At 69.5% G+C, this 54960-nt stretch carries 59 protein-coding genes and 1 tRNA gene (2 of these 60 running past the window's edge); 16 read left to right on the top strand and 44 right to left on the bottom strand.

Annotated features, from left to right (window positions below; all coding sequences use genetic code 11):
• Together BJ984_RS17215 and BJ984_RS17220 are read left to right on the top strand one after the other, a co-directional pair.
• Nucleotides 1-755: the 3' portion of an SDR family oxidoreductase gene (locus BJ984_RS17215; RefSeq protein WP_179549050.1), read on the top strand. 73 nt of this gene lie to the left of the window's left edge; 755 of the gene's 828 nt are visible here — the last part of the coding sequence; its start codon lies beyond the left edge, outside the window; the stop codon is at nt 753-755.
• Between the two features lie 67 nt (nt 756-822).
• A complete protein-coding gene (locus tag BJ984_RS17220; protein ID WP_179549051.1) occupies nt 823-1005 on the top strand; it encodes a hypothetical protein in 183 nt (60 codons plus the stop codon).
• Between the two features lie 246 nt (nt 1006-1251).
• Here BJ984_RS17220 and BJ984_RS17225 read toward each other — a convergent pair whose 3' ends face one another.
• Complete coding sequence (locus BJ984_RS17225) at nt 1252-2727, bottom strand: MDR family MFS transporter (RefSeq protein WP_179549052.1); 1476 nt, start codon at nt 2725-2727, stop codon at nt 1252-1254.
• A gap of 242 nt (nt 2728-2969) precedes the next feature.
• On the opposite strand from BJ984_RS17225, the gene BJ984_RS17230 reads away from it, so the two are divergent.
• Both BJ984_RS17230 and BJ984_RS17235 read left to right on the top strand, forming a co-directional pair.
• Nucleotides 2970-3821 carry an alpha/beta hydrolase gene (locus BJ984_RS17230; RefSeq protein ID WP_179549053.1) on the top strand — a complete coding sequence of 284 codons (852 nt, stop codon included), beginning with the start codon at nt 2970-2972 and terminating at the stop codon, nt 3819-3821.
• A 49-nt stretch (nt 3822-3870) separates the two neighbouring features.
• Nucleotides 3871-4311, top strand: coding sequence for a MarR family winged helix-turn-helix transcriptional regulator (locus BJ984_RS17235; protein WP_173184100.1), 441 nt, complete (start codon nt 3871-3873; stop codon nt 4309-4311).
• Between the two features lie 37 nt (nt 4312-4348).
• Here BJ984_RS17235 and BJ984_RS17240 read toward each other — a convergent pair whose 3' ends face one another.
• The 4 genes from BJ984_RS17240 to serA form a co-directional block, all read right to left on the bottom strand.
• A complete protein-coding gene (locus BJ984_RS17240; protein WP_179549054.1) occupies nt 4349-5125 on the bottom strand; it encodes a fumarylacetoacetate hydrolase family protein in 777 nt (258 codons plus the stop codon).
• Nucleotides 5122-6237 carry a branched-chain amino acid aminotransferase gene (locus tag BJ984_RS17245; RefSeq protein WP_179549055.1) on the bottom strand — a complete coding sequence of 372 codons (1116 nt, stop codon included), beginning with the start codon at nt 6235-6237 and terminating at the stop codon, nt 5122-5124. Before BJ984_RS17245 ends, BJ984_RS17240 begins: the two co-directional genes overlap by 4 nt.
• A gap of 35 nt (nt 6238-6272) precedes the next feature.
• The gene (locus BJ984_RS17250; RefSeq protein WP_179549056.1) at nt 6273-7328 is read right to left on the bottom strand and encodes a 3-isopropylmalate dehydrogenase; all 1056 of its coding nucleotides are present in this window, start codon (nt 7326-7328) and stop codon (nt 6273-6275) included.
• A gap of 77 nt (nt 7329-7405) precedes the next feature.
• The gene (serA, locus tag BJ984_RS17255; protein ID WP_179549057.1) at nt 7406-8995 is read right to left on the bottom strand and encodes a phosphoglycerate dehydrogenase; all 1590 of its coding nucleotides are present in this window, start codon (nt 8993-8995) and stop codon (nt 7406-7408) included.
• Nucleotides 8996-9058: 63 nt separating this feature from the next.
• Between serA and BJ984_RS17260 the strand changes: the two genes are divergently transcribed.
• Complete coding sequence (locus BJ984_RS17260; protein WP_246306484.1) at nt 9059-9457, top strand: DoxX family protein; 399 nt, start codon at nt 9059-9061, stop codon at nt 9455-9457.
• Between the two features lie 28 nt (nt 9458-9485).
• On the opposite strand, the gene BJ984_RS17265 is transcribed toward BJ984_RS17260, so the two are convergent.
• Genes BJ984_RS17265 through BJ984_RS17290 form a run of 6 tightly spaced genes read right to left on the bottom strand, consistent with a single transcriptional unit; the run spans nt 9486 to nt 15862 of the window.
• The gene (locus BJ984_RS17265; RefSeq protein ID WP_179549058.1) at nt 9486-9827 is read right to left on the bottom strand and encodes a hypothetical protein; all 342 of its coding nucleotides are present in this window, start codon (nt 9825-9827) and stop codon (nt 9486-9488) included.
• Entirely contained in the window at nt 9824-10336 is a 513-nt protein-coding gene (locus BJ984_RS17270; protein ID WP_179549059.1) for a hypothetical protein, read from the bottom strand. Before BJ984_RS17270 ends, BJ984_RS17265 begins: the two co-directional genes overlap by 4 nt.
• 24 nt (nt 10337-10360) lie before the next feature.
• Complete coding sequence (locus tag BJ984_RS17275) at nt 10361-12493, bottom strand: glycogen debranching N-terminal domain-containing protein (protein ID WP_246306485.1); 2133 nt, start codon at nt 12491-12493, stop codon at nt 10361-10363.
• Nucleotides 12490-13413 carry a carbohydrate ABC transporter permease gene (locus BJ984_RS17280; RefSeq protein ID WP_179549060.1) on the bottom strand — a complete coding sequence of 308 codons (924 nt, stop codon included), beginning with the start codon at nt 13411-13413 and terminating at the stop codon, nt 12490-12492. The genes BJ984_RS17275 and BJ984_RS17280 overlap by 4 nt, the downstream gene beginning before the upstream one ends.
• On the bottom strand, nt 13410-14576 hold the full coding sequence (locus BJ984_RS17285) for a carbohydrate ABC transporter permease (protein ID WP_179549061.1): 1167 nt from the start codon (nt 14574-14576) through the stop codon (nt 13410-13412). Before BJ984_RS17285 ends, BJ984_RS17280 begins: the two co-directional genes overlap by 4 nt.
• Before the next feature lie 44 nt (nt 14577-14620).
• Nucleotides 14621-15862, bottom strand: a complete 1242-nt coding sequence (locus BJ984_RS17290) for a sugar ABC transporter substrate-binding protein (protein ID WP_179549062.1) — start codon at nt 15860-15862, stop codon at nt 14621-14623.
• Between the two features lie 167 nt (nt 15863-16029).
• On the opposite strand from BJ984_RS17290, the gene BJ984_RS17295 reads away from it, so the two are divergent.
• Nucleotides 16030-17076: a LacI family DNA-binding transcriptional regulator gene (locus BJ984_RS17295; RefSeq protein WP_179549063.1), complete on the top strand. Its 1047-nt coding sequence runs from the start codon at nt 16030-16032 to the stop codon at nt 17074-17076.
• A 126-nt stretch (nt 17077-17202) separates the two neighbouring features.
• Here the strand turns inward: BJ984_RS17295 and ilvC are convergent, their stop codons facing one another.
• From ilvC to otsA, 6 genes are all read right to left on the bottom strand, one after another.
• Complete coding sequence (ilvC, locus tag BJ984_RS17300) at nt 17203-18228, bottom strand: ketol-acid reductoisomerase (RefSeq protein WP_179549064.1); 1026 nt, start codon at nt 18226-18228, stop codon at nt 17203-17205.
• A gap of 46 nt (nt 18229-18274) precedes the next feature.
• A complete protein-coding gene (ilvN, locus tag BJ984_RS17305) occupies nt 18275-18784 on the bottom strand; it encodes an acetolactate synthase small subunit (RefSeq protein WP_173184088.1) in 510 nt (169 codons plus the stop codon).
• A gap of 3 nt (nt 18785-18787) precedes the next feature.
• Nucleotides 18788-20590: an acetolactate synthase large subunit gene (locus BJ984_RS17310; RefSeq protein ID WP_179549065.1), complete on the bottom strand. Its 1803-nt coding sequence runs from the start codon at nt 20588-20590 to the stop codon at nt 18788-18790.
• Nucleotides 20591-20633: 43 nt separating this feature from the next.
• The gene (gene ilvD / locus BJ984_RS17315; protein WP_179549066.1) at nt 20634-22328 is read right to left on the bottom strand and encodes a dihydroxy-acid dehydratase; all 1695 of its coding nucleotides are present in this window, start codon (nt 22326-22328) and stop codon (nt 20634-20636) included.
• Nucleotides 22329-22420: 92 nt separating this feature from the next.
• A complete protein-coding gene (gene otsB / locus BJ984_RS17320; protein WP_179549067.1) occupies nt 22421-23191 on the bottom strand; it encodes a trehalose-phosphatase in 771 nt (256 codons plus the stop codon).
• A complete protein-coding gene (gene otsA, locus BJ984_RS17325; RefSeq protein WP_179549068.1) occupies nt 23188-24777 on the bottom strand; it encodes an alpha,alpha-trehalose-phosphate synthase (UDP-forming) in 1590 nt (529 codons plus the stop codon). Before otsA ends, otsB begins: the two co-directional genes overlap by 4 nt.
• Nucleotides 24778-24913: 136 nt before the next feature.
• On the opposite strand from otsA, the gene BJ984_RS17330 reads away from it, so the two are divergent.
• Both BJ984_RS17330 and BJ984_RS17335 read left to right on the top strand, forming a co-directional pair.
• Nucleotides 24914-25108, top strand: coding sequence for a hypothetical protein (locus tag BJ984_RS17330; RefSeq protein WP_173184083.1), 195 nt, complete (start codon nt 24914-24916; stop codon nt 25106-25108).
• A gap of 1 nt (nt 25109) precedes the next feature.
• On the top strand, nt 25110-25499 hold the full coding sequence (locus tag BJ984_RS17335) for a hypothetical protein (RefSeq protein WP_179549069.1): 390 nt from the start codon (nt 25110-25112) through the stop codon (nt 25497-25499).
• Nucleotides 25500-25520: 21 nt separating this feature from the next.
• Here the strand turns inward: BJ984_RS17335 and BJ984_RS17340 are convergent, their stop codons facing one another.
• Nucleotides 25521-26702: a mechanosensitive ion channel family protein gene (locus BJ984_RS17340; RefSeq protein ID WP_179549070.1), complete on the bottom strand. Its 1182-nt coding sequence runs from the start codon at nt 26700-26702 to the stop codon at nt 25521-25523.
• A gap of 155 nt (nt 26703-26857) precedes the next feature.
• Between BJ984_RS17340 and BJ984_RS17345 the strand changes: the two genes are divergently transcribed.
• Entirely contained in the window at nt 26858-27325 is a 468-nt protein-coding gene (locus BJ984_RS17345; protein ID WP_179549071.1) for a hypothetical protein, read from the top strand.
• Nucleotides 27326-27339: 14 nt separating this feature from the next.
• Here BJ984_RS17345 and BJ984_RS17350 read toward each other — a convergent pair whose 3' ends face one another.
• Nucleotides 27340-28716 (bottom strand): glucose-6-phosphate dehydrogenase, encoded by a 1377-nt coding sequence (locus tag BJ984_RS17350; RefSeq protein ID WP_179549072.1) that lies wholly within the window; start codon nt 28714-28716, stop codon nt 27340-27342.
• Nucleotides 28717-29066: 350 nt separating this feature from the next.
• Nucleotides 29067-31925: a helix-turn-helix transcriptional regulator gene (locus BJ984_RS17355; protein WP_179549073.1), complete on the bottom strand. Its 2859-nt coding sequence runs from the start codon at nt 31923-31925 to the stop codon at nt 29067-29069.
• A gap of 367 nt (nt 31926-32292) precedes the next feature.
• Between BJ984_RS17355 and BJ984_RS17360 the strand changes: the two genes are divergently transcribed.
• From BJ984_RS17360 to BJ984_RS17370, 3 genes are all read left to right on the top strand, one after another.
• Entirely contained in the window at nt 32293-32472 is a 180-nt protein-coding gene (locus BJ984_RS17360; protein ID WP_179549074.1) for a hypothetical protein, read from the top strand.
• Between the two features lie 208 nt (nt 32473-32680).
• The gene (locus BJ984_RS17365; RefSeq protein WP_179549075.1) at nt 32681-33517 is read left to right on the top strand and encodes a tyrosine-type recombinase/integrase; all 837 of its coding nucleotides are present in this window, start codon (nt 32681-32683) and stop codon (nt 33515-33517) included.
• A gap of 16 nt (nt 33518-33533) precedes the next feature.
• Nucleotides 33534-33707, top strand: a complete 174-nt coding sequence (locus BJ984_RS17370) for a hypothetical protein (RefSeq protein ID WP_179549076.1) — start codon at nt 33534-33536, stop codon at nt 33705-33707.
• Here the strand turns inward: BJ984_RS17370 and BJ984_RS17375 are convergent.
• The 19 genes from BJ984_RS17375 to BJ984_RS17465 all read right to left on the bottom strand — a co-directional run bounded on the left by BJ984_RS17375 (nt 33704) and on the right by BJ984_RS17465 (nt 48081).
• A complete protein-coding gene (locus BJ984_RS17375; protein WP_179549077.1) occupies nt 33704-34036 on the bottom strand; it encodes a hypothetical protein in 333 nt (110 codons plus the stop codon). The two genes, BJ984_RS17370 and BJ984_RS17375, sit on opposite strands and share 4 nt — an antisense overlap.
• A complete protein-coding gene (locus tag BJ984_RS17380; RefSeq protein WP_179549078.1) occupies nt 34033-34746 on the bottom strand; it encodes a hypothetical protein in 714 nt (237 codons plus the stop codon). The genes BJ984_RS17375 and BJ984_RS17380 overlap by 4 nt, the downstream gene beginning before the upstream one ends.
• Nucleotides 34747-34754: 8 nt before the next feature.
• Nucleotides 34755-36497 carry a right-handed parallel beta-helix repeat-containing protein gene (locus tag BJ984_RS17385; RefSeq protein ID WP_179549079.1) on the bottom strand — a complete coding sequence of 581 codons (1743 nt, stop codon included), beginning with the start codon at nt 36495-36497 and terminating at the stop codon, nt 34755-34757.
• A 12-nt stretch (nt 36498-36509) separates the two neighbouring features.
• Nucleotides 36510-37709 (bottom strand): hypothetical protein, encoded by a 1200-nt coding sequence (locus BJ984_RS17390; protein WP_179549080.1) that lies wholly within the window; start codon nt 37707-37709, stop codon nt 36510-36512.
• On the bottom strand, nt 37706-38068 hold the full coding sequence (locus BJ984_RS17395; protein WP_179549081.1) for a hypothetical protein: 363 nt from the start codon (nt 38066-38068) through the stop codon (nt 37706-37708). Before BJ984_RS17395 ends, BJ984_RS17390 begins: the two co-directional genes overlap by 4 nt.
• A complete protein-coding gene (locus tag BJ984_RS17400; RefSeq protein ID WP_179549082.1) occupies nt 38068-39258 on the bottom strand; it encodes a hypothetical protein in 1191 nt (396 codons plus the stop codon). Before BJ984_RS17400 ends, BJ984_RS17395 begins: the two co-directional genes overlap by 1 nt.
• Entirely contained in the window at nt 39255-39764 is a 510-nt protein-coding gene (locus tag BJ984_RS17405) for a hypothetical protein (protein ID WP_179549083.1), read from the bottom strand. The genes BJ984_RS17400 and BJ984_RS17405 overlap by 4 nt, the downstream gene beginning before the upstream one ends.
• A complete protein-coding gene (locus tag BJ984_RS17410; protein WP_179549084.1) occupies nt 39761-40183 on the bottom strand; it encodes a hypothetical protein in 423 nt (140 codons plus the stop codon). Before BJ984_RS17410 ends, BJ984_RS17405 begins: the two co-directional genes overlap by 4 nt.
• Before the next feature lie 3 nt (nt 40184-40186).
• Entirely contained in the window at nt 40187-40555 is a 369-nt protein-coding gene (locus BJ984_RS17415; RefSeq protein WP_179549085.1) for a hypothetical protein, read from the bottom strand.
• The gene (locus BJ984_RS17420; RefSeq protein ID WP_179549086.1) at nt 40552-40872 is read right to left on the bottom strand and encodes a hypothetical protein; all 321 of its coding nucleotides are present in this window, start codon (nt 40870-40872) and stop codon (nt 40552-40554) included. The genes BJ984_RS17415 and BJ984_RS17420 overlap by 4 nt, the downstream gene beginning before the upstream one ends.
• Before the next feature lie 65 nt (nt 40873-40937).
• Complete coding sequence (locus BJ984_RS17425) at nt 40938-42605, bottom strand: phage major capsid protein (RefSeq protein WP_179549087.1); 1668 nt, start codon at nt 42603-42605, stop codon at nt 40938-40940.
• On the bottom strand, nt 42602-43003 hold the full coding sequence (locus BJ984_RS17430; RefSeq protein WP_179549088.1) for a hypothetical protein: 402 nt from the start codon (nt 43001-43003) through the stop codon (nt 42602-42604). Before BJ984_RS17430 ends, BJ984_RS17425 begins: the two co-directional genes overlap by 4 nt.
• Complete coding sequence (locus BJ984_RS17435) at nt 43003-43911, bottom strand: phage portal family protein (RefSeq protein WP_179549089.1); 909 nt, start codon at nt 43909-43911, stop codon at nt 43003-43005. Before BJ984_RS17435 ends, BJ984_RS17430 begins: the two co-directional genes overlap by 1 nt.
• Before the next feature lie 180 nt (nt 43912-44091).
• Nucleotides 44092-44298, bottom strand: coding sequence for a hypothetical protein (locus tag BJ984_RS17440; RefSeq protein ID WP_179549090.1), 207 nt, complete (start codon nt 44296-44298; stop codon nt 44092-44094).
• Between the two features lie 2 nt (nt 44299-44300).
• Nucleotides 44301-45944, bottom strand: a complete 1644-nt coding sequence (locus BJ984_RS17445) for a hypothetical protein (protein ID WP_179549091.1) — start codon at nt 45942-45944, stop codon at nt 44301-44303.
• Between the two features lie 691 nt (nt 45945-46635).
• Complete coding sequence (locus BJ984_RS17450; protein ID WP_179549092.1) at nt 46636-46887, bottom strand: hypothetical protein; 252 nt, start codon at nt 46885-46887, stop codon at nt 46636-46638.
• Complete coding sequence (locus BJ984_RS17455; protein ID WP_179549093.1) at nt 46887-47252, bottom strand: hypothetical protein; 366 nt, start codon at nt 47250-47252, stop codon at nt 46887-46889. The genes BJ984_RS17450 and BJ984_RS17455 overlap by 1 nt, the downstream gene beginning before the upstream one ends.
• Nucleotides 47249-47851 carry a helix-turn-helix domain-containing protein gene (locus tag BJ984_RS17460; protein ID WP_179549094.1) on the bottom strand — a complete coding sequence of 201 codons (603 nt, stop codon included), beginning with the start codon at nt 47849-47851 and terminating at the stop codon, nt 47249-47251. Before BJ984_RS17460 ends, BJ984_RS17455 begins: the two co-directional genes overlap by 4 nt.
• Before the next feature lie 20 nt (nt 47852-47871).
• A complete protein-coding gene (locus BJ984_RS17465) occupies nt 47872-48081 on the bottom strand; it encodes a MerR family transcriptional regulator (protein WP_179549095.1) in 210 nt (69 codons plus the stop codon).
• 99 nt (nt 48082-48180) lie between these two features.
• Between BJ984_RS17465 and BJ984_RS17470 the strand changes: the two genes are divergently transcribed.
• Nucleotides 48181-48504, top strand: coding sequence for a helix-turn-helix domain-containing protein (locus BJ984_RS17470; RefSeq protein ID WP_179549096.1), 324 nt, complete (start codon nt 48181-48183; stop codon nt 48502-48504).
• Here BJ984_RS17470 and BJ984_RS17475 read toward each other — a convergent pair.
• Nucleotides 48470-48542, bottom strand: a tRNA-Lys gene (locus BJ984_RS17475). The two genes, BJ984_RS17470 and BJ984_RS17475, sit on opposite strands and share 35 nt — an antisense overlap.
• Before the next feature lie 114 nt (nt 48543-48656).
• Nucleotides 48657-49163: a septum formation family protein gene (locus BJ984_RS17480; RefSeq protein ID WP_179549097.1), complete on the bottom strand. Its 507-nt coding sequence runs from the start codon at nt 49161-49163 to the stop codon at nt 48657-48659.
• A gap of 112 nt (nt 49164-49275) precedes the next feature.
• Between BJ984_RS17480 and bcp the strand changes: the two genes are divergently transcribed.
• Nucleotides 49276-49758, top strand: coding sequence for a thioredoxin-dependent thiol peroxidase (gene bcp / locus BJ984_RS17485; protein ID WP_179549098.1), 483 nt, complete (start codon nt 49276-49278; stop codon nt 49756-49758).
• A gap of 101 nt (nt 49759-49859) precedes the next feature.
• Here bcp and BJ984_RS17490 read toward each other — a convergent pair whose 3' ends face one another.
• Nucleotides 49860-50180: a hypothetical protein gene (locus tag BJ984_RS17490; protein ID WP_246306486.1), complete on the bottom strand. Its 321-nt coding sequence runs from the start codon at nt 50178-50180 to the stop codon at nt 49860-49862.
• 315 nt (nt 50181-50495) lie between these two features.
• Between BJ984_RS17490 and BJ984_RS17495 the strand changes: the two genes are divergently transcribed.
• Nucleotides 50496-50744 (top strand): WhiB family transcriptional regulator, encoded by a 249-nt coding sequence (locus tag BJ984_RS17495; protein WP_137835978.1) that lies wholly within the window; start codon nt 50496-50498, stop codon nt 50742-50744.
• A 329-nt stretch (nt 50745-51073) separates the two neighbouring features.
• Here the strand turns inward: BJ984_RS17495 and BJ984_RS17500 are convergent, their stop codons facing one another.
• Complete coding sequence (locus tag BJ984_RS17500; protein ID WP_173184075.1) at nt 51074-52567, bottom strand: sensor histidine kinase; 1494 nt, start codon at nt 52565-52567, stop codon at nt 51074-51076.
• Between the two features lie 420 nt (nt 52568-52987).
• On the opposite strand from BJ984_RS17500, the gene BJ984_RS17505 reads away from it, so the two are divergent.
• Entirely contained in the window at nt 52988-53602 is a 615-nt protein-coding gene (locus BJ984_RS17505) for an Rv3235 family protein (protein WP_271206509.1), read from the top strand.
• A 165-nt stretch (nt 53603-53767) separates the two neighbouring features.
• Here BJ984_RS17505 and secA read toward each other — a convergent pair whose 3' ends face one another.
• Nucleotides 53768-54960, bottom strand: the 3' end of a protein-coding gene (gene secA / locus BJ984_RS17510; RefSeq protein WP_179549099.1) for a preprotein translocase subunit SecA. It continues 1708 nt past the right edge of the window; the window shows 1193 of its 2901 coding nt (coding positions 1709-2901); the start codon falls outside the window, past its right edge — the gene reads right to left on this strand; the stop codon is at nt 53768-53770.

Consider the following 54960-nt stretch of genomic DNA (forward strand, 5'->3'; position numbering starts at 1 on the left):
CCGGCTCCGACTCCGGCATCGGGCGGGCCACCGCCGTCGCGCTGGCGGCGGCCGGGATGGACGTCGGCATCACCTGGTACACCGACCACGAGGGCGCCGAGGTGACCGCCGAGGAGGTGCGCGCGTCGGGCGTGAACGCGGCAGTGGCGCAGTTCGACGCGAGCGCGCTGGAGAGCGCTGGCGACGTGATCGACTCCCTCGCCGACGAGCTCGGCGGCCTCGACGTGTTCGTGCACAACTCGGGCACGGGCGCCTCGACCCCGCTGGTCGACCTCTCGCTCGAGGAGTGGCGGCACGTCGTGGCGACCGACCTCGACGGGGCGTTCGTCGGCATTCAACGGGCGGCCAGGCGGATGATCGCCGGCGGCTCGGGTGGCCGGATCATCGCCGTGTCGAGCGTGCACGAGCACCAGCCGCGGGTCGGCTCCAGCGCCTACGACGCCGCCAAGGACGGCCTCGGCGGCCTCGTGAAGACGGCCGCGCTCGAGCTCGCGCGGTACGGCATCACCGCAAACACCGTGGCGCCGGGCGAGATCGCCACACCGATGACGGGTCAGACCGACGAGGACCCGCACGGCACCGCGCGCCCGGGCATCCCCCTCGGCCGTCCCGGCGACGCCCGTGAGATCGCCTCCGTGATCGCGTTCCTCGCCTCGCCCGGGTCGAGCTACGTCACGAGCACCTCGATCGTCGTCGACGGCGGGATGCTCCAAATGGGCCCCCAGGCCGGCTCGCACCTCGAGAGCGACGCCTAGCGCTCGGTCTGACGCCCGCCACCCGACCTCATCCCCAACCACCCGAACACCGAAGGAAGGACACGCCATGACCGACAGCGGACCGCAGGACAACCCGCAGAACCACGACCTGATCGAGGGCGACGCGGGCGTCGACAAGCCCTCGCAGGCCGAGGGCAGCGAGGAGCAGGCCGACCAGGCGCAGCCGGCGCCCGGCCAGGGCGGCGACAGCCAGGGCGGCGGGGCCGGCACCCTCGGCGGCCACGACTGAGCAGCAGCCCAGCAGGCGCACGGTGGCGGTGGGCCGCCGGGAGTCGTAGGGTCGGCGGCATGTCAACGATGCCTCCGCCCGACGTTCCGCCCGACGCTCCCACCGCCCCGCCCGGCGCTCCGGGCGAGCCGCCCCAGGCCCCGCCCGAGCCGCCGCAGTTCTAGCGGTACGGCGGAGCCCCCGCGCACGACGAAGGGCGCCGAGCTTCACGCTCGGCGCCCTTTCGCGCGCGGTCGGGAGCCGCGCCTAGTGCATCGGCGCCGCGGCCGGCGCGTCCTCGGGCATCCGCTCGCCCGCGTCGACCGTCTCTGCCGGACGCCGCACGAACAGCGCCGCCACCACGCCGAGCACCGAGATGATCGCGCCGCAGAGGAACGCGGCCTGGATGCCGGAGGCCGTCGCCGCGACCTGCGTGGCGCCGGCGGTGAGGCGCTGGGCCGTGACACTGGCCATGAGCGCCACGAACAGCGCCGTGCCGGCCGCACCGGCCAGCTGCTGCACGGTGCCGATGATGGCCGATCCGTGCGAGTACAGCCGCGGCGTCAGCGAGCCGAGGCCGGCGGTGAACAGCGGCGTGAACATGAACGCGAGCCCGGCGCTGAGGGCGATGTGCGCGCCGAGCACGAACCAGACCGAGGTGTTCTGGTCGACCATCGTGAGCCCCCAGAGCACCAGGCTCACCGTGATCGCACCCGGGATGACGAGCGGACGCGGCCCGACCCGGTCGTAGAGGCGGCCGACGAACGGCGCGAGCACGCCCATCACGAGCCCACCCGGCAGCAGCAGCAGGCCGGTCGCGAGCGGGTCGAGCCCGAACACGCCCTGCAAGAGGAACGGCAGCACGATGATGGTGCCGAACAGCGCCATCATGCTCACGGCCATCAGCAGGATCGACACCGTGAAGGTGCGCGAGCGGAAGGTGCGCAGGTCGAGCAGCGCCCGGTCGCGGCGCTGCAGCGCGAGCTGGCGCAGAACGAAGGCCCCGAGCGCCGCGATGCCGACGATGAGCGGCAGCCAGCTCGACAGGAAGGTCGCGCCGGCCCCGCCGAGGGTGCTCAGGCCGTAGACCAGGCCGCCGAATCCGAAGGCCGAGAGGATGACCGACCCGACGTCGATCGGGACCCGACGCGGCTCGGTCACGTTCACGACCCGCAGCGCGCCGAGCAGGAGCGCACCGAGGGCGATCGGCAGAACGAGGATGAACATCCACCGCCAGGACAGGGTGCTGAGGATGATGCCCGAGATGGTCGGGCCGATCGCGGGGGCGACCGAGATGACGATGGAGATGTTGCCCATCGTGCGCCCCCGCACCGCCGGCGGCACGAGGGTCATCACGGTGGTCATCAGCAGCGGCATCATGATCGCCGTGCCGCTGGCCTGCACCACGCGGCCGGCGAGCAGCACCTCGAAGCCGGGCGCCATGGCGGCGATCAGCGTGCCGAGGGAGAACAGCGACATGGCGGCGATGAAGATCGGGCGCGTGTTGAACCGCTGCAGCAGGAAGCCGGTGATCGGGATGACCACCGCCATCGTGAGCATGAACGCGGTCGAGAGCCACTGCGCGGCCACCTCGGTGATGCCGAGGTCGACGACGAGATGCGGGATGGCCACGCCCATGATCGTCTCGTTCAGGATGACGACGAAGGCCGAGACGAGCAGGAGGTTGATGACGAGGCGGTCGCGGGGAGCGACCCGCGTCTCGGAGGGGGCGGTTGCGGTCATGGGGATCCCGTCTGGGTGCGGAAGGCGGAAGAACGTGCGGAAAGCGGAAGAGCGTGCGGAAGGCGGAAGGGCGCGTGGGAGGCAACGTCGGGCCCCGATCGTTCTATTCCCTCTGCCCGACACGGCCGCGATAAGTGAACAGTGTACACATTCCGGCCCACCGCCGCGATGTTCCGACGGACGTCCAATGCCCCGACGCCCGATCGGGGCTACCGTCAGCCAACCGACCGGAAGGACGCCCCATGAGCACCCTCACCACCGCGGAACGCGACGAGATCTCCCGAGCGAACGACTCGGGCCTGCAGCCCGTCGTCTTCGTGCACGGTCTGTGGCTGCTCTCCAGCAGCTGGGACCGCTGGCGCAGCCTCTTCGAGGACCAGGGGTTCACGACCATCGCGCCCGGCTGGCCCGACGACCCGGGCAGCGTCGAGGAGGCCCGACGGAACCCCGAGGTGTTCGCGCACAAGATGGTGAAGCAGGTGACCGACCACTACCTGGAGGCGATCGACGGGCTCACCATCGCCCCCGCGGTCGTCGGCCACTCCTTCGGGGGCCTGATCGCGCAGAAGATCGCCGGCACGGGGGCGTCGACGGCCACCGTCGCCATCGATCCCGCACCCTTCCAGGGGGTGCTTCCGCTGCCCCTGTCGTCGCTGAAGTCGGCCTCGGCCGTGCTCGGCAACCCGCTCAACTTCGGCCGAGCGGTCGCGCTCACCCTGGAGGAGTTCCGCTTCGGCTGGGCCAACGCGCTCGACGAGGACGAGGCCGAGGAACTCTGGACGACCTACCACGTCGCCGCCTCGGGCGTGCCGCTCTTCCAGGCGGCTACGGCGAACTTCAACCCCCTCACCGAGACCAAGGTCGACACGAAGAATCCGGCCCGCGGCCCGCTGCTGATCGTCTCGGGCGAGAAGGACAACACGGTGCCCCGCGCCATCACCGATGCCGTGTACCGGCTGCAGCAGAAGAACCCCGGGCTGACGGAGTTCATCGAGATCCCGAACCGCGGCCACTCGCTCACGATCGACTCCGGTTGGCGTACGGTCGCCGACGAGGTGCTGGCCTTTCTCGAGCGGCAGACCGCGATCGGGTGAGGCGTGTGGGAGACTTCCGGTACTGCACCGGTGACCGAAGGCCTCCCGAATGACGAACCACGCCGGCTCCGACCGAGCCGAGATCGCCGCGCGACTCGCGGTCGCCGTCGGGCGACTCAACCGCCGCATCCGCCCCGCCGGCGAGCTCACGCCCGGCCAGGTCTCGGCGCTGTCGATCATCGTGCGCCAGGGCCCGATCCGGCCCGGCGACATCGCGCGCGCCGAGCGGGTCGCGGCGCCGACGATCACGCGGCTGCTCACCGAGCTCGAGAACCGCGCCCTGATCACCCGGAGCGCCGACCCCGACGACGGCCGCTCGTTCTTCGTCAGCGCCACCGAGGCCGGCACGGTCGCCATCGCCACCGCGCGCCGCCAGCGCGCCGAGCGGGTGCTCGCGCTGTTCGACGAGCTCGACACCGATCAGATCGAACGTCTCGGCGAGGCGCTCGACGCGCTCGAGCTCGTGGCCGACAGCACCACCGCCGACTAGAGCTTCAGGCCTGACGACGTCGTCGTCGGGCCGGACTCTAGAGCACCGGGTTCGACAGCACCCCGATGCCGGCGATCTCGATCTCGACCGTGTCGCCGGCCTCGATCGCCGCGACGCCCGCCGGGGTGCCCGTGAGGATGACGTCACCCGGCAGCAGCGTGAACACCGACGAGGCGTAGGCGACGATCTCGGCCACCGAGTGGATCATGTCGGTCACCGGCGCGCTCTGCGCCAGCACCCCGTTCAGCCGCGTCTCGACCGTCGCCGCGGCGAGGTCGAACTCGGTCTCGATCACGGGCCCGATCGGGCAGAAGGTGTCGAAGCCCTTCGCCCTGGTCCACTGCCCGTCGCTCTTCTGCAGGTCGCGGGCGGTGACGTCGTTGGCGATCGTGTAGCCGAAGATCACGCTCGCGGCGTCGGCCACCCGCACGTTCTTCGCGATGCTGCCGATGACGACCGCGAGCTCGCCCTCGAAGTCGACCCGGCTCGACTGGGCCGGCCGCACGATGCGGTCGCCCGGGCCGATCACCGAGGTGTTCGGCTTCAGGAACATCAGCGGCTCGGCCGGTGCCGACCCGGTGCCCATCTCGGCGACGTGGTCGAGGTAGTTCTTGCCGATGCCGATCACCTTCGAGCGCGGGATGACCGGGGCCAGCAGCGTGGCGTCGGCGAGCGGCACGCGCTCCCCCGTCGTGTCGAAGCCGGCGAACATCGGGTCGCCGTTCAGCACGACGAGCTCGGCCACCCCCGCGTCGCTCTCGTCGAGGATGCCGAAGGTGATGGCGCCCTGGTGACTGAACCGTGCGATCTTCATGCGTCGAGCCTAGTCAGCCAGCCGTGGCGGTCGGCGACGCGGCCGTACTGGATGTCGGTCAGCTCCTGGCGGATCGACATGGTCAGCTCACCGGCCGGCGCGTTCTCGTCGCCGATCACGCCGTCGACCGACTTCAGCGCCGAGATCGGCGTGATGACGGCGGCGGTGCCGCAGGCGAACACCTCGGTGATCGACCCGTCGGCGACCCCCTGGCGCCACTCCTCGACGGTCACGTCGCGCTCCTGAACCGTCATCCCGCGGTCCTTCGCGAGCTGGATGATGCTGTCGCGGGTGATGCCCTCGAGGATGGTGCCGGTCAGTCGCGGGGTGACGAGCTTCGTGCCGCCGTCATGCACGAAGAAGATGTTCATGCCGCCGAGCTCGTCGATGTGCCGGCCGGTCTCCCCGTCGAGGAAGAGCACCTGCGCGCATCCGTTCTCATAGGCCTCCTGCTGCGGCAGCAGCGAGGCGGCGTAGTTGCCGCCGCACTTGGCCGCACCCGTGCCGCCGCGGCCGGCGCGCGAGTACTCGGTCGAGAGCCAGATCGACACCGGGGCGACTCCCCCGTGGAAGTAGGCCCCCGCCGGGCTGGCGATCACGTAGTACGCCACCCGCTGCGAGGGCCGCACGCCGAGGAACGACTCGTTCGCGATCATGAACGGTCGGATGTACAGGCTCGTCTCGGGCGCGCTCGGCACCCACGAGCCGTCGACGGCCACGAGCTGCTTCAGCGACTCGATGAAGTCCTCGGTGGCGAGCTCGGGCAGCGCGAGCCGCCGGGCGGAGCGCTGCAGCCGCTCCGCGTTCTTGCCCGGCCGGAACGTCCAGATCGAGCCGTCGGCGTGACGGTAGGCCTTCAGGCCCTCGAAGATCTCCTGCGCGTAGTGCAGCACCGCGGCCGAGGGGTCGAGCATCAGCGGGCCGTAGGGGATGACCTCGGCGTCGTGCCAGCCGTCCTCGATGGTCCAGTCGATCTTGACCATGTGGTCGGTGAAGTGCTTGCCGAACCCGGGGTCGGCGAGGATGACCTCCCGCTCCGCCTCGTCCCGAGCCGCCTGCGAGGGCGTGAGCTCGAACTTCAGGGGGAAGGTGGAGGACTCTGCGATGGTCATGGGCTGTCTTTCGTCAGTGGGTCGGAGTGGATTCTTCAGGCGCCGAGGGCCGCCACCACCGCGTCGCCGATCTCCGCGGTCGTGCGCGCAGGCCGGCCGTCCCGGGAGGCGATGTCGGCGACCACGGCGGTGCGCACGCGGTCGGCCGCATCCGTCAGAGCGAGGTGGTCGAGCAGCAGCGCCGCCGAGAGGATCGCGGCGGTGGGGTCGGCCTTCTGCTGGCCGGCGATGTCCGGCGCGGATCCGTGGACCGGCTCGAACATCGAGGGGAACGCGCCGTCGGGGTTGATGTTGCCCGAGGCCGCCAGGCCGATGCCGCCGCTGATCGCGCCGGCCAGATCGGTGAGGATGTCGCCGAAGAGGTTGTCCGTGACGATGACATCGAATCTAGCAGGGTCGGTGACCAGGAAGATGGTCGCGGCGTCGACGTGGAGGTAGTCGACGGCCACTTCTGGGAAGGTGGCCCCCACCTCGTCGACGACGCGCTTCCAGAGCCCGCCCGCGAAGGTGAGCACGTTGGTCTTGTGCACGAGCGTCAGCTTGTTGCGACGAGCGGATGCTCGCGCGAACGCGTCGCGGACGACCCGCTCGACCCCGTAGGCGGTGTTGATCGACACCTCGTTGGCGATCTCGTGCGGCGTGCCGGTGCGGATGGCGCCGCCGTTGCCGACGTACGGGCCCTCGGTGCCCTCCCGTACGACGACGAAGTCGACGTCGCCGTGCTCGGCGAGCGGCGAGGGAACACCCGGGTAGATGACGGTGGGGCGCAGGTTCACGTAGTGGTCGAGCGAGAAGCGCAGCTTCAGCAGCAGGCCCCGCTCGATGTTCGCGTTCTTCAGGCGGGGGTCGCCGGGCACGCCGCCGACGGCACCCAGCAGGATGACGTCGTGCGCCGCGATGGCGGCCAGGTCGTCGTCGGTGAGCACGTCGCCCGTCTCGAGGAAGCGGGCGGCCCCGAGCGAGAAGTGGGTCTTCTCGAACTCCACGCCTGCGCCGGGCGCGACCGCGTCGAGCACCTTGACGGCCTCGGCGACGACCTCCGGCCCGATGCCGTCACCGGGGATGAGCGCGAGCTTGATGGTTCGTTCCATGGGCCCAGCTTATTGCCGCGCGGAGCGGCGACAGTGCCGGGTGAGGCGGCGCCGCGCGGAGCGGCGCCCGCGCGGGCTCAGGCCGTGATGTCGACCTCGACCATGATGTCGGCCTCGATCGCGACGCGGAGGGCGTCGAGCAGCCCGTCGGGCACGGGCGAGTCGACGGTCAGCACACTGAGCGCCTTGCCGCCGGCCTCGTGCCGGGCGATCTGCATGCCGGCGATGTTGACCTGCGCCTCGCCGAACTCCTTGCCGTAGACCGCGACGATGCCGGGCCGGTCGGTGTAGAGCATCACGATCAGGTGCTTCGCGAACGGCACCTCGACGTCGTAGCCGTTGATCTCGACGATCTTCTCGATCTGCTTCGAGCCCGTCAGGGTGCCCGAGACCGAGACCTGGGAGCCGTCGCTGAGGGCGCCGGTGAGCGTGATGACGTTGCGGTACTCGGCCGACTCGGGGTCGGTGATCAGCCGCACGGCGACCCCGCGCTGCTCGGCGAGGAGCGGCGCGTTGACGTAGGACACGGTCTCGCTGACGACGTTGGTGAACACGCCCTTCAGCGCCGCGAGCTTCAGCACGCTGACGTCGTAGTCGGCGAGCTCGCCCTTGACCACCACGTCGACGCTCGTGAGGGGGCTGCCGGCGAGTCCCGAGAAGACCTGGCCGAGCTTCTCGACCAGGGCGATGCCGGGGCGCACGTACGGGTCGATGACCCCTCCGGCGACGTTCACCGCATCCGGAACCAGCTCGCCGGAGAGCGCGAGGCGCACCGACTTGGCGACCGAGACGCCGGCCTTCTCCTGCGCCTCGTCGGTCGAGGCGCCGAGGTGGGGCGTGACGACGACGTTCGGCAGGGCCAGCAGCGGCGACTCCTTCGGCGGTTCGCTGACGAACACGTCGAGGCCGGCGCCCGCGATGGTCTTCGAGGTCAGGGCGCGGTAGAGGGCGTCCTCGTCGATCAGGCCGCCGCGGGCGACGTTCACGATGAAGGCGGTGGGCTTCATCAGCGCCAGCTGCTCGTCGGAGATCATGCCCGTGGTCTCGGGCGTCTTCGGCATGTGGATGGTGATGAAGTCGCTCTGCGCGAGCAGCTCGTCGAGGGTCACGAGGGTGACGCCGAGCTGCTGGGCGCGGGCGCTCGTGACGTAGGGGTCGTAGGCGATGACGTTGACGCCGAACGCCTGCAGGCGCGCGGTGATCAGCGCGCCGATGCGGCCGAGGCCGATGATGCCGACGGTCTTCTCGAACAGCTCGACGCCGGTGTAGGCGGAGCGCTTCCACTGCCCCTGGGCCAGCGCGGCGTGCGCGGCGGGGATGTGACGGGCGAGGCTCAGGATGTGCCCGACCGTGAGCTCGGCTGCCGAGATGATGTTCGAGGTGGGCGCGTTGACGACCATGACCCCGGCGGTCGTGGCCGCCTTGATGTCGACGTTGTCGAGACCGACGCCCGCGCGCGCGACGACCTTGAGCACGGGAGCCGCGGCGATGGCCTCGGCGTCGACCTTCGTGGCCGAGCGCACGAGCACCGCGTGGGCGTCGGCGAGGGCGGCCAGCAGCGCCGGACGGTCGGTGCCGTCGACGGAGCGAACGTCGAAGTCGGGCCCGAGGGCGTCGACGGTGGCGGGGGACAGTTCTTCGGCGATCAGCACGACCGGCTTCGACACGGTGCGGGTCCTTCGGTTCATCGGCGGGGAGCCCGTCCAGCGTAGTGCAGGCAGAATGGCCCGATGGACTTCATGACGTCGGGCGTCGTCCTCGACGTGCTCCGCCTGCTGATCGCCGCCGTGTTCGTGCTCATGGGCGTGAACCACTTCGTGCCGCGCTCGGCCCGCACGATGGCCGCGATGATGCCGCCCCGGATGCGCGGGACGGGCATCCTGGCCCCGCTGAACCTGGTGTACCTCACCGGGGCCTGCGAGATCGCGGGCGGGCTGGGGCTCGTCTTCCCGCCGACGCGGATCGCGGCGGGAATCGCGCTCGTGGTCTTCCTCGCCGCGGTGTTCCCGGCGAACGCCTACGCGGCGACACGGCGCGACCGCTTCGGCGCCCTCGCCGTGCCGTTCGTGCCGCGGCTGATCGCGCAGATCGTGCTCGCGGCGCTGATCCTGCTGGTGGCCTTCTTCTGACGAGGTCCGCTGCGGCCGGCCAGGCCCGCTAGAGCGAGACCAGGCTGAGCGAGACCACCGACACCACCGCGAAGCCCACGGCGAAGACCACCGCGCGCTCCCAGGTGCGCAGGGTGCGGCCGACGAGGAGCGCCGCGATGTAGACCACGATCGGCACGACGGCGTAGCCGATGATCAGCGCCCAGAGCCCCGTGTCGGGCGCGGTGCCGTAGCTGTTCAGCAGCGAGACGACGCCGATCAGGTTCGCCAGCCCGCCCCACAGATGGTAGGCGTACAGGAACGCGAAGACCAGCGCCACCGCCCAGCCCGCCTTGCCGAAGGTGCGGAACCCGCGCTTGGCGGGAGCGGCCGGGGCCGTCGCGGCGGTCACGCCGTGCCCCCGATCAGGAACGGCCAGGGGATGAGCACGAGCACTCCGATCACGAGCCAGAGGAAGCGGTAGCGCCGGCGCCGCTGCGTGATCAGCAGCGTCGCCACGAACCACAGCGGCGCCGCGGCGATCGCGAGCGTGCGGGCGATCAGGTCGCTGAAGACCCCGAACGTCACGTCGATCGCCAGCTCGTAGCGGCTGAAGAACACGATCCAGCCGATCGTGTAGAGCAGGTAGACCCCGCCGAGCACACCGAGACCGATCAGCGCGGCCGAGCTCAGCTGAGCGGATGCGCGTTCCGCCTCCTCGAGCTCGCGCTCCGCCGCGCGGTCCTCCGCGTCCTCCGCCTCGTCGAGCACCGTGCGACGTGCCGCGGCCGGCGCCGTCTCACCCCGGCGCGGGGCCCGTGCGCGCGGAGCCGCCGCACCGGCCGGCGCCCCTTCGGGCGCGAGGGTCGGATCGTCGTCACCGGCCCACCCCAGGGCCTCGTCGTCGCGCGCGTCGCTCATGCCCTCACCCTACCGGGGCTCGGGTCAGGCGAGCGGGGTGGCGGTGGCTGCGTCCGGGGTCGCGACGACGCGGAACGCGCGGCCCGCGACGCGCAGGCCGTCGAGCGTCACGTGCCCGAGGGCGGCGTCGGCGAGCGGCGCCACGAGGAGGGTCGTGCGGTCGGGCGCGGGACGCGCATCCGTCGCCGCCACCGCCACCGCCACCGCGGCCGCCGCCGACCAGGCCTGCGGCCGGCATGCCGCGGGGTACGGCGCCGGCACCGCGGTGACCGCCGCTGAGTCTCCTGAGTGCAGCTCGGGCATGCGGTAGCCGAAGGACTCGGCCGCGCGCAGCAGCCCCCGCCCGAGCTCGGCCGCCTCGGCGCGGAACCCCTCCCGCGCGAGCCCCTGCACCGCGATCGCGGTGTCGTGCGCCCAGACCGAGCCGCCGTGATAGCTCAGCGGCCAGAAGCCGGCCGAGTCTGTCGCCATCGTGCGCAGGCCGAAGCCCGAGTCGAGCCGCTCGTCGACGAGCAGCCGGGCGACGTCGGCGGCCTCGTCGGCGTTCAGGATGCCCGTGCCGAGCAGGTGCCCGATGTTGCTGGTCAGCGTGTCGACCGGTCGCTTCGCCGCGTCGAGCGCGATCGCCGGGTAGCGGCCGCCGTCGCGCTCGATCCAGAAGGAGGCCCGGAAGCGATCGGCGAGCGCCGTCGCCCAGGCCCGCCACTCGTCGCCGTCCGGCTCGCCGAACGCGTCGAGCAGCTCGGCGCCGTCGCGGGCGGCCTGATAGGCGTAGCCCTGCACCTCGCAGAGCGCGATCGGCCCCTCGGCGAGGCGCCCGTCGCGCCACTGCACCGAGTCGCCGGAGTCCTTCCAGCCCTGGTTCGCGAGGCCGTGCCCCGTGGTGTCGGCGTACTCGAGGAAACCGTCGCCGTCGCTGTCGCCGTGGTCGCGCATCCATTCGAGGGCGCGCTTCAGGTTCGGCAGCAGCGGCCGCACCTCGTCGTCGGGGAGACCCCAGCGGCGGGCCTCGGCGAGCAGCACGATCCAGAGCGCGGTGGCGTCGACGGTGCCGTAGTAGAGCGGGGGCAGCGTGATGTCCTCCCCCGGCATGGTGAGCTGGCCGGGCCGCAGCTCGTGCATGATCTTGCCCGGCTGCTCGGCGGTCTCCCCCACGGTGCGCTCGCCCTGCAGCCCGGCGAGCACCCGCAGGGTCGAGGCGGCGAGCTCGGTGCCGAGCGGAAGCAGCAGGCGGGCGGCCCAGAGCGAGTCGCGGCCGAAGAGGGTGAAGAACCAGGGGGCGCCGGCCGCGAGGAAGGGCTCGCCGGGTGCCCGGCTCGTCTCCATCCGCAGGGCGGCGAGGTCGTGGAGGGCGCGGCGGTTCCAGTGCGCCAGGCGGCTGTCGCCGGCGTCGACGCGGGCGTCTGCCCACTCCGCGGTTCCGGATGCGCCCGTCACGACGGCCGCCGAGTCCTCGAGGGCGAGTCGCCAGCTGAGCGTGGCCGAGCCGTGTGCCGGTACGACGAGCGGCCAGGTGAGGGTCACCCGGGCGGCGGGGTCGGTGCCCTCCCCTTCCGCCACCGCGATCGCCGCGCCGGGGGCGTCGAGCCGGGCGGTCGAGGTGCCGGACGCGAGGAGCACGGCGTCGCCCCGCTCGACGGCGGTGACCGGGTCGAGGGCGGCGCGCGCATCCGGAGCCCCGTCGAGCCCCGAGCCCGCGAGCCCCGCCTTGACGATCTGCATCGGCGCGAAGTCGGCCGCCAGCGTCAACCGCACCTCGGTGACGATCTCGTGGCCGAGCGCCGAGGTGAGGCGCAGTTCCTCGGCGAAGCCGCCGGGCGTCACCGTGCGGCGAGCATCGAGACGCACGCGCGGGTCGGCGGTGCGGTCGTCGATCGAGCGGACGAGCGCCGTGAAGACCGTGTCGGACGACCCGTGGGACGACTGCGACACCGTCTCGGGCGCCGCCCCGCCCACCTCGAGCCCGAGCCCGCGCAGCACCCGCGTGTCGGAGTGGTAGACCCCATGGATCGGCTCCGTCATCGCGCCCGAGGCCGCCGACCAGGCCTGGGTCGGCGCGGCGAGCACCACCGTGGCGTCGTTCAGGAAGGGCTGCAGGGGGTGGGACATGGCGGGGATCTCCTGGGAGGTCGACGGGGAGGGGAGCACGGCGGTCATTCCTTGACGGCCCCCTCGCTGGCGTTCATGATGCGGCGCTGGAAGATGAAGAACATGACGGCGACGGGCACGGTCATGATGGCGGCCGCCGCGAGCTTCAGCGGGTACTGCGTGCCCTGGCTGAGCTGCCCGGAGGCGAGGGAGGCGACGCCCTTGGTGAGCGTCGTCAGCTCGGGCGACTGGGTCGAGACGATGAAGTGCGAGAGCTCGTTCCACGAGCCCTGGAACGACAGGATCACGATGGTGATCAGCGCCGGACGGGCCATCGGCAGCACCACCGACCAGAAGATGCGGAAGGTGCCGGCGCCGTCGATGCGGGCCTGCTCCTCGACGCTCGCGGGGATCGACTCGAAGAAGTTCTTCATGATGAACACCCCGGCGGCGTCGACCAGCAGCGGGATGATCATGCCCGCGTAGGAGTCGTAGATGCCGAGCTGGTTGATCACGAGGAACTTGGGGATCAGCAGCACCACGAGCGGCACCGACATCACCGCGACGAGCCCGGCGAAGATCACGTTCCGGCCCCGGAAGTCCAGCCGCGCCAGCGCGTACCCGGCGAGGGAGGCGAGGAACACGCGGCCGATGGTGACGAACACCGTCACGACCGCCGAGTTCGCGAACCAGGTCGGGAAGTCGGAGTTGAGGAACAGCCGCTCGTAGGCCGCCGTCGTCCAGGTCTGCGGGATCAGCGAGAGCGGGTCGCTCGCCGCTTCCGCGTCGGTCTTGAACGAGGTGGCGACGTCGATCAGGAACGGGAAGATGTAGACGATCGCGATGACGGCCAGGATGGCGTAGAGCACCGAGGTGCTCGCGATGAAGCGGCCGCTGCGACGGCGGCGGGGCTGCTTCCGGGCGCTGCTCGACGCCGTCGGCTGCGTCGGCTGCGCGGCGCCGCTCAGGGTGCTCGTCGCGGTGCTCATGCCCGGCCCTCCTTGTTCGCGGTCTGGCTGCTCGCGATGCTGTACGCCCGCATCCGTCTCTTCGACACGGGGCGGTCGCGCAGCACGATGCGCTGGATGATCGTCAGCACCACGATGATCACGAACAGCACGAACGCGATCGCGGCGCCGCGGCCCCAGTCCTGGCTCTCGAACGCCGAGGTGTACGAGAGGTAGGCGGGGGTGACCGTGGTCTTTCCCGGCCCGCCCTGCGTGCCGGTGTAGATCTGGTCGAACACCTGCCAGGTGCCGATGAGCCCGAGGGTCAGCACCGTGAACAGCGTCGGCCTCAGCTGCGGCAGGGTGACCCGCCAGAAGCGCTGCCAGCCGTTGGCGCCGTCGATCATCGCCGCCTCCTGCACGTCGCCCCCGAGGTTCTGCAGTGCCGCGATGAACAGCAGCATGAAGGTGCCGGAGGTGGTGAAGACGGCCATCAGCACGAAGGCAGACATGGCCACGCTCGGCCCGGCCCACCAGTCCCACCACGAGACGCCGAGGGTGGTGTTCCCGGTCATCCACTCCGGGCCCTGCGTGATGCCGACCGTGGCGAGCAGGTTGTGCACGACGCCCGAGGGGTCCTGGAACCAGTTCGGGCCGTTGACCCCGAACCACGACAGCACCTTGTTGACGGCTCCGGATGCTCCGAAGAGGAAGAGCCAGAGCACCGTGATGGCGACCGAGCTGGTGACGCTCGGGAAGTAGAACGCCGTGCGGAAGAACCCACGCCCCTTCAGCACCTGCCGGTTCACGAGCACCGCGAGGAAGAGCGACAGCGCCGTCTGGATCGGCACCACGAGCAGCACGTACCAGGCGTTGTTGCGGAGGGCCACGCCGAAGTCGCGCTCGGCGAGCCCGCCGCCGGCGAGCAGCTCGTCGTAGTTGTCGAGCCCGACGAAGTTGACGCTCGACGCGAAAGGACTCCCCCGGCCCGACCAGTCGGAGAAGCTGACCCAGAGGGCCATCAGCACGGGCACGACGAGGAAGAGGCCGAGGATGATCAGCATCGGGGCCGTGAACAGCCAGCCCGCGATGCCCTCCGACTTGCGGATGCCCTTCGGCGCCCGGCGGCCCGAGGGCCTCTTGGCGGCCTTCGGTGCCCCTCCGGGCGACGCCGCGGTGGGCGGAACCGTCACGGATGCACTCATTCGATCCTCCTCGACCTCGTCGTCGTGATCATCGGCCGATCGTCCTACTGGACGATCGCCTCCATGTTCTTCTGCGCGGTCTCGAGGATCGCGGCCGGGTCACCGGTGGACAGCGACTCGAGCTGCGAGTTGAGGTCCTTGATCACGTCGGCCGAGCCCTCGAGGGTCGGCACGCCCTGGGCGTAGTCGGCCGAGTCGAGGAACGCGGCCTTGTCGGGGTTCTCGGTCTTCCACTGCTCGGCGGCCGACTGCACCGACGGCATCACGCCGAAGGCCTTGGCGAACTCGAGCTGCTGGTCGGTGCTCGTCAGCTTCTCGACCAGGGCGAGAGCGGCCTCCTGGTTGGGGCTGTCGGCGGCGATGCCCCAGCAGTTGCTGAACTGCAGGGTGCCCTCGCCACCGGGGCCGGCGGGCAGGGCGGCGACGGTGTACTTCACGTCGGGGTAGTCGGCCTGCAGGCCGCCGGCGATCCAGTTGCCCTCGATGGTCATCGCGGCCTGGCCCTTGCCGAAGGCCTCGCCGCCCCAGCCGGCGCCGAGGTCGGAGGAGTACTTCGCGACGCCGGCGCTGAACAGGGACTTCACGTACTCGAGCGCCTCGACGTTCTCGGGGCTGTTCACGGTCGCCTCGGTGCCGTCCTCGTTCAGCAGGCTGCCGCCGGCCTCGGCCATGAAGGCGCCGACGCGGGCGTACTCGGGCGAGAACGCCAGGCCCACGTGCTCGGGGGTGGTGAGCTTCTGGGCCACGGCGGTCAGCTGGTCCCAGGTGGTGGGCACGTCGGCGTCGGTCAGGCCCGCCGCCGTCCAGAGGTCGGTGTTGATGATCAGGGCGAGCGTCGAGAAGTCCTTCGGGGCGCAGTAGAACTGGCCGTCGTAGGTGAAGGAGTCGACGAGGGTCGGGTAGAAGTCGTCCTTGTTCGAGAGCTGGTCGCCGTAGGGGTGCAGCGAGCCGTTGGCCGCGTAGCCGGCCAGCGCGTCGGTCGAGACGTAGAAGACGTCGGCCGGCTTGCCGCTCGCGAAGCCCTGGCTGAGCTGCTGATTGAGGTCGGAGGCGGTGTTCAGGGTGGCCTCGGTGCCCGACTCCTCCGACCACGCGGCGACGGCGTCGGTGACGGCCTGGGTCTCGGCGTCGCCGCTCGAGCCGATCAGCACGGTGAGGCCGGCGCTGTCGTCTTGGGCGGCGCCGGTCTCGCCGGCGTCGTCGAAGCCCGAGCCGCAGGCCGAGAGGGTGAGTGCGGTCGCGGCGGCGAGGCCGAGCGCGACGGCGAGGGAGCTGCGTCGTTGCATGGTGTTCTCCTTGTGTGCGGGGGTTGTTTTGATCGATCCAAAGAGTGCGTCAATGCGATTTGATCGTTCAAACCAGTGCTCACCACCATAACCCGGCTCCTCGGATGCGGCAACTACCGGTGCTAGGTTCGTTGGAACGATCAAGCTTCGAGGCCGAGGGAGGACCGATGGGCGCGCTCCCCACCATCCACGACGTCGCGCGTGTCGCCGGCGTCTCCCGCCAGACCGTCTCCAACGTGCTGAACTCCCCCGGCATCGTGCGCCCCGACACCCGCGACCGCGTCACCACCGCCATCGCTGAGCTCGGCTACCGCCCGCACGAGTCGGCCCGGCGCTTGCGCACCCGCAAGAGCTCGACCATCGGCATCCGCATCGACCCGATGACCGACGGCATCTCGGGCAGCGTGCTCGATCGCTTCCTGCACGCCCTCACCGAGCAGGCCGCCGCGCAGGGCCTGCGCGTCATGCTCTTCACGGCCACCGATCCCGACGACGAGATCCGCCAGTTCGCCCGCCTCCGCGACGGCGCCGACGTCGACGCCTTCGTGCTCACGAGCACCTTCCACGGCGACCCGCGCACCGAGTGGCTGATCGCCAACGAGCAGAGCTTCGTCACCTTCGGACGCCCCTGGGGCATCGACGACATGAACGACCCCGCCCACCTCTGGGTCGACGTCGACGGCTGGTGGGGCCTGCACGAGGCCACCACCGCGCTGCTCGCCCAGGGCAAGCGCCGCATCGGCTACATCGGCTGGCCCAGCCCCTCCGGCACCGGTGACGACCGCCGCCGCGGCTGGCACGACGCGATGACCGCCTCCAGCGGGCTCACGGATGCGCAGCTGACCCCCCTGGCGATCGCGACCCCCGACGGCGTCACCCCCGGCGGCGCGGCACTCCGCGCCCTCCTGGCGGGCCGGCCCGGAGTGGCCCCCGTCGACGCCGTCGTCTGCGCCTCGGACTCCCTCGCGCTCGGCGCCCTGATCGCCTCGGCCGGCTCGATCCCCGTGATCGGCTACGACGACACCCCCGTCGCCCAGGCACTCGGGCTCTCGAGCGTCGAGCAACCGCTCGACGAGGTCGCCTCCGGCGTCCTCGAGCTCCTCACGGGCGCCCACCGCGGCCGCCCCGACACGGGGCCCACCTCAGACCCGCGCCACCGCCTCGTGCGCCCCCGCCTCGTCCTCCGCTCCCCCGCGCCCCTCCCGGCCGCCTAGCTCCCCTCGAGTCGTCACAGATCGCCCTCTCAGGGGCGCGAGAGGACGATTCGCGGCGGTTCGATCAGCGGCCGAACGGGAGAGGGCCCCGGAGCGATGCTCCAGGGCCCTCAGGGGTGGGACGGGTCAGCGCGCAGCGCTGCCATCCGTGTAGTCGGCGTCCTGCTGCTTCCACGCGAAGAGCGCGCGCAGCTCCTTGCCCGTGGCCTCGATGGGGTGCGCGGCACCCTTCTCGCGGAGCGCGAGGAACTCGGGAGCCCCGGCGTCCTGGTCGTCGATGAAGCGCTTGGCGAACGCGCCCGACTGGATGTCGGCGAGCACGGCCTGCATGTTCTCCTTCACGTGCGGGTCGATGACGCGCGGGCCCGAGACGTAGTCGCCGTACTCGGCCGTGTCGGAGACCGACCAGCGCTGCTTGGCGATGCCGCCCTCCCACATCAGGTCGACGATGAGCTTCAGCTCGTGCAGCACCTCGAAGTAGGCGATCTGCGGCTGGTAGCCGGCCTCGGTCAGGGTCTCGAAGCCGTACTGCACGAGCTGCGAGACACCGCCGCAGAGAACGGCCTGCTCGCCGAACAGGTCGGTCTCGGTCTCCTCGGTGAAGGTGGTCTTGATGCCGCCGGCGCGGAGGCCGCCGATGCCCTTGGCGTAGCTCCAGGCGAGGTCCCACGCCGAGCCGGTCGCGTCCTTCTCGACGGCGACGATGACGGGCACGCCGCGGCCGGCCTCGTACTCGCGGCGCACGGTGTGACCCGGGCCCTTCGGGGCGACCATGATCACGTCGACGCCCTCGGGCGCCTCGATGTAGCCGAAGCGGATGTTGAAGCCGTGGCCGAAGACGAGGGTCTTGCCGTCGGCGAGGTTCGGCTGGATGTCCTGGGCGTAGATGCCGCGCTGGTGCTGGTCGGGCGCGAGGATGACGATGACGTCGGCCCACGAGGTGGCCTCGGCGACCGAGACGACCTTGAAGCCGGCCTCCTCGGCCTTGGGGGTCGACTTCGACCCCTCCTTGAGCGCCACGACGACCTCGACGCCCGAGTCGCGCAGGTTGAGGGCGTGGGCGTGGCCCTGCGAGCCGTAGCCGACGACGGCCACCTTCTTGCCCTGGATCAGGGACAGGTCGGCATCCTGGTCGTAGAAGATCTCGGTCACGTGTTTCTCTCCTTGTGTTGGGTGAAGTGCGAAGTGGTGAAGATGGTCAGTTCTTGAAGACGCGCTCGGTGATGCTCTTCGAGCCGCGGCCGATCGCGAGGAGGCCCGACTGGGCGATCTCCTTGATGCCGTAGGGCTCGATCACCTTGATGAAGGCCTGCGTCTTGCCGGAGTCGCCCGTGACCTCGATCACGAGGGCATCCGTCGACACGTCGACGACCCGCGCCCGGAAGAGGTTCACGGCCTCGAGCACCTGCGATCGCGTGGTGTTGTCGACGCGCACCTTGACGAGCAGGTGCTCGCGCTGCACGGACTGCGCCGGGTCGAGCTCGACGATCTTGATGACGTTGATCAGCTTGTTCAGCTGCTTGGTCACCTGCTCGAGAGGGAGGTCTTCGACGTCGACCACCACCGTGATGCGGGACAGGCCCGGGATCTCGGAATGGCCGACGGCGAGCGATTCGATGTTGAAGGCGCGGCGGGCGAAGAGCCCGGCGACGCGGGTCAGGAGACCCGGCTTGTCCTCCACGAGGAGGCTCAGGACGTGGGTGCTCATGGTCTACTCCTCATCCCATTCCGGAGCGTGCTCCTTGGCGTACTGCACGAAGCTGTTGCTGACGCCCTGGGGCACCATCGGCCACACCATCGCGTCGGCGGAGACGACGAAGTCGATCACCACGGGCCGGTCGTTGGTCTCGAGCGCGAGCTTGATGGCCGCATCGACCTCCTCGAGCTTGGTGACGCGGATGCCCAGTGCGCCGTACGCCTCGGCCAGCTTCACGAAATCGGGCACCATGCGCGACTCGTGACCGGTGTTCAGGTCGGTGAACGAGTGCCGGCCGTCGTAGAACAGCGTCTGCCACTGCCGCACCATGCCGAGCGAGGAGTTGTTGATGATCGCGACCTTGATCGGGATGTCGTTGATCGTGCAGGTGGCGAGCTCCTGATTGGTCATCTGGAAGCAGCCGTCGCCGTCGATCGCCCAGACGGTGCGCTGCGGCTCGGCGACCTTGGCGCCCATCGCGGCGGGCACCGAGTAGCCCATGGTGCCGGCGCCGCCGGAGTTCAGCCAGGCGTGGGGGCGCTCGTACTTGATGAACTGCGCGGCCCACATCTGGTGCTGTCCGACGCCCGAGGCGTAGATGGCCTCGGGGCCCGAGAGCTCGCCGATGCGCTTGATCACGTACTGGGGCGCGAGCAGACCGTCGGTCGGCTCGGCGTAGCCGAGCGGGAACTCGCTCTGCAGCCCGCGCAGGTAGGTCCACCACTCCTCGAGCTCGAGCGGCGAGGCCGAGAGCTCCGCGTAGGCCGCGGTGAGGTCGGTGATGACGTCTTTCGCGTCGCCCACGATCGGCACGTCGGCGATGCGGATCTTCGAGATCTCGGCGGGGTCGATGTCGACGTGCACGACCTTGGCGTTCGGTGCGAACTCGCTCGCCTTGCCGGTCACCCGGTCGTCGAAGCGGGCGCCGAGCGAGATGAGCAGGTCGCTCTCCTGGAGCGCGAGCACCGCCGGCACCGTGCCGTGCATGCCGGGCATGCCGAGGTGCTGCGGGTGCGAGTCGGGGAAGGCGCCGCGGGCCATCAGCGTGGTGACGACCGGGGCACCGGTGGCCTCGACGAGCTGCAGCAGCTCGGCCGACGCCTCCGAGCGGATGACGCCGCCGCCCACGTAGAACACGGGCTTCTTCGCCTCGGCGAGCAGCTGCGCCGCCGCCTGGATCTGCTTGCCGTGCGCCTTCGTGATCGGCCGGTAGCCCGGCAGGTCGATCTTGGGCGGCCAGATGAAGGGCGCCGAGTTCTGCTGCGCATCCTTCGTGATGTCGACGAGCACGGGGCCCGGGCGGCCGGTCGAGGCGATCTGGTAGGCCGCGGCCAGGGTCGCCGGAACGTCCTCCGGACGCTTCACGAGGAAGGAGTGCTTCGTGATCGGCATCGTGATGCCGACGATGTCGGCCTCCTGGAACGCGTCGGTGCCCATCAGGTGCGAGAACACCTGGCCGGTGATCGCGAGCAGCGGAACCGAGTCCATGTAGGCGTCGGCGATCGCGGTGACGAGGTTCGTGGCGCCGGGGCCCGAGGTCGCGATGGCGACGCCGACCTTGCCGCTGGCCGAGGCGTAGCCCTCGGCCGCGTGGCCGGCGCCCTGCTCGTGGCGCACGAGGATGTGGCGGATCTTGTCCTGCGTCATCAGCTCGTCGTAGAACGGGATGATCGCACCGCCCGGGAGCCCGAAGACGTCCTTGACGCCGAGGTGCTCGAGCGTGCGGAGGACCGCCCCCGATCCGGTGAGGATCTCGGGCGAGGACTCCGCGCTGGGCGGTGACTTCTTGGTTGGCACGGGGAAGGCGTCCGTGGACATGGTGGTTTCCTCAGTCAGAGTGCACGGTAGATGGATGCGCGGGTCACCCCGTGATCGCGCCCTCCGCAGCGGAGTGCACGAGCTTGGAGTACTTCGCGAGAACGCCACGGGTATAGCGCGGAGGAAGTGGAGCCCAGCCGTCTCGGCGGGCTGCAAGCTCATCTGGCTCGACAAGTAGGTCGAGCGAGCGAGCGGCGATATCGACCCGTATTAGATCACCATCGCGCACGAAGGCGATCGGACCTGCGTCGACCGCTTCGGGTGCTATGTGGCCGATGCACAGGCCGGTTGTGCCGCCTGAGAATCGTCCGTCTGTCAAGAGTAGTACATCTTTGCCGAGCCCCGCGCCCTTGATGGCCGCGGTGATGGCCAGCATCTCGCGCATGCCAGGGCCGCCCTTCGGGCCCTCGTAGCGGATGACCACCACGTCGCCGGCGTTGATGCGGCCCTCGGTCAGCGCGTCCATCGCCGCGCGCTCGCGCTCGAACACGCGGGCCGGGCCCTCGAAGACGTCGGCGTCGAAGCCCGCCGACTTCACCACGGCGCCGTCGGGGGCGAACGAGCCCTGCAGCACGGTGAGGCCGCCCGACTTGTGGATGGGGTTCGACAGGGGGCGGAGCACCTCGCCGTCGAGCGGCGCGATGTCCATCTCGGCGAGGTTCTCCTCGATGGTCTTGCCGGTGACGGTCATCGCGTCGCCGTGCAGCAGGCCCTCGTCGAGCAGCGCCTTCATCACGGCCGGCACGCCGCCGTGGCGGTCGACGTCGTTCATCACGAAGCGGCCGAAGGGCTTGAGGTCGCCGATGTGCGGCACCTTGTCGCCCACGCGGTTGAAGTCGGCCAGCGTGAGGTCGACCTCGGCCTCGGCGGCGATGGCCAGGAGGTGCAGCACGAGGTTGGTCGAGCCGCCGAAGGCCATGCCCACGGCGATCGCGTTCTCGAGCGACTTCTTGGTGATGACGTCGCGGGCGGTGAGGCCGAGGCGCAGCATGTTCACGACGGCCTCGCCCGAGCGGTGCGCGAAGTAGTCGCGGCGGCGGTCGGCGGCGGCCGGCGAGGCGGAGCCGGGCAGGCTCATGCCCATCGCCTCGGCCGCGCTCGCCATGGTGTTGGCGGTGTACATACCGCCGCACGAGCCCTCGCCGGGCGCGAAGGCGCACTCGATGCGGTGCGCGTCCTCCATCGACATGCGGCCGGCGCGCACGGCGCCGACGGCCTCGAAGGAGTCGATGATCGTGATGTCCTTCTCGGTGCCGTCGGAGAGCTTCACCCAGCCGGGTGCGATCGATCCGGCGTAGAGGAAGACGGAGGCGAGGTCGAGTCGCGCGGCCGCCATCAGCATGCCCGGCAGCGACTTGTCGCAGCCCGCGAGCAGCACCGAGCCGTCGAGGCGCTCGGCCATCATGACGGTCTCGACCGAGTCGGCGATGACCTCGCGGGAGACGAGGGAGAAGTGCATCCCCTCGTGCCCCATCGAGATGCCGTCGCTGACCGAGATGGTGCCGAACTGCAGGGGGTACCCGCCGCCGGCGTGCACACCCTCCTTCGAGGCGCGGGCGAGACGCTCGAGCGAGAGGTTGCAGGGCGTGATCTCGTTCCACGAGCTCGCGATGCCGATCTGGGGCTTCTCCCAGTCGCCGTCGCCCATGCCGACGCCGCGCAGCATGCCGCGCGAGGTGAGGGCTTCGATCCCATCGGTGACGGTGCGGCTGCGAGGCTTCATGTCTATTTCGGGCATGTTACGTAGTTTAGAACCGCCGAACGGATGCTCATGCACCCGGTGCCGTGTGGGTGACGAATCGGCGTCCCCAGCCGATTGTGCAGGAGTGGTCAGACCCGTCCGCGCCGGAGCTGCCCCAGCTCGGCGAGAACCGCCGCCATCTCGGCCGGACCGGCCACGCGACAGCCCGCGCGGGTCTCCCCCGGGCCCACCTTCACGCCCAGGTCGTCACCGCCGAGCGCCCCGAAGCCGTCCTCGTCGGTGACGTCGTCGCCGGCGAACAGCACGGCCGTGGCGCCGGTCTGCTCGCGCAGCCGGTCGATCGCGTCGCCCTTCGTGGTGCCGCGCACCGAGAACTCGAGGACGTCCTGGCCGCGGCGCACCGTGATGCCCCGCTCCTCGGCATCGGCCGCGGCGAGCGCCTGCTCCTCCGCCGCTGCAGTCGCGTCGGCGTCGGCGAGCCGCGTGTGCATGGCGAATCCGGCCGGCTTCTCCTCGATCCAGACCCCGTCGAGCGGCCCGGCGATGCCCGCGAGCAAGGGCTCGAGGCGGTCGCGCTCGGCCTGCTCGGCGTCGCTCAGGTCGAGCGTCACCCGACCCTCCGTGCGCACCTCGACGCCGTGCGATCCGGCGAGCAGGGCGTGGTCAGGAAGGTCGCTGACCGCGGCGAGGCTCTCCATCGCGCGGCCCGAGACGTAGGCGACGTGGGTGGCGGGGAGGTCGAGCAGCGCCAGCACGGCGTCGCGAGCCTCGGGGAGGGCTCGCGCATCCGCCGGCACGTCGACGATGGGGGCGAGGGTGCCGTCGAAGTCGAGGGCGATCAGGAGCACGGGGGTCGCGGCCAGGCGCTGCAGGGCCTCGGCCGTGGGTGCGCCGGTCACTCGCCGACCTCGTCGACGTCCACATCGGCCTCGGCCTCGACATCCGCATCGACCACCGGCGCGGCCGCCGCCTTGTTCGCCTTCGGCAGCGCCAGACCGTCGGAGGGCGTGGTGAGCGTGGCGAGGAACGACGACGACCACCGCGCCACGTCGTTCTCCTGCACGCGCTTGCGCATGGCGCGCATCCGTCTCGCCCGCTCGGCCTTGGGCATGGCGATCGCCTTGAGAATGGCCTCCTTGAGGCCTTCGATGTCGTGCGGATTGACCCGGAGGGCGGTGCGCAGCTCGTCGCTCGCGCCGGCGAACTCGCTCAGCACGAGCACGCCGTCGTTGTCGAAGCGGGAGGCGACGTACTCCTTGGCGACGAGGTTCATGCCGTCGCGGAGCGCGGTGACGAGCATCACGTCGGCGGCGAGGTAGAGGGCCACCATCTCCTCCCGCGGGTAGCCGTGGTGCAGGTAGCTGATGGCCGTGTGGCTGATGGTGCCGAAGTCGCCGTTGATGCGGCCGACCGTGAGCTCGATCTCGTCGCGGAGGTTCTGGTACGCGGTCACCCGCTCGCGGCTCGGGCTCGCGACCTGCACGAGAGTGACGTCCTCGACCTCGACGGTGCCGTCGGCCAGGAGCTCGCCGAACGCTTTCAGGCGGTGGCCGATGCCTTTGGTGTAGTCGAGGCGGTCGACGCCGAGCATCACGACCTTCGGATTGCCGAGACCCTCGCGGATCTCGCGTGCACGCTCCTGGATGTCGGGGCGGCGGGCGAGCTCCTCGTAGCGAGCGGCGTCGATCGAGATCGGGAAGGCCTTCGCCACGACGGTGCGCACGAGCTTGTCGTCGCGCACCCGGGAGATCCGGTGCTTCGCGCTCTTCACCTCGGCCTCGGCCTCGACCGGCACGTCGATGACGGTGCCCTTGGTCTGGTGCCCGAGCAGGCGTCGCACGGCCCTCGTGAAGTTGCCGGCATCCGCGGTGCGCTGGAAGCCGATGACGTCGGCGCCGAGCAGACCCTCGATGATCTGGGTGCGCCAGGGCAGCTGCGAGTAGATCCCGTATGCCGGGAACGGAATGTGGTTGAAGAAGCCGATCGTGAGGTCGGGCCGCTGCTCGCGGAGCATCTTCGGCACCAGCTGCAGCTGGTAGTCCTGCACCCAGACGGTGCCGCCCTCGGAGGTGACGGCGGCCGCGCGGTCGGCGAAGCGCTGGTTGACGGTGACGTAGCTCTCCCACCACTCGCGGTGGTAGGCCGGGGGCGCGATGACGTCGTGGTAGAGCGGCCAGAGCGTGTCGTTCGAGAAGCCCTCGTAGTAGAGCTCGACGTCGTCGGCGGTGAGCGTGACCGGGATGAGGTGGATGCCGTCGTGCTCGAAGGGCTCGGTCTCGTCGTCGGCCGAGCCGGTCCAGCCGATCCAGGCCCCGTCGGCCTCGCGCATCACCGGTTCGAGCGCCGTGACGAGGCCGCCCGGCGAGGTGCGGAACGAGAGGGTGCCGTCGGCGTGCACCTGCCGGTCGACCGGCAGCCGGTTCGAGACTACGACGAAGGGGAAGCCGGCGGGGCTTTCGGCGGAGGTTTCTGTCGAGGAAGGCATGTGTCCGTTCAGCGAGTCCGGGAGGCGAGCGGATCCGCACGGATCCGGGCCGGATCTCCTTCGGCCACCGTACCAGAGGCACCTCGGGGCGGCCCGGGGTAGCGTAGGCAGCACGACGTCCGAGAACGGGGAGACCGTGCGCAAATTCATCCTGAACAGCAGCATCATCAGTTCGATCATCGGTGGCTTCTCGGTGATCCAGACCACCCGCAAGGGGCCGCGCGACTGGCGGCTGATCCTGATGTGGCTGAGCTGGGGCATCACCCTCGCCCTCGCGGTCGGCAGCGTGCTGCAGAGCGACGAGGACGCCCGAGAGCTCGAGGGCCGCTGAGATGACCTACGGGCCGGGCGGGGGCGTGCTCACGGTTCTGCTGCACGTGATCGGCAGCGTGTTCTCGCTGGTCGCGGGGGCGATCGCGTTCCTGCTCGTGCTGGCGCTGATCGTGCTGCTGGTGCGGTTCCTCTGGTTCGGCACCCGGGCGGCGCAGGTGTATCTGGCGAAGAACGGGGAGTCGCCGCGGTTCACGTGGCCGGTGTCGCGGATCGGCGGGCCGGAGGCTCCGGCCGCGACACCGGCTTCGGCCGACACCACGGCCGAGGCTCCTGCTCCGGGCGACGACGACCTCACGCAGACCCGCCCCTACGAGACACCGGATGCCCCCGACGCACCCATGGCACCCAAGACGCCGCGCAAGCCGATGACGCCGCCCAGCGCATCCTGAAGCCGGCTCGTCGGGGCAGGTCTACCGCTCGTCGGGGTCGACGTGGGCGGTCTGGATGGGCCCGGTGAACAGGCTCGCCCGGCCCTCGGCGCCCACATCTCCGTGGAAGAGGCCTGACGCCTCCTGGCCGCGCTTCGCGCCCGGGGCCGGCCTGCGGCTGATGTCGGGCTCCTCGTCGACCATCCGCACGCGGCTCTTCGGCAGCGACTGCGGGCTCTCCCGGTGCAGCCACACGATCATCTCCTCGCGCACGAAGCAGCGCAGGTCGAACAGCGTGGGCGCATCGACGGCCGTCACGAGGATGCGGATGCGCACGTAGCCGCCCACCGCATCCGTCACCTGGAGCACCGAGACCCGCTTGTCCCAGAGGTCGGTGCGCGCGAGGATGCGGTCGAGCTCCTCCCGCATCTCGTGCGGCGTGACCCGCCAGTCGAGGTCGAACTCGACGGCGCCGAGGAGCTCGGAGGTGCGCCTGGTCCAGTTCTGGAAGGGCTGCGAGGTGAAGTAGGTGCTCGGCAGCACGAGGCGCCGGTCGTCCCAGAGGTGCACGACCACGTAGGTCAACGTGATCTCCTCGATGCGGCCCCACTCCTCTTCGACGATCACGACGTCGTCGACCCGCACCGCGTCGCTGAAGGCGATCTGCATGCCCGCGAACACGTTCGACAGCGTCGACTGCGCGGCGAGGCCCGCGATGATCGAGACCAGCCCGGCTGAGGCGAGCACGCTCGTGCCCACGGCCTGCGCGCCCGGGAAGGTGAGCAGGATGGCGCCGATCGCGAGCACGATCACCACCGCCATACCGAGCCGGCGGAGGATCAGCACCTGCGTGCGCAGCCGCCGCGCGATGCGGTTGTCGGGCCGGTCGATCGTGTAGCGGGCGAGTGCGACGTCCTCGAGGAACATCGCGAGCATGCAGACGAGCCAGGCGCCGAGGGCGATCGTGGCGATCAGGAAGAGCTGGTCGACCACCGGCTGGTAGTCGCCGACCGGGATGGTGAGGTCGACGCCGATCCAGAGCAGCACCACGAGCAGGAAGATGCGGAACGGGATGCGCGCCCGGCGCACCAGCGCGTTCGGCCACCTCCGGCGGCGACCGGCGGCGCGCACGATCAGCGCGACGAGGGCCGTCACGACGAGCGCCGCGACGAGGGCGGAGACGGTCGCGACGGCGAAGGCGGTCCAGGTTCGTTCGATGGCCATGAATTCCAGCCTAATCAGGGCATCGGCGCCCTGCGTGCGGCGTGTCGAATGGCACCTCGGATGCCCAGCCCGCACACTGTTCACACAAGGGTGGCGCGAAGGGAGTTGCGATGATCGGCTGGAGGCGTCGCGCGAAGGCTCAGCGCGAGAGTGTTGTGAGTCAGGAACGCCTCTACGAGCTCGTCAACCAGACCCTGATGGAGAACTTCGGCCCGCTGGGATCGTTCGCGATCACGCGCCGCAGCTCGTCCGACACCGACGACATCTTCCACACCGCGCTCGCCCGCTCGGTCGCCCGCGACATCGTCGCGACGCTCGCCGAGCACGGCATCTCGGTCAAGACCACGACCGCGGTCGCCGCCCCGGCACCCGTCGCCGCTCCCGTGTTCACCCCCCGCGCTCGTATCGCACAGCCGGTGCGGCCGGCGCTCGCGCCCGTCGATCGCGTCGAGGTCGACCGTCGGCTCGCCGGCATGGTCGCGTCGGTGGGTGCGGTTCAGGATGCTCCGACGCTCGACCCGCGCGACGACGACGCCCTGCGCGCCCTCGTGGCGCACCACGCCGAGGTCGAGGCGGCTGCGGCGGCGAAGCGGCTGACCGCCGGAGCGCGCACGACGGCGTAGCGGTCTGACCCGCCTCAGCCCAGCGGCGCCCAGCTGCTCGGGCCCTCGCTGCCCGCGGGGTACTCGTCGAGCGGCACCGCGTCGCTCTTCCACGCCGCGATGACCGGCGCCAGGATGCGCCAGCCCTCGACCGCGGAGTCACCCCGCACCCCGAGGGTGGGGTCGCCGTCGAGGATGCCCGCCAGCACCTCGCGGTAGGCCAGCAGCTGCCCGTCGCCGAACGTGGCCTCGAGGCTCGCGCGCTCGAGCTCGTAGGGGTCGCCGGGGCCGTTGATGTCGATCTCGAGCGACATCGCGTCGGGCGCCAGGAAGATCCGCAGCACCGTCGGACGGCTCTCCCCCGTCAGCCCGACCGGCACCTGCTGGGCCGGCTTGAAGGTGATCACGATCTGACGCCGGCGCTCTCCGATGGCCTTGCCGGAGCGGAGGGTGATCGGAACGCCCTTCCAGCGCCAGGTCTGCACCTCGAGGGTGACCTCGGCGAGCGTCTCGGTCTCGCGCGCCGGGTCGACGCCCTTCTCGTCGGCGTAGCTCGGCAGCTCGCGGCCGTCGATGGTGCCGGCGGTGTAGCGCGCACGGCGGCTGGACTCCTCGGGGTCGTCGCCCCAGACGTGGGTGGCCCGGAGCACGAGCTCCTTGGCGTCGCGGAGGTCGTCCTGCCCGAGCGTCGACGGCGGTTCCATGGCGAGCACCGCCATGACCTGCAGCAGGTGGCTCTGGATCATGTCGACCAGGGCGCCCGCGGTGTCGTAGTAGCCCGCGCGGCCCTCGAGGGCGAGCTGCTCGTCGTAGACGACGTCGATCTTCGCGATGTGCTCGGAGTTCCAGAGCGGCTCGAAGATGCGGTTGGCGAAACGGAGCCCCAGGATGTTGAACACCGTGGACCGGCCGAGGAAGTGGTCGACCCGGTGCACCTGGTTCTCGGGCACCAGCTTCGCGAGCTCGCCGTTCAGCGCTTCGGCGGTCTCGACGTCCATGCCGAAGGGCTTCTCGAGCGCGAGGGTGAGCCCGTCGGGGATGTCGACGCCCTGCAGCGTGGTGACGACCTTCGCGGCCACCGCGGGCGGGAGGGCGAAGTAGATGGCCGGGGTGCCGGTCGCCATGCCGAGCAGCTTCGTGAGCTCTCCGGCGTCGGTGACGTCGGCCTTGACGTACCGGGTGCCGGCGAGCAGCTTCTCGACGGCGGAGCCCTTCGCGTCGACCTGGGCGAAGGAGTCGGTGACGACCTTCCGCCACTCCTCGTCGCTCCACTCGGCGCCGCCGGCCCCGATCAGGGTGAGCGTGCGGTCGGGCTGAGCCGTGAGCAGCTGGGCGAGCCCGGGGAGCAGGAGGCGGGCGGTGAGGTCTCCGCTGGCGCCGAAGATCAGGAGCGTGTCGACACGTTGCGTCATGGCTCTCACAGTATCGCCCCGCCTCTTTCCCGCAACGCCCTCCCCGCACACCCACGGCAATACCCGGATCCGCCGCCCGACCGGCCACGCGGCCCGCGCGGGCCGCGTGGCTGTCGCGGAGGATGACGGGCGGAGGCGACCACCCGAAGGCCGCCCCCACCCGTCGGTCATCGCGCGATCGCCCACCACCCCGAGCTGACGATTGAACGGGGCTACGCCGACGTCTGCCGGCGACGACCGCGCCGGTGATGACCCGGCGTGATGCCTCTGCCATTCTCGGCGGCGATCCGGTCGGGGTGTGATGAGTAATCCCTACTCCACTTCGCGACCCGTCCCGCCCGCGCCCGCCCTCACTCCCCCGTCAGCGAGTACTCCTCGTACGGGTTCTCCAGCTGCAGCGCGCTCAGCTCGGCGGCGAGTTCCCGCCGGCTCGCGATGCCCAGCTTCTTGTAGATGCGCGCGAGGTGGTTGTCGACCGTCCGCACGGAGATCCCGTACTCGGCGGCCAGCTCGGCGCTGGTGCGGTGCGACGCCGCTCCCGAGGCCAGCTGCCACTCCCGATCGGTCAGGGGCATGACCCGCGGATGCGTCTGCCGCCGCCGGTGCGCCATCGCCACCCCCGCCCGCACCGTCCACGAGTCGGCCAGCCGGTGCGCCCGCGAGGCGCGCACGAGGTCGCCGTCGGAGTGGTCCGCCGCCCACCGCGCGGCGTCGATCGCCGGGCCGAGCAGCCCGGCCTCGGCGAGCTCCTTCGCGATCGGCAGCACGTCGTTCCGGGCGATCACGGCCCGGGCGTGCGACTCGCAGATCGGGAACGCGCTGCGGGCGGCGATCAGGTGCGGCAGCATCACGGTCGCCCCCACCACCGGCTCGATGCGCACGGCCTCGTAGGCCACGAGCGCCGCCAGGTACCGCTGCCCGCCGTCGGCGGCCTTGTGCAGGGCGGGCCCGAGGCTCCGGATGGCGAACCCCGGCCGCCCCGCCGACGCCGACACCCAGGCGCGAGCCAGCGACGCGTACAGCTCGACCTTGGGGTCGCGCACCTCGGCCGGCGTGAGCTGATCGAGCCAGCTGCGCGCGATCGCGAACCGCCCCGTGCGCGCGGCGACCGCCGCCGACAGGGCGTCGGCGGTGGGGAGGAGGCCGGCGATGTCCCGCCAGACCAGGTCGCGACGCCCCTCCTGGATGTACTTCCAGGCCCGCGCCGGCGACCCCGTGTGCAGCTCGATCATCGCGAGCGCGAACTTCCACATCCCGCGGGCGCTGGGGTTCGATTCCTCCGCACGGGCCAAATTGGCGCGAGCGGCGGCCCGAGCATCCGGGAACCTCGCCGTGAACGAGAGCACCAGCACCTCGCTCAGCTGCAGGAGGTCACGGGCATTGGGCAGCACGTCGCGGAAGCGGTCGCACTCGGCGAGCCCCCGCTCGACCGCCTCGCCGGCGAGCGTGAGGTTGCCGCCCATGGTGTGCAGCGTGGCCGTGAGGATGAGGAGATTCAGGTCGGCGGGTGTCTCGACGGGCCCGAGCACCGAGATCGACTCCAGCTCGGCCGAGAGCCCCTGGCCGGCCATCAGCCGCCACTTCACGAGGTCGGACTCGACGAGGGCCCGCAGCGAGGCGTCGCCGATGTGCGCCAGCACGGGTTCGACCCGGGTGACGGCGAGCTCGGGCTGCAGGGTGCGGAACGCGAGGTGGTTGCCTTCGGCCTGCGCGAGCTGCGCCAGGAAGAGTTCGGGCGCCGCGGGCCCGGCCTGCTCGACGGCCCGCCAGGCGGCGGCGAAGAATTCGCTCGCCTCGCGGATGCGTCCGATCTGCGACAGCGCCTGCGCCCGCACGTACTCACCGGTCGCCCGGAGCACCGGCTCGGACGCCCCGCCCGCCACCGCGTGCGCCCCGAGCGTGATCGCGGTGGAGTAGCGCTGCTCGCTCAGCTCGCGCCGCGCCAGCTCGAGCAGGGTCGGTGCGGCGACGGGCTGCCCCGCGGCGAGCTGCAGCAGCGAGCGCCGCACGACGTGCTCGGGGTAGCCGTCGAGCATGTCGGCGCCGGCGGCCGAGAACCCGGGCAGCTCGGCCTCGGAGACCGTGCTGCGCATGACGGCTGCGAAGAGCGGATGCGCGAGCCCCACCCACACGCGCCCGTCCGCCGTGCGCGTCCGGACGTACCCCTGCGCCTCGGCGAGCCGCGTGGCCCGGGCACTCACGCCCGACGTCCCGCCCTGCTCGACCGGCAGCTCGCCCGCGACGGAGAGCAGCGCCAGGAGGTCCCCGACGAACTCGTCGGCGGCCAGCGGATCGACGGGGAGCGAGGCGACGACGCCCTCGGACAGCACGGTCCAGGCGGTGCGCCACTCGCCCGCGTCGTCGGCGAGGTCGCAGACGCCGACCGCGGCCTCGGCCAGCTCGACGAGCGTGCGGGTGCTGCCGGCGGACAGGCGCACCATCTCGTCGGCGGCGGCCGACCCGACGCTGCGCCCCAGCCGGTCCTTCACGATGGCGTGCGCGTCGGCGGCCGACAGCGGGGGCAGATCGACCACGACCCCGGCGTGCCGCCAGAACCCGGCGTCGCCGCCGCCCTCCTCGTCCGGCCCAGCGGCCTCAGCGGCTCGCACGGCATCGCTCGCCTCCGGCCCGGCCGCTTCGGAAGCAGGGGGCGCCGCGGGGGCGCTCGTGCCCCGGGTTGCGGCGCCGGCTCGGGAGCTGCCGCCGCGGCGACCGCGGGTGGCGCCGGGGAGCTCGCGGGTCGCCTTGGCGACCAGCACCGAGGCCTGCCCGGCGTTGACGACCTGCTCGAGCAGGCAGCGGCTGGCGGGGTCGAGGTGGTCGGCGTCGTCGACGACCAGCAGGATGCCCGGCTCGTTCATCGCGCGATGGGACTCCACCACGGCGGCGCTGTCACCCCCGCTCACGGGCAGCGCCGCCAGCACGGGGGCCAGAGCGCCGAGCGGCACGGCGCGGAGGTCGGAGCGACCGCGGATGACGTGCACCGTGCGCTCCGCCCCGACGGCCTCGGCGACCGCGTCGAGGAAGGCCGTTCGGCCGACACCCGGCCGTCCGGTGACGAGCACGACGGAGCGGCGGCCGCGGTTCGTGAGGGCCGAGACGGTCTGCGCGAACGCGCGGTCGCGGCCGTGCAGGCGGTGGCCGCCCCGGGCGAAGAGGGTCTGCCTGGTGCTGCGCGACGTCGGCGTCGCGCCGGTTCGAGGTGCCATGGTGGGTTCTCCTTCTCAGGCGCCTGGGCTGTGCGCCTGAGTAGGTTCTACTCACAATTCCGACCCCGCAGCGGGGCTTTCACCGCGGTTACGTAGTGCCGGCCCCCGCGTTGCGTAGTGCCCGGCGCACTACTCCGCAGTCGCCCGCGCTGGTCACCCCCACTTGGGTGTCCGTGCCGCGCTCGGACTGGTCCCCGGGCGGCGTTGTGCTCGACGCTGGCGCGGCATCGTCACGCACGCCGTCGAAGACCTGGTTAACGACGAAACCGCCCGGCGTGAGGCCGGACGGTTTCGGTGTGGTGCACCCCCTCGGACTTGAACCGAGAACCCACTGCTTAACGGCCGTCGCACCCCTGGCGCTCGTCGCATGACCCGCAAGTTCTACGTCTCGTTCCGCGAATCCGCGGTCATCACAGAGTTTGTGGTGGCCGGGACGAAGCGCGAGGCGATAGCGAAAGTGCGGGACGGCCTGGGCGAGCGCATCGGCTTTGAGATAGACGAGACCCGCAACCCGACCAACTTCGCGGCCGTCGAGGAAGCGGAATGAGCCCGCTCGTGTGCTCGGGCGAGGCGCTGCACCACGACTGGCAGTCGCTCGGGACGGACGACCGCGGGACCGAGTTCGTGGAGTGCTACCACTGCCACGAGCTTTCGGAGCGGTAGGCGTGCGTTCGGTGCCGGTCAACCCACCCGTTCGGATTGTTCGCTCTGAGCGGATCGCGGCGCGTAATCCGGCCAGGCTACGAACCATAGGTATGTCGAACAAGCTCATGGCACCGGCGCCGTGGGCTGAGCCGATCACTATCTACATCTCGTGGCTGCGCTCAGCTAACCGCCCCGACTCCACTATCAAGCAATACTCATACCGCCTGCGCCGCTTCGCGGCCGACACCGGGCGCGACCCGTTCGCCGTCACCGTCGATGACCTGACGAGCTACCTCGGGGCCGAACATCGGCTCTGGGGACGGAACACCAGGCGGGGCGCGCGCAACGCTCTGCGGTCGTTCTACACCTGGGCGCACTCCACCGGCCGGATGACGACCAACCCGGCACTCCTGACGCCACCTGCGCCCGCCAAGCGGGGCTACGCGCGTCCGGCGTCGGCCGATGCGATCGCGTTCGGTCTCTGGGGCGCTGACGAGCGCTCAGCCCTGCTCGTGCTGCTCGGGTACAAGATGGGGCTCCGCTGCATCGAAATGTCGCTCTGCCACACCAGCGACCTACGCCGCGAGGGCCCCCGGTGGATACTCCGCGTGCACGGCAAGGGCGAGCGCGATCGCGACGTTCCGGTCCCGCCCGATGTGCTCGCGCGGATTCAGCGCCTCCCGGCCGGGTGGTTCTTCCCCGGCCAGATCGACGGCCACCTGTCCAACGGGCACGTGTCCAAGCTGCTCAGCCGAGCGCTCCCAGAGGGCGTCACCGGCCACATGCTCCGGCACTCGGCCGCGACCCGCGTCCACAAAGCCGCGGGCGGGAACATCCGGATCACCCAGCGCTTCCTCGGGCACGCAAGCTCGGAGACCACCGACATTTACACGGAGGTCGAAGAACCCGAACTGCACGACGCGGTGCTGGCCGCTGCGGCCGCGTAGGCGCTACCCTTCGGGCATGACACCCTTCGAGCTCATCGGTTACCCCATCGCCGCGGTCATCACTTTCGTGGTGCTCTACTACGTGGTTCGGGGAGCCATCCTGTCGGCCTTGCGGGAGCACACGCGCACGAGCACCACGGCGGTGTCTCTGGTCACGTCGAAGTTCCACAAGGCCGACAGCGACGCCTAGAGGCCGTGCTTCGGCCCCACGTTGACCTCCACTTCATCGGAGGTCGGCGCGGTGCCCCGCTCGGCCAGCAGCCGGGTCAGGCGGATGTTCTCGTTCACGATGGCGCTCGTGGTGCCGTTCGTCTGCCGGGCGATCGTGTCGAGCTTCTCGCCCTGCTTGCCGAGCGCGTAGAACGTGCCGGCCGCGGAGACTGCGAGGCCGAGCACGGTCACGAGCAGAGTCGTGAACGTGGCCGACGCCTCGGGCTTGATGATCAGAATGACGACGGCGCCCGTCAGGCCGACCGCGGCCAGGATGATGAAGCAGACGAATACGACGGTCTTGTTCACGCGTTCACCTCGGCGGTGATACGCGAGATGGTCTCGGCCTCGGCGTCGGTGAAGGTGTCCGGCTCGAAGTCGAACGTCTTCCCTCCCGACTGGCGGCCGTAGAGGGCGCGCTTCATCAGGTCGAACTCGTCGGGGCCGAGCCCCTTGCGCTTGCCGGTGATGCCGACGACCGCGCCGACTCCGCTCGTGAACCAGATCAGAAACATGGGTACTCTCCTTCGGATTGGCCGACCGGGGGTCGGCTCGGGGATGGACTCGGGGGCCGGGGTGGCCTCGAGCGATTGGATACCGGCGATCGGGTTGCCGCCGTAGTCTTCGGTCCAACCCAGGTAGCCGCCTCGGCGGGCTCGGGTGATCGACTCGATCGTCTGGGTGGACACGGACGCTGCGCCTGCGTAGTCCGTGGTGCGGCACCAGCCGTCACCCAGTGAGATGACGATGTGACCGGCGGTGTTGCCGGACGGGCCGGTCTCCCAGTAGCAGGGCACGCCGGGGGGCGGGTACATGTCGCCCTCGTGCTTGTAGTTCGAGAAGTAGTAGCCGTCTTTCGCCTCGGTCCAGGCGCCGTTCGGGGGGCCGCCGTTGTCGCCCAGGCGGGAGCCGGGGCGGCCCATGGCCCAGTCCACGAAATCGAGGCAGAGGCCGGACGCTCGCCACCTGCCGATGCTGAGGGCGCGATCAATGGAGGCGGACGGGTCGATGAGTGTCATGGTGACTCCTAGACGGTTAGCAGGTTGTCGGCGGTGGTGTAGCTGAATTGGAAGGTTCCGGCCGTGGCACCCACGGCGGTGGCGCGGAGCACACTGTTCGAAATCGCGAAGGTGAAGGACGGGTCATCGACGGCCGCGCCCGCCACAAGACCGAGTTGGCTGATCACGTTCACCTGTTCGGTCGTGGCGGTTCGCGCCACGTGCAGCACGTAGCTGCTGGTCTTGGCGGAGCTCGACTGAGTTCGCTTCACGGTGACGACGAGAATCCCCCCGAAATGGCCGGTGAGGTTCGCGGCGTCTTTCAGGGTGGCGACGTTCTGCACCTGGCCCGCGGTGAAAGTGACGCTGGTCGGGCGCTTCGAGGCCAGGGCCGACCACGGCCCGAGCCGGGAGTAGGACGAAATGCCGGGGCTGAGCGGGTCGAGGCGGATCAGCTGGCCCTCGGCGGTGTTGTGGTGCAGGCCGACGTCGGGGAGCGGGCCGGTGTATCCGGCGTCCACGTAGATGAGTGCGTGCGTGATCGAGCCGATCGCGGGCGGCGCCGGGGTGATAAGCGACGGCCCCCAGTAGGTCGGGGTGTCGGCTTCGTACCGGTTGACGTTGCCGGTCAGGTTCGGGGTCGGGCCAGTGCTGCGGTCGTCGGTGGTTCCGGGCACGCTCCACAGCTCGACGCCGTGCCGGGTCGGGAGGGTGATTCGGTTGTTCGCCACGACGATTTCGGCGGTGCCGAGGCGAAGCACCTTAATGCCGGATCGGAGGTCTTTCTGACCGGGGCGGGCGCACCAGTTGTCGGTGACGTTCACCCCGCGGGCGTTGTCGAGGTAGATCGATTCCAGGCCCGCTTCGAAGAGGTTGTTTCCGTGGATCTGCACACCGTTGGACGAGCCAATGTAGATGCTGTGCTCTTTGGAGAGCAGCCCTGCGGGTAGCGGATCGTCGTTCTTCGACAGGTAGCCGGTCATGAAGGTGGTGTTGCCGAGCACCTGAATACCGTCCACCTGCTGGAACCAGATATTGGTCACCTGGGCGCCCAGGATCATGTTGCCGGTGACCATGCAATCCGAGATCGCGGCGTCCTTCCACAGGTTCGAGTCGCTGCCGTTGATGGGCTTGGTGCAGGTCTCGAATTTGTTCGAGAAGACGCGGATACCGGCGAGAGAGTGGAAGGCGGCGCCGAGCGGGGCAGCGATGTTCACCCCGTAGTCCCCGAAGGTGAATTCGTTGTCGTAGATCGCGACCTGGCGGGAGTTCCGCACGGTGAGGCAGTGCCGGTTCGCAATGATCTTCGTGTAGCGCCACACCATGCCGGTGACGACAACGTTCATGTGCTGCACCGGGTTGTAATCCCCGGCTTCCACCCCGGCTTTGCCGATGATCATTTCTTGGATCATTCGGGCGCGGTCACCGATGACTGACACGAACGGGTCTTCGACCACGAACGGCGACGCCGACCAGTATCCGGCGCCCTTGGCGGGCGGGAAGTACAGGGCGCCCCCGGTCGAGCCGCGCGAGCGGAGCTCGGCTAGAGCAGCGAGGATCGCGGGGCCGTCGTCGTGGCTGAGTCCGGCGCCGGTCGCGCCGAAGTCCTGCACGTTCACCCGGTTACGGAGAAAGCGGGTTTTGTTGACAGCCGCGACCGTGCGAGTGATCTGGTTGATCAGTTCGGAAAACTGACCCTGAGGGGCTAAGTCGGCCTCTCCGAGCATGAGGAGATTCGACTCCGGGTCGATGTATCCGGCTCCTGTTGCCATGGTGTGTCTCTCCTAGTTGTCGTCGGGTAGGGCTTCTACGTCGCGGGTGGTGATGGACATTCGGTCCTCCGGGATGGTCCAGGTGATCGATCGGACCCGGCATCGCACGAGAACCTGCGGAACGATCACGTCCAGCTGCATGCCGGGGCTCACCCGGTAGTCCGAGACGGCATCGACAGGCACGGCGCGGCGGCGGCGGGCGACCTGAGAGAGGATGCGGGCGGCGGCGCCACTGCCTGGAAACGGGCGCTCATAGCGGACGACCAACGGGCGGCGGGTGTCCTGGCCGGGCAGCTGTGCGGCGTCGTAGCGGGTCTGCCGCTGCCCGTCGCTATCGGTCCATTCGTAGATCACGAGCACCGACTGGGTTACCGTGCGGTCCATGTCGATGCGCTCTTGCACCGACACGACCGTGGAGGCGCCCGAGAGGGTGGCTGCCTGAGGGAGAGCGGCAATCGGAACGGCCGCGCGCCGAAGGGTCCAGAGGCCGTTCGGTTCGCAATAGAGCAGCAGGTCTGCGCGTTGCAGGATCGGGCTCAGGTACTCAATCGCGGTGGTGCCGGTGCTCCAAGGGTTCTCCTCGCGCGAGAACGTGGCGGTCTCGGCGTTGTCCGCCGTAACCGCGACCTGATCGAACGCGGTCGAGGATAGAACCCAGTTGACTAGATCGAGAACCTTTGTCATCCCGGCCGGGGGGAATAGTTCGGGCACCGTATCGGAGGCGTGGGCGCGGTCCTGCAGCACGGCGTCGAGAGTGGACACCCCGATGGTGACGGTGCCCGCTACCGGGTCTGTCTCACGCGATCGAACCATGAGGCGCGGGAATCGACGCCGTACGTCATCGGCCGGTTCCGCTTCGCCGCCGTAGCCGAACGTGCGGAAGAACGTTGACAGGTCGGACACCGGCTCGTCGCCCTGCGCGGCCGACACGTCAGCAACGCCCCAGTGAACCCTCGAGAAATCGCCCAGCCGGAGAGCGGTCCCATAGCTCTGCGTCATGTCCAGCCACATGTATTGGGTGCCGTCGGGATCGAGAGCGGCGAGCTCGGGGCAGGTGTCGAGGTCAAAGACGAGTTGGCCTTGGCCGAACGGTGACCACGACTCATCGAGGGTGAAACTGCCGGATATGGGCGAGCGATGGAACTCGGGGCCGCCCTCTACGATCAGCCATGCTTCCCAGCTGTGAGAGCTCACGTCGGCGTCGCCGATCACGGCGCCACCGCCTGAAAATCGACCGAGACGATCCACCGGCTGCGTGTCTCGGGATCGAGTGCAATCTCGATGCGCCCCGTGGGGTGGTAGGTCATCCCGGCCGAGAGACGGTCGCTGTCCGCGAGAGTCAGGGCAGAGCCGAGCGAGTGCACGAGCTCGGCGGCGGCGGCCTGCTGCTCGTTGGCGAAGAGTAAGCGGAGGGTGCCGCTGCGAAGGGTCGCGGGGCGGACGGTCACGGCGGGGGATGCGCTACCGACAAGCGGGTGGATGTTGTTCCGGGCGTTCAGGGTCCACGTGTAGCCGAGAACGAGAAGAGGGCGGAGCACGTAGCCGCCCGCGGACGCGGTGATGGTGATCATCAGTAGACCTGATTTCCGATTCGGGTGATCTGGCCATCGACGTTGATCTGGATCGTCCGGCCCTGCTGTCGAGTGATCGCCGCTTCCAGCGCGGAGTCGTCCACGTCGATGCGAATTGTGCGGTTCGGCGGGAGCGCGTTCACCTTGTCGATGACGCCCTGAATTTTGGCGCTGGCACCTTCGCTCGCGCCGCCCGCCTGCTCCATGGCCTGTCGGTAGATGTCTACCTTCGCGGAGGCCGTCTCCGTGCTCGACGCCACGCTGTCGTACCGGAGCCCCATCGTTTCCAGCGTGTTGATCTGAGCCGCGAGGGTTTCATCCTCGGTCGTGGTCGTGGCGATGTGTTCCTGCTGCTTCTGCTGCAACTCCGTCATTTTCTCGGCTCGGACGGTCTGGACGGCGTTCAGCGCCTCCGTATCCCCGGCCATGGCCAGGAGAACCGTGGACAGCGATACGCCCGTGTCAGCGGCGTCCTGCTGCGCCTGGGCGTATTCGGCGGTGTTCTTCTGGATGTTCTGGATGCCCTGGGAGACGAGCTCGGTCGAGAGGAAGTCATTGCCGGACTGGATCATGTCGTCGTACATGTCCTGCACCCGCTGCTCGTTCTGGTCGGCGCCCGAGCTAATTGCCTCGACCAGCAGGCCGAATCCCACCGCGCCCGCGATGCCAGCCGCAACACCGGCCGGACCGAACCCGACGAATGCGTTCGCGAGGGTCTCCTGAATGAGGTCGCCTACGTCGCTCACTTCACGGAAGCTGGCGGCGGTCTCTCGGGCGCTCTGGCGGGCCTCGTCTTTGAGGTCGTCAAATCCGTTCTCGGCCTTGTCGGTGCCGCGCTTGACGTTGCGCGCCAGGTCGTCGCCCGCCTGCTTGGTCTCGCGCTTCGCGGTGTCGGCTAGCTCTTTGAAGCTGCGTTCGCTGCGCTCGTTGTCCGAGCGAACGTCACCGCTGGCGCGCCCACTGGCGCGGGTCATGTCGCGGAACGAGTCTTCTACTCGTTGCAGAGCGGCCTCGCCCTTTTTCCCGCCGTCTTTCAGCCCGTCCGCGAGCTCATCGCCCGCCTTCTCGCCGTGCTTCGAGAGGTCATCGAGGCTGTCAGCGACCTGCTCAAATCCGGCTTCCACGTCGGATGCGCCCGCCTGAAATTTGCGGACGTTCATGGCCACGTCTATTTCGACGCCCTTGGTCATGACTTTCCTTCCAGGCCGTCGCGGAAGGTGCGGACGGCGGTCTGTGCCCAGAGGGCGGCAATACGGGGGATGATGTCGGCGGCGGCCTGATAAACCACGTAGCCCTGTCGGCGGCGGAGTCTCAGCTGCTCGGTGGTGCGGCGGGTGACCGTGTACGCCTTGCCCTTGCGGGAGCGGGTCTGATAGGTCACCTGCTTGTTGCGGTTCGCGCCGAACTCGGCGGCGTAGTAGGTCTCGGACGGCTTCAACCCACCCGAAAGTGACCGGCCCACCGTGGCCGATTTCAGCTTGATGTTCTGGTTAGACACCGCGACTCGGGAGGTCTCCACGAGCACCCGGTGCTCGAGTCGGGTCTCGGCGTGCTGGGCGAGCAGCCGCTGCCACTCGGGGGCGATTCGCTCTTTCGTATAGCGGCGGATGTTGCCCTGAACGGCTTTGTTGGCTCGACGGATGGAGAGCACGAGAGCTTGGAGCTCTCGGCTCTCCATCGCGTCGATCTGGATCATGCGGCGGGAGCGGGAACGATCTGCGGCTTGCCCTGGCAACCGAGCGTCACGGTGCCCTCGGGGACGGCGCCGATCGCGCCGCCGATCGCACCGGCCGTGATCACGATGTCGGCCGTGAACGTCGGCCCGATGCCGTTCTGCGGGGCGAAGATACCCGGAACGGTCTTGCCCTCGTTCGCGTGGAGATAGAGCGCGAGGCTACCGGGGGTGACCCAGTCCTGGGCGAACGTGAGGCCGCACGTCCAGGTGGCGGGACTGACATCGGTGAACGTCGAGTCGGGGGTGCCGCCCTGCCAGGTGACGGTGCTCGCGGACGGGGTGAACGCCGCGGACGAAACCGCGCGCTCGAATCGCTTCCCGTCCAGCGACACGATGATGTCGCGAAGAACGATCGGCTTCACTGCGATGGGGGCTGCCATGGGTTACTCCTTGGGGGTGATGGTTTGAACGGTGAGGTCGTACGCGAAGTTCTCGTCGGGGCCGTAGGAGACCTTCACGGCGGACTCGAATTCGAGGGCGGGCACAGTTTCGAGGCGCCGAATCAGGTCGGGCACGAGCGCGTCGAGAGCATCCTCGGCTCGCTCGGGGTCAGTGAGCTCGGTCACGATGGTGATCACGAACGACACGCGGAGCCATGCCAGCGGGGCGGACGGCTCGGGGATGATCGAGGACTGCTTGATCACGATGGTGGGACGCTCGATGACGCCGGGATCGCGCTGCACTCGGACGATCTTGTGATCGGGGAGCAGTTCGGTGAGGGTGTCCACGATGAGGGCGCGTGCCTGGGTCATCCGATTACCGGCACGTTGCTCTTGGGGTTGAGGCGCTGTTTCACGGACCAGTCCAGCGGGTGCGGGGTGATGACGAAATCGCCTTCGCCCACGGTGCCGCCTGGTGAGACGCGCTGCGCGTTCCACAGGTTCTTCGTGTGTTGCAGCTGGCCGAGCCGGTGGCGGGCCAGCACCGGGTCTCCGGTCTTCCACGAGAGGTAGTGCTGCACCTCTTCTAGAGCGGAGTCCACGATGAGCTCACACACCTCCACGTCCAGCGGGGCGTCGGCCCACACTTCGCGGATCGAGTCTTCGTCGTACCACTCGCCTTTCGGCATGTGAGCTCCTTTCGAGGGTGGAACACGGGCGGCGGGGCGTGGGGCACCCGCCGCCCGTGGGCTGGTTAGACGGTCGCGGCGGTGACCAGCTGAAGGCCGCGGGCGTCGTTGACCATGGTCGCCGCGTAGCCGAACGCCGCCTTGTCGACGCCACCGCGGGCGAGGTCGAGGGCGTCGACGCGGATCGGGACGCCGGGGAGCTCGCGCACCGTGACGGCCTCGCGGGCGCCCACGAGCACCTTCCCGGCCGGGATCGTCGCGGACGGGCGCAGGATGAACCCGGACAGGTCGCCCTCGGTGAGCCCGAGCGCGGCCGTGAGGTAGCCGAGCACGTTGTTGTTCGGCGTCTTCAGCATCTGCTTGTAGAGGGCCGGAGCGAGCAGCGCGAAGGTCGGCAGGGTGCCGGTCGCGGCCAGGGCCACGGCGCCGTCGATGACCGCGGAGGCGGCCGAACCGATGTTCGCCGTGCCACCGGGCAGGGTGGTAAGCGCGTCGGCGGCGAGCGGGGTCGCGCCGGCCAGGATCGAGGTCGCGACCTTGGCGTCCGCCCAGCGGGCGTAGTCCTCGGTCACGGCTGCGGCGTAGGACTCGAAGAACCCGGCGACCGGGAAGTCCACGAACTCGCGGGCGATGTCGTGGCCCACGGCGTAGCGGGAGGCGGTGAACTCGGCGGGCGCGACGGTCAGCACGTTGGAGGGTACGTCGGCCTTGTTGCCGTCCCAGTCGCCGCCGTGCGGCTTCGTGGTCCACTTGAACCCCGTGCCCTTCAGCGCCGTCAGGTTCTCGTGCGTGAACAGCGGCAGCACCTGCTGCGTGTACTTGAGCGCGGTCCAGATTTCTCCGATCCACTGGGGCTGCCCCATGACGGGGGCGAGGCCGCCGACGCCATCGAACTTCACATCCGAGAGGGCGGCGAACAGGGTCGCGCCGTTCTCGCCCTTCAGCTTGTCCGCGAACTCGTCATCCGAGATGCGGCCCTCGGCGCGCGCGGCGTAGAGGGTGTTCAGGGCGGCGAGGGAGAGACCGGGCTTGGCGCCGGTCGTGGTGGGCTTCTTTCCGGCGAGCAGCGTGTCGGTCACTTGGGTTTCCTCCTGGGAAGGGTCGGGGGTGGGGTCTTCGATGACGGTCGTTTCCTTGATGGTCGTGGTGTCGCCGTCGATGGTGGTCGTGCGGGTGGTGGTGCGCTTGTGCTTCACGCCGTCTTCGTCCACGAACTCGTCGCTGAACTTCTCGGTCGTGGTCTTGGGGTCGCCGCCCTCGGTGGGGGCGGGGTCGCCCTCGCCCACGTCGGCGGCGTAGAGGGTGGCGGACGGCCACGCGCCCTCCGGGACGAACGCGGCGCCGAACAGGGTGCCGCCCTTGGCCTTGCCGCCCTCGATCACGAGGTTCTTCACCTCGGCCGAGAGCTTGCGGCGCGCCTTCGGGTTGGTCTTGTCCGCGATCTCGGCCAGCAGCTGGTCGCCCTCGGGGTTCTTCCCGACCAGGAACGATGCGACGATGCCCGCGCCGGTCTGGACGGCGGTCATGAACCGGGCGAGCGGCTGCTCGCGGTCGTGGACGCTGTTCGCGGCGAGCACGGACACGTCACCGGGGATGGTGATCACGTCGGGCTCGACGGTGAATTTCCCCAGGTTGGTGTTGCCGAGCTCACCGAACGGGAGCAGCAGCCCGGACACCACGCGATCCTCCTGCGCGGCGTAGAGGGTGCCCGCGGTGATCTTGACGTCGGTCACGCCTGCACCCCCTCGGCCTCGGCGGCCTTGCGGGCCTTCTTGCTGATCGGCTTCCAGTCGTCACCGCGCGGTTCGAGCAGGTACCGCTCGAACCGGCGGGCCTTGTCGATGATCAGCTGGTCGGGCACGTTCGCCCCGGCGTAGTAGTTCGCCGCGGCGACGAGCGCGGCGGGCCGCGGGTCGGGCACGTAGGCGTCGAGCACGGCCGCGAACTCGGCGGGCGTCACGCCGTCGTCGCCGTCCTCGGGAGCGGCGGGCGCCTCGACGGGCGCCGGGGTCTCGGCGGGCGTCTCGGGCGCCTCCACGGCCGCGGTGCGTCCGCCGCGACCGCGAGGGATCGGGGTCGGCGCGGCGGGCGTCTCGTCGGGCGTGATGGGGTCGGGGGTGGTGTCGCTCATTAGTCCTCCACTGGTGTGCCGGTCGGTGCCGGGGGGTTGTACAGGTCGTACTTGTCGAAGCGGATGCGCTGGCCGCGGGGCACCACGTCATCCATCGACAGGCGCGCCTCGATCGGGGCCGTCCAGAACGGCAGGTCGAGTTCGTAGAACTGGTTCCGCTCGCCGTCCTTGGTCGTGTAGGTCAGCGAGTCGATGCCGCTCGTGCCGTCGAGCATCGATGCCCGCACGTTCAGCAGTGAGCCGATGTCAGTGCGGATCGCGTTGCGACCCTCGGTGAACAGGTCGGTCTGAACCTCACCCTCGACCAGCAACTCGATGCCGGGGGGCGTGTAGCCGATGGCGCCGTTCACGGAGCGGCGGGCCTTGGACCATGCGTTGACGAACTCTTTCACCTGCTCGGGGGTCAGGCTGTCGTCGGTCTGGTGCAGGTTGATCAGCGGGAGCGGGTTGCGCATCCGGCCGACCCATGCCTCTTCGGTGTCGCGGGCGCCGCGTAGAGTGCGGCGGCCGATGTTCAGCAGCCCCTCGAACGGGAAGTTGAACAGAATGAACTCGTCGGCGCTGAGAGCTCGGTTCTCGGGGAGGTAGATCAGCTGGTTGTCGGTGACGGTCCAGTCAGTCGTCGGGCACCAGGCCGCGTTCAGCAGCGGGCCACGCTTGGCGCCGGGAGCGACCGGGCCGCGCTCGGTGAGCCAAAGCGAGTAGCCGTAGAAAATCCCGTCATCGACTGTCCACGTCATGCGCTCGTAGGGCGAGACGTTGCTGTTCGTGCGGTACATCCACGTCGGCTGGTCCTTCACGAGCCCGTTCACGTCGAGGGCTCGCATTGGGAATCCGCACACGGCGGTCACGAGCAGGTTGCGGGCCTTCGATACGGCCGGGATCGCGATCGCGTCGCCTCGGGTCATCGGCAGAGATTCTGCGAAGTCGGAGCCGAACAGTTCCGAGAGGGACACTTGTGCGAGCGAGGCGCCGTCGCTGAACGGTGACGCGAGGCCGGTCTGGTTCGGCGCTGCGAGCACATCGAGTGTGCGCTTGCCTAGGCCGAGAAAATCGAGGAATCCCACGAGAGAAAGACTCCGGATCAACTAGACCTTTGGTGGCACGCTTGCTTTTTCTCGGGCGCGTCGCGCGATCTTGTTGCGCACGGTGAACACGTTCGGGTGGCACTGCGCTTCGTGGCGTCCGGCGCTCTCCCGGGCTTCTTCGCGTGACCATGCGCACGCGAACCACGACGAGCACTCGGTGCAGAACACGGTGACCAGCTCGATCGTCACGTCGTAGAAAATCGGCACGGTCAGTCCCCCATAATCGGTTTTGCGTCGTCCAGCGGTCGGCTGAACCACTGGTCCCAGTTGCGGAGGGCGCGCACGCCCGCCATCAGCGGTGTGATGTCGTTCCCGTCCTCGCCGCCCTTGGGCGAGTCGAATAGCCACACGCCCGACTGGTTGCGCACTTCGCGCTTGGTCGCGATCGTCATGGCGCCCTCGATCGGGTCGAGGTCATCCTCGGCATAGCTAATCTGCAGGGTGCCGCGTTCGAGGTCGCGCATCATCTGCACGCACCCCTTCGCGGTCTCGGCGTAGGTCTGCCGTCGAAGGCGCGGCTTGGGCCGCTTCGCGAGCGCCTCGGTAGCGGTGGTGCCGCCCTCGCCCATGTCGTCGTACGCGATCGTGGCGGTGCGGTAGCCCTTGGACAGAGCGACGAACATGTCTGGGAGCCAGAGCGTTCCGGGGCCGTGCTCGATCGTTTCGAGAAATGCGCGGCCGCGGTGGTCGCGCCATGCGGCCACAACCGCGGCGGACGAACCGTTGGGCTTGACGTCGTAACCAAACGCGACGCGCTCGGGGACGGTCGGCCATTTCTCGAGCGGACGGCGAGCCTTGATGACGAGCGCGGGCGGGATGACGGACACGCCGAACGTCTCGGGCCAGAGCGAAAGGTACTCGCGCGCCCACTTGGGCTTGTCGGTCATCTTCCGCCACCGGGCGCGCATGCGGGCCTCGGTGGTCAAGGTGCCGATGCCAGGGTGCATCGAGAGCAGCAGCGCAATCGCGGTGTCTTCGCTCTTGATCAGCTGCCAGTCCACGTTTGGATCGACCGCGAAGTCCAGCCCGCCCATCTCGGGATCATCGGCGCGGAGGTCTTTCAGCTGGGACCAGAGCGCCCCGGCTTTCACTTCGCCCGCGGTGCCCGACACGACCAGCTTCGGTTCGTCGCGGGTGTCTTGCAGCGGCAGGATGCCAGCCAGCAGCGCGTCGCCATCCTCGACGGGGATGTCCTGGCCCTCATCAACCCAGTTGATGTCACCGGCCTTGCCTCGGTACGCGGCAGGGTCGGGTTTCAGGATCACGAACGATGACCCATTGTCGAAGTAGATACCGGCACGGGTGTTGCCGGTGAGGATGTCGAACCCGCGCGACTCGGTGACATCCGGCGCGTCGTCGTCCTCGACGGGCACCGGCACGAGCTCGTCACCGAACAACGCGATCTGTCGCCGCACGGCCTTCGGCTTGGCCTTGACCTTCGGGCGGGCGACGCGCATCCACTCGGGGCGGTCGTCGTCGGGCGGGTTGATGCGATCGAGCATGTCAAGCTTCCACTCGTTGATCGCCTGAATGCCGTTGATGCCCTTCTGCGCCGAGAACGTCACCTTGTAACGCGGCCGCGACACGCACCGGCCGAGACACCAGCCCAGAATCGTGGTCGTCTTGCTGCTGCGCCGGGGCATCTCGACCACGGCCTGTTCGTGCTTCGCGTTCAGCGCGTCGGCCACGAGCAACTGCTGCGGCTGGATCGGATCGAACGGGATCGGGCGGGCGCGGAGCTCATCGATCGCGGCCTGATCGTCCAAGTCCACGAGCTCGAATCCAAGCAGCTTCATGCCTGCCAGAAACTCGGCTCTGAGCTCGGGCGTATCGTCGGTTTCACCCAGCCACATGGGCGAAATCCCGCGGGCTTTGGTCTTTTCCCAGAGCGTGTTTTGTTGGGGAGAGAAAGTCGTTCTGCCTACAGGCGGAGGTTCGGACGAGCTCTCAAAAACGACCGCCGAAGCGACCGCGCTCACTCGTCGGAGTCCGATCGGCCGCAACCACGGCACCAGCCACCCCACACGAGTGACCAGTGAGTATCGCGGCTGCCGCACGAGCCGCACGGGTCACCCGCCTGCCACGCCCGGACCGTCACACCCAGCGGCGCCGCCCCCGGTAGCTGTCCTGCTCCCGCTCGGTCCGCTTCGCCCGGTTCGTCATGGCTGCGCCCAAGCGGCCACCGGCTACCTGATTGCAGCGCCTCTTGCACCACGGGCACATCGAGTGCGCTGGCCCGGTGTTCTCGTACGTCGGCTGCCCGCCCATCGCCGCGTCCTGCCGGTGCCCCACCTGCCACTCCATGTCCGCGGTCACCGGGTGCGGGCAGTTCGTGCACGTCTGCGGGAGCGTGGCCTTGTGCAGCTTCCGAAGCTTCGGACTGTGCGTGCTCCACTTCTGCTTCCGGTGATGCTGACTCATGGGCTGCCTCTCGGTAGGTCTGAACTTCACGCTCACGCTCGATCGCGCGGTGCCACCCGATCAGGCAGTACACGGCCACGAACACGAGCAAGGCGACGAACGGCAACCCGGTGTCGAAGATGATCACGAGCGGCCCTCCAACTCGTAGTGCAGGGTGAGCGCCTGACTCATGGCCATGAAGGCGACGATCTCCAACACCGATCGATCGAGGCCGACCAGGCACCCGTTGATGAAGTGTTCGAGCATGGCGGGCTGAGCATCCGCGGGCGCCTGCCGGATGGCGGCCAGCGTGCTCATGTGCTCGTTGATGAAGGCATCGGCCTTCTCGAAGATGAACTCCTCTTCGGCGTACGTGTTCGTGGTGCGGTCGCTCATCAGTTGGCCTTTCGGGTCTGGGCGTAGGCGCGCTTGGCGGCCATGGTGTCGCTGGGCTTCGGGACGCGGCGCTGAGCGCGCGACTCGTGGACTGCATCACTCATCCGTGCTGCATCAAGTGCGAGCAGGAGGCGGTGGGCGGCTCCGATCCAGAGCAACCCCGTATCGGTGTCTGCCTGTCCGCCCTCGACCATGGTCGCGACGAATCGAAGCTGGGCGGCGGTCTTGAGCAGGGCGTCGGACTGCTCGAAGTTGTCGAAGGTCTGCTCTGCGTCGAGGAAGACGAGAGCGAGCCTCCGAAGCTGATCGGGCGCCTGCTCGTGGGCCTTGTGAGAACCGTTGATGGTGATGGTGAGGTCGTTCATGCTGCTACTCCGATCGAGACGGGTCGCTCGAAGCAGTGGACGCACTTGCCACCCGCTCCTAGCTCGTGGGTGTAGTGCTGCCAGTCGCCGGGGCAGCGGGCGTCAGCCCAGCGTGCGACCGGCTTCGCGGGTTCGTGCGCTCGCGCACGGTCACCTACGTAAGGTTCTTTCTCTAGGTCTTGGTTAAGTAGTTCTCCTGTTCCCAGTGGAACCGCAACGGTCCCCCCTAATGTCCCCCCTGCCTCCACCTGTGGATAACTCTGTCCCCCCTCAATTTCGGGGTCGTTGTCGAGCTCGGGAGCGAGGTCGATCTCGGGCTGGGCGTACATGCGGTGATAGCCGAAGTTGAGGTTGTAGACCGTGGGTCGGTAGCCCGCGCGAAGGTGCGCCACCAGGCGCTGGTCACCCTGCCGGATGAGGTCGAGGGATTCGAGCTTGCGGAGGGCGCGTTGCACGCTCTTGGGGTCGCATCCGAGCTCGCGGGCCATGTCGGCTTTGGATCGGAACGCGCGGCTGCCGTCCACGTCTGCCACGTTGCAGAGCTTCAACAGCACGCGCTGTTCGAGGTTGGTCGCGATGTCGTAGGGCAGCTGGTCCATCCAGTCGCACGCCTGCCAACTCATGGCCGCTCCGCGGGAAGGTCGCTGAGGTCGAAGACGTACGCGGCGCCGTCGAGGCGGGCCAGCGGCACGATGTCGCCCGATTTGATACGGCGGGTGAGGGTCGAACGGTCGATGCCGTAGCGCTCACACGCAACCCGTGAGCCGACTAGCTGGCCCGGCCAGATAGTCCGGGGCTGCCATTGCCCGATTGGCTGATCATCATCCACCCCAGGAGCATCCACCATTGGTGGACGAATTACAACCGTGTGATTCGGCGTGGCGCAATGATTAGTGCATTGAGGGTCTAGTCATGCAATGATTGATGCATGGTTGATGAGCGTCGAGACACCGAAGCGGTTTCTTGGGATGAATGGGACATGGCCGACCGCATGAAGCGTGCTCTGCGATTGACGGGCATAAGCGTGCAGCAGATGGCCACGGACTTGGGCGTCGAGCGAGGCACTGTCGGCAGCTGGATCAACGGCCGGATCGTGCCCCGTAAAGCAACGGTTATGGCCTTCGCGCTGCGCACCGGCGCCCCGTTCGAATGGCTCTGGACCGGTACCCCCGGAAACGACAAAGCGCCCGACCCCGAAGGGTCGAGCGCTTCCGATGTGCACCCCCTCGGACTTGAACCGAGAACCCACTGATTAAGAGTCAGTTGCTCTGCCAATTGAGCTAGAGGTGCGTGGCTCTTGGTGAGCCAGTCGACAACATTAGCATGCTCCGGCGAGGTTCGCGAACCAGGGTCGCGCACCCCGCCGGAGACGGATCGGGAGCCCCTCGGGGAGGGGCAGATGAGTCAGATCGCGGCGTTCTCGACCGTGCCGGTGAGCTTGCCGGCGGGGTCGTAGACGAGGCAGACGACCGTGCGGTCGTCGAGCTCGTTCCACGAGTCTTCCGTGGGCGTGAGGTACTGCACGTCGAGCTTGGACTCGCTGTAGTCGAGGCCCACGAACTCCCCCATCGCGACGATGCACGCGTCTTGCGCCTGCGAGTGCACGGCGTCTTCGCCCGGGAACTCGCCCTCATCGATCTCGAAGGAGGTGAACGCCTCGAAGTCGTGCGGGCCGGCGCAGTCGACCACCGGCAGTTCGGTGACGTTCTCGTCGTCGGTGTCGTCGACGCAGTCGCCGGGTTTCACCGTGAAGACGTCGGTCTTGGTTCCGGGATCGGCCGCCTGGGACGCGCCGGGGTCGCCGACGGCTCGGGTGGGGTCGGACGCGCCGCCGCCGGCACAGCCGGTGAGGGAGAACACGAGGGCTGCCGTTGCGGCGGCCAGGGCGAGAGGTAGGGATCGAATGGTCATGGAGACATGGTCGGGGCGAGCATCCTCTGGGTGTGAGGAGTAGTTGCTACTCAATCTGCAGCCGGCGGGATCGGAGGGGCCGGGTGTCGGAGGGATGCGAAATACTGGAGCCATGACCGACACCTCCTCGCGCATCGCCGCCGGACAACCCGCGCCCGACTTCACCCTGCTCGACGCCGACGGGGTCGAGCGCTCGCTCTCCGACTTCCGTGGGCAGCGGGTCATCGTGTACTTCTACCCCGAGGCGGGCACGCCGGGCTGCACCACCGAGGCGTGCGACTTCCGCGACAACCTGAACTCGCTGAAGAGCGCCGGCTACACGGTGCTCGGCATCTCGCGCGACAAGCCGGCGAAGCTGAAGGGCTTCGAGGATGAGCAGGGGCTGAACTTCACGCTGCTGTCCGACCCCGACAAGGCCGTGCACGAGCTGTACGGGGCGTGGGGCGAGAAGTCGCTCTACGGCAAGACGGTGACGGGCGTGCTGCGGTCGACCTTCGTGCTCGACGAGGAGGGCGTCGTGACGCTCGCGCTCTACAACGTGAAGGCGACGGGGCACGTCGCCTCGCTGCGCAAGAAGCTGAAGATCGACGCGTAGCAGGGCTGCAGTCGGCTGGCCCCCCGCCACTGCCGCTGCCGCTGCCGGCGGGACGTCCGATACGGCGGACCGCTCAGAATGCGCGGCAGGCCGTCGGTGCGTCAGATGCGGCGGGTCGCCGCCACCACGGACGGCGTGAACAGCAGCACCAGCGCGAGCAGCGCGGGCACGAGCAGCCACCACCCCACGACCGGCGTCGCCACGATGCCCTGGAAGCAGCCGATCGCGATCACGATCTGGAAGAGCTGCCAGGTGAGGGTGCCCGCGCGCGTCCAGGCGGCGGCGCGCAGGGTGTGGATCGCCGCGAAGGCGAGGAACACCGCGGCGATGGCGGCGAGCACCACGATCGCCAGGGCGGTCTCGTAGGAGGCGGGCTGCTCGGTCAGCAGTTCGATCAGCAGCCAGACGACGACGCCCGCCATGACGAGCGCCTCGGCACCCACGACGACCGCCAGAAGTGTGAGCAGCGGAGGCCGCCGACGGCGAGCCGCGCCCCCGTCGGAAAGACGTTCATCGGGTGTTCGTCTGTCGTTCGCCTCGTCCACCACGCCTGTTACTCCCGAGAAAACCCTTGATTTGCAAATACCAGTATGCGACCATATTTGAGGTCAATGTTGCTCACAGTGACGTGAGCGGGTGCAGTCTGATCTGACTGCAACGTCTACCGTGCCTTTGACCTTCTACCCGAATCACTCGGTCATTCGACCGCAGCACCCTGCAACAAAGGAGCTCCCGCTATGGATTGGCGTGACAAAGCCGCCTGCCTGACAGCCGACCCCGAACTGTTCTTCCCCGTCGGGAACACCGGGCCGGCCGTCGACCAGATCGACAAGGCGAAGGCCGTGTGCGCACGTTGCTCCGTCACGGAGATCTGCCTGCAGTACGCACTCGAGACCGGCCAGGACTCGGGTGTCTGGGGAGGCCTCAGCGAAGACGAGCGCCGCGCCCTCAAGCGCCGCGCAGCCCGCGCCCGCCGGGCCTCGTAGCTCCCTACACCGACTCGGCGCACCGTCGCCCCGACGCCCGGCCTCACGCAGAGGCCGGGCGTCGTCGCGTCCGCGCCCGTTCGACACCCCGACGCCCACCTCGCACCGAGGCCGGGCGTCGTTCGTTGCGCGAACCTTCGGCACTCCGACGCCCACCTCGCACCAAGGCCGGGCGTCGTCATCTCCTCGACCCTTCGCCACCCCACCCCAGTGCTCACCTCACGCGATGTCGAGCGCTGTGGTGGCGGATGAGCTGGTTTCGCGACCGCACAGCCGCGCATCCTGAACCCGTAGCCGCTCTGGCCTGCCGGCCCGCAGCTGCGAGACCGCTACGGCTTCTTCAGCCAGCGCGTCGGGATCTCGATCGTCACGACCGTGCCCGTGCCCACCATGGTGTGCCAGTCGATCGTGCCGCCGAGCTCGCCCTGGATGAGCGTGCGCACGATCTGCGTGCCGAGCCCCGAGCCGACCTTGCCCTCGGGCAGGCCGGTGCCGCTGTCGCGCACCTCGACCGTGAGCGTCTCCTCCGTGCGGGACGCGACGATCTCGACCTCGCCCTCCTGACCGGCCAGCCCGTGCTCGACCGCGTTCGTGACGAGCTCGGTCAGCGCCAGCGCTAGCGGGGTGGCGTACTCGCTCGGCAGCACGCCGAAGCTTCCCGTCGACTTGGGGTGCACGGTCGTGTTGTGCGCCGAAGCCACCTCGGCGACGAGCAGCAGCACGCGGTCGAACACGGTGTCGAAGTCGACGCGCTGGTTCAGGCCCTCCGAGAGGGTGTCGTGCACGACGGCGATCGCGGCGACGCGGCGCATGGCCTGGGTGAGGGCGTCGCGTGCCTCGTCGGAGTGGGTGCGGCGGGCCTGGATGCGCAGCAGCGACGCCACCGTCTGGAGGTTGTTCTTGACGCGGTGGTGGATCTCGCGGATCGTCGCGTCCTTCGTGATCAGCTCACGCTCCTGATGGCGCAGCTCGGTGACGTCGCGTGTCATCACGATGGCGCCGAAGCGATGCCCGCGGGTGCGCAGCGGGATCGCCCGCAGGGACACCGTCACCCCGCGCGCCTCGATGTCGGTGCGCCACGGGGCACGACCCGTGACGACCAGCGGCAGTGACTCGTCGACGATCAGCCGGCCGGCGAGCAGCCCGGTGGTGACCTCGGCGAGCGACTGCCCCTCGAGCTCGCCGGCGAAGCCCATGCGGTTGAACGCCGACAGGCCGTTCGGGCTCGCGAACGTCACGATGCCGTCGACGTCGAGCCTGATCAGACCATCGGATGCGCGGGGCGCTCCGCGGCGCGGCCCGGTCGGTGCACCCAGGTCGGGGAAGTCCCCGGCCGAGATCATCGCGAAGAGGTCGTTCGCGCACTCGTTGAAGGTGAGCTCCTGGCGGCTCGGGGTGCGCGCCTCGCTGAGATTGGTGTGCCGGGTGATGACGGCGATCGGGCGCTCGGTCGTGGTCTGCTCGCTCACCGAGAGGCGGCGGAGCACGGGGACGGCACGAACGCGCGTCGGCGTCTCCTCGTACCAGTCGGGCGCGGCGGTGTCGACGATCTGAGCGCTCTCGAAGGCGTCGGTGACCTGCTTGCGCCACTCGGGCTTGATGGTCTGGCCCACGAAGTCGCGGTAGAACAGCGTGGCCGAGCTCGAGGGGCGGGAGTGGGCGACGGCCACGAAGGTGCCCTCGTGTGTCGGAACCCAGAGCACGATGTCGGCGAAGGCGAGGTCGGCCAGCAGCTGGCAGTCGCTGACGAGCAGGTGCAGCCACTCGACGTCGGCCTCGGTGGAACGGCCGTGGGTGGTGACGAGGTCGCTGAGAGTTGACACGCTTTCTAGCCTACGGTGCGCCGTCTCTGCGAACCCTCCGCAGACCCTGTGCCCTGATCATTCGCGCCCTACCCGCCGGCCCGAGACCCCACTCACAGACCCGAGTGAGGAAGGCGCTCCCGCGGCCGCGTTTCCCTACGAAGCGACCGCGGGAGCAGTTTCATTCCGGCCGGGGCTGCGGCAGTCGGGGGGAACGGGCGCCCCGACCGGAAATCTGAACCTGTGTGGTTCCGAGACACAGTCCATCACCGGAAGCGCCGGGGGCGTTATGAGCAATTCCCACTCAGCGCCGTGGTCCGACGGTGGAATTCCACAGGGCACAAACGCATCTGGACAAGCAATCTCGACACTGGTTGAGTACAGCCGCCGACACCTTGTTGAGCAATGCTTACTTCAAGCATGCGGGCGAAAGGAGCAACCGTGACCTCTCCCTCCCTCGCCGCCACGCCGGTGCGCGAGCGCACCAGGGTGGTGACGCCGGTTCCAGCCACCGTCGTGCGGGTCGAGCCCGCGTTCGGGGCGCCGTCTCCCCCGGGCGGCGGGAGTCCTGTCGTCGCGTCGATGCCGGGCGGCGCGGCGGGCCGCGATTCGCCGGCACCCGCCCCGCCCCTGCTCGACGACGGGGTCGATCCACTCGAGACCGCCGGCCTGAGCCGGAGCGCGGGTACGGGTCGCGGTACCGGCGAGGGCGGGTTGCTGCCCGACCCGCGGCCGCTCGCCGAGACGCTGGCGCGGTGCGTGGTCGAGGTGCTGGCCGGTACCCGTGACATCGACCAGATCGCCCGCTGGCTGTCGACGGATGTGCATGCGCACCTGATGAAGCGCGTCGTGCTGGCACGTCGGGCCCGCGCTCTCCGCGACGAGTCCCCCGGCCGCTTGACGTTCACCATGGGGTCGACCGTGCTCTGCGAACCGAGCGACGGTGTGGTCGAGGCGGTCGTCATCGTGCACGGCCGAGCCCGCTCCCGCGCGGTCGCCCTGCGTCTCGAGGCGCTCGGCCCGCGCTGGCGCGCGAGCGCCGTTCACGTGCTCTGATCCCTGATCCCCGCACCCGACCCACCCTCACGCCGCCGCGCAGTCAAATGGCACGACCGCGGGTGGGGCGAAGGCGTGTGGGGGTGTAGATGGTAGGTCAGGGAAACGGCGACGTCCCCACGCCGCGGGAGCGGGTGGGGACGTCGGGGTGCGGTTGGGGCGAAGCTACTTCTTCTTGCCCTGCGCCCGGCGCTGGGCGCGGTTCGCCGCCGAGGGGCCGGACGACTTCTGGCCACCGGAGGAGGACTTCTGGCCGCCAGCGGAGGAGCCGGAGCCCGAACCCTTCGACGAAGAGCCGGACGGGGACGAGCCTGACGACGCCGAGGCGCCACCACCCGAACCCGAACCCGCGCCGCGCGCGAAGGCGCTGGCGACGGGCGGGGTCGCCTTCTCCTCGGCCTGCTGCGCACGCGCCGTGGCCGCCTGCTCGATCTGGCCGCGCTGGTTGCGCACCTCGACGCCGCCCGAGTCGCTGGGGGCGGAGAAGCTGAGCTTCTCGGCCGGGGCGGTGGGCTGGGCGAGGCCCTTGGCCTCGACGGTGGGAGCGCCGACGGCGGTGGGTGCCGCGTTGACCTCGACCTCGAGGTTGAACAGGAATCCGACGGTCTCCTCGCGGATCTGCCCCATCATCGACTGGAACAGGGCGAAGCCCTCGCGCTGGTACTCGACCAGCGGGTCGCGCTGCGCCATGGCGCGCAGGCCGATGCCGTCCTTGAGGTAGTCCATCTCGTAGAGGTGGTCGCGCCAGCGGCGGTCGATCACCGAGAGCACGACGCGGCGCTCGAGCTCGCGCATGGCGGGCTCGCCGAGGGTCTCCTCGCGGCGCTGGTAGGCCAGCTTCGCGTCGGAGAGCACCTCGCGCAGAACGAAGTCGCGGTTGATGCGGCCCTTGTTGCCCGCCTCGGCGACGACCTCGTCGATGGTGATCGAGATCGGGTAGAGCGTCTTCAGCTCGGCCCAGAGCGCGTCGAAGTCCCAGTCGTCGCCGCTGCCGGCGGCCGCGTGGTCGTTCACGATCGCCTCGATGACGTCCTCGAGGAACTTCTGCGCGCGGTCTTGGAGGTTGTCGCCCTCGAGGATGTGGCGGCGGTCGCTGTAGATCGCCTCGCGCTGGCGGTTCAGCACGTCGTCGTACTTCAGCACGTTCTTGCGGATCTCGGCGTTGCGGCCCTCGACCTGCGACTGCGCGCTGCGGATGGCGCGCGACACGACCTTCGACTCGATGGCGAGGTCGTCGGGCACGCCGTTGCGGCCCATCAGGCTCTCGGCGGCGCCGGCGTTGAACAGGCGCATCAGGTCGTCGGTGAGCGAGAGGTAGAAGCGGCTCTCGCCCGGGTCGCCCTGACGGCCGCTGCGGC

The sequence above is a fragment of the Herbiconiux flava genome (assembly GCF_013409865.1).
Classification (GTDB): domain Bacteria; phylum Actinomycetota; class Actinomycetes; order Actinomycetales; family Microbacteriaceae; genus Herbiconiux; species Herbiconiux flava.

Bases quoted from the DNA above. Each gene is read 5' to 3' on its own strand.
- BJ984_RS17415 (WP_179549085.1), bottom strand. From the start codon at position 40,555: ATGACCCAGGCACGCGCCCTCATCGTGGACACCCTCACCGAACTGCTC.
- BJ984_RS17445 (WP_179549091.1), bottom strand. From the start codon at position 45,944: ATGTGGCTGGGTGAAACCGACGATACGCCCGAGCTCAGAGCCGAGTTT.
- BJ984_RS17350 (WP_179549072.1), bottom strand. From the start codon at position 28,716: ATGACGCAACGTGTCGACACGCTCCTGATCTTCGGCGCCAGCGGAGAC.
- BJ984_RS17395 (WP_179549081.1), bottom strand. From the start codon at position 38,068: ATGATCACCATCACCGCGTCCGCGGGCGGCTACGTGCTCCGCCCTCTT.
- BJ984_RS17430 (WP_179549088.1), bottom strand. From the start codon at position 43,003: ATGAGCGACACCACCCCCGACCCCATCACGCCCGACGAGACGCCCGCC.
- BJ984_RS17225 (WP_179549052.1), bottom strand. From the start codon at position 2,727: ATGACCGCAACCGCCCCCTCCGAGACGCGGGTCGCTCCCCGCGACCGC.
- BJ984_RS17385 (WP_179549079.1), bottom strand. From the start codon at position 36,497: ATGGCAACAGGAGCCGGATACATCGACCCGGAGTCGAATCTCCTCATG.
- BJ984_RS17405 (WP_179549083.1), bottom strand. From the start codon at position 39,764: ATGATCCAGATCGACGCGATGGAGAGCCGAGAGCTCCAAGCTCTCGTG.
- BJ984_RS17365 (WP_179549075.1), top strand. From the start codon at position 32,681: ATGTCGAACAAGCTCATGGCACCGGCGCCGTGGGCTGAGCCGATCACT.
- BJ984_RS17455 (WP_179549093.1), bottom strand. From the start codon at position 47,252: ATGAACGACCTCACCATCACCATCAACGGTTCTCACAAGGCCCACGAG.
- BJ984_RS17275 (WP_246306485.1), bottom strand. From the start codon at position 12,493: ATGACCGCCGTGCTCCCCTCCCCGTCGACCTCCCAGGAGATCCCCGCC.
- BJ984_RS17420 (WP_179549086.1), bottom strand. From the start codon at position 40,872: ATGCCGAAAGGCGAGTGGTACGACGAAGACTCGATCCGCGAAGTGTGG.
- BJ984_RS17230 (WP_179549053.1), top strand. From the start codon at position 2,970: ATGAGCACCCTCACCACCGCGGAACGCGACGAGATCTCCCGAGCGAAC.
- BJ984_RS17410 (WP_179549084.1), bottom strand. From the start codon at position 40,183: ATGGCAGCCCCCATCGCAGTGAAGCCGATCGTTCTTCGCGACATCATC.
- BJ984_RS17380 (WP_179549078.1), bottom strand. From the start codon at position 34,746: ATGACACTCATCGACCCGTCCGCCTCCATTGATCGCGCCCTCAGCATC.
- BJ984_RS17355 (WP_179549073.1), bottom strand. From the start codon at position 31,925: ATGGCACCTCGAACCGGCGCGACGCCGACGTCGCGCAGCACCAGGCAG.
- ilvN (WP_173184088.1), bottom strand. From the start codon at position 18,784: ATGAGCACCCACGTCCTGAGCCTCCTCGTGGAGGACAAGCCGGGTCTC.
- BJ984_RS17470 (WP_179549096.1), top strand. From the start codon at position 48,181: ATGGTTGATGAGCGTCGAGACACCGAAGCGGTTTCTTGGGATGAATGG.
- BJ984_RS17450 (WP_179549092.1), bottom strand. From the start codon at position 46,887: ATGAGCGACCGCACCACGAACACGTACGCCGAAGAGGAGTTCATCTTC.
- BJ984_RS17400 (WP_179549082.1), bottom strand. From the start codon at position 39,258: ATGACCAAGGGCGTCGAAATAGACGTGGCCATGAACGTCCGCAAATTT.
- BJ984_RS17335 (WP_179549069.1), top strand. From the start codon at position 25,110: ATGACCTACGGGCCGGGCGGGGGCGTGCTCACGGTTCTGCTGCACGTG.
- BJ984_RS17220 (WP_179549051.1), top strand. From the start codon at position 823: ATGACCGACAGCGGACCGCAGGACAACCCGCAGAACCACGACCTGATC.
- BJ984_RS17340 (WP_179549070.1), bottom strand. From the start codon at position 26,702: ATGGCCATCGAACGAACCTGGACCGCCTTCGCCGTCGCGACCGTCTCC.
- BJ984_RS17245 (WP_179549055.1), bottom strand. From the start codon at position 6,237: ATGACCATCGCAGAGTCCTCCACCTTCCCCCTGAAGTTCGAGCTCACG.
- BJ984_RS17370 (WP_179549076.1), top strand. From the start codon at position 33,534: ATGACACCCTTCGAGCTCATCGGTTACCCCATCGCCGCGGTCATCACT.
- BJ984_RS17360 (WP_179549074.1), top strand. From the start codon at position 32,293: ATGACCCGCAAGTTCTACGTCTCGTTCCGCGAATCCGCGGTCATCACA.
- BJ984_RS17250 (WP_179549056.1), bottom strand. From the start codon at position 7,328: ATGGAACGAACCATCAAGCTCGCGCTCATCCCCGGTGACGGCATCGGG.
- BJ984_RS17260 (WP_246306484.1), top strand. From the start codon at position 9,059: ATGGACTTCATGACGTCGGGCGTCGTCCTCGACGTGCTCCGCCTGCTG.
- BJ984_RS17460 (WP_179549094.1), bottom strand. From the start codon at position 47,851: ATGGACCAGCTGCCCTACGACATCGCGACCAACCTCGAACAGCGCGTG.
- BJ984_RS17290 (WP_179549062.1), bottom strand. From the start codon at position 15,862: ATGCAACGACGCAGCTCCCTCGCCGTCGCGCTCGGCCTCGCCGCCGCG.
- BJ984_RS17270 (WP_179549059.1), bottom strand. From the start codon at position 10,336: ATGAGCGACGCGCGCGACGACGAGGCCCTGGGGTGGGCCGGTGACGAC.
- BJ984_RS17235 (WP_173184100.1), top strand. From the start codon at position 3,871: ATGACGAACCACGCCGGCTCCGACCGAGCCGAGATCGCCGCGCGACTC.
- otsA (WP_179549068.1), bottom strand. From the start codon at position 24,777: ATGCCTTCCTCGACAGAAACCTCCGCCGAAAGCCCCGCCGGCTTCCCC.
- BJ984_RS17490 (WP_246306486.1), bottom strand. From the start codon at position 50,180: ATGGCGGGCGTCGTCGTCTGGCTGCTGATCGAACTGCTGACCGAGCAG.
- BJ984_RS17280 (WP_179549060.1), bottom strand. From the start codon at position 13,413: ATGAGCACCGCGACGAGCACCCTGAGCGGCGCCGCGCAGCCGACGCAG.
- BJ984_RS17295 (WP_179549063.1), top strand. From the start codon at position 16,030: ATGGGCGCGCTCCCCACCATCCACGACGTCGCGCGTGTCGCCGGCGTC.
- BJ984_RS17480 (WP_179549097.1), bottom strand. From the start codon at position 49,163: ATGACCATTCGATCCCTACCTCTCGCCCTGGCCGCCGCAACGGCAGCC.
- BJ984_RS17495 (WP_137835978.1), top strand. From the start codon at position 50,496: ATGGATTGGCGTGACAAAGCCGCCTGCCTGACAGCCGACCCCGAACTG.
- BJ984_RS17310 (WP_179549065.1), bottom strand. From the start codon at position 20,590: ATGTCCACGGACGCCTTCCCCGTGCCAACCAAGAAGTCACCGCCCAGC.
- BJ984_RS17240 (WP_179549054.1), bottom strand. From the start codon at position 5,125: ATGAAGATCGCACGGTTCAGTCACCAGGGCGCCATCACCTTCGGCATC.
- ilvD (WP_179549066.1), bottom strand. From the start codon at position 22,328: ATGCCCGAAATAGACATGAAGCCTCGCAGCCGCACCGTCACCGATGGG.
- bcp (WP_179549098.1), top strand. From the start codon at position 49,276: ATGACCGACACCTCCTCGCGCATCGCCGCCGGACAACCCGCGCCCGAC.
- BJ984_RS17435 (WP_179549089.1), bottom strand. From the start codon at position 43,911: ATGACCCGAGGCGACGCGATCGCGATCCCGGCCGTATCGAAGGCCCGC.
- BJ984_RS17285 (WP_179549061.1), bottom strand. From the start codon at position 14,576: ATGAGTGCATCCGTGACGGTTCCGCCCACCGCGGCGTCGCCCGGAGGG.